Annotated in this window: 49 protein-coding genes, 2 tRNA genes and 1 pseudogene (1 of these 52 running past the window's edge); 23 read left to right on the top strand and 29 right to left on the bottom strand. The window is 37.1% G+C overall.

Annotation, left to right across the window (positions count from 1 at the left end; translation table 11 throughout):
• The 11 genes and pseudogenes from ACXITR_RS10065 to upp form a co-directional block, all read right to left on the bottom strand.
• A protein-coding gene (locus tag ACXITR_RS10065) for an MOSC domain-containing protein (RefSeq protein WP_457997095.1) crosses the window boundary here: on the bottom strand, positions 1-711 show its 5' portion. It extends 123 nt beyond the left edge of the window; the window shows 711 of its 834 coding nt (coding positions 1-711); the start codon lies at positions 709-711; its stop codon lies off the left edge, out of view.
• Positions 712-3,345 carry a replicative DNA helicase gene (locus tag ACXITR_RS10060; RefSeq protein WP_457997094.1) on the bottom strand — a complete coding sequence of 878 codons (2,634 nt, stop codon included), beginning with the start codon at positions 3,343-3,345 and terminating at the stop codon, positions 712-714.
• A gap of 250 nt (positions 3,346-3,595) precedes the next feature.
• Complete coding sequence (locus ACXITR_RS10055; protein WP_457997093.1) at positions 3,596-4,375, bottom strand: photosystem II S4 domain protein; 780 nt, start codon at positions 4,373-4,375, stop codon at positions 3,596-3,598.
• Positions 4,376-4,749: 374 nt separating this feature from the next.
• A complete protein-coding gene (locus ACXITR_RS10050; RefSeq protein ID WP_457997092.1) occupies positions 4,750-5,256 on the bottom strand; it encodes a hypothetical protein in 507 nt (168 codons plus the stop codon).
• Positions 5,257-5,500: 244 nt separating this feature from the next.
• Positions 5,501-5,713 (bottom strand): DUF2839 domain-containing protein, encoded by a 213-nt coding sequence (locus ACXITR_RS10045; RefSeq protein WP_457997091.1) that lies wholly within the window; start codon positions 5,711-5,713, stop codon positions 5,501-5,503.
• A 163-nt stretch (positions 5,714-5,876) separates the two neighbouring features.
• Positions 5,877-7,346, bottom strand: coding sequence for a leucyl aminopeptidase (locus tag ACXITR_RS10040; protein WP_457997090.1), 1,470 nt, complete (start codon positions 7,344-7,346; stop codon positions 5,877-5,879).
• A 59-nt stretch (positions 7,347-7,405) separates the two neighbouring features.
• Positions 7,406-9,754, bottom strand: a complete 2,349-nt coding sequence (locus tag ACXITR_RS10035) for an EAL domain-containing protein (protein WP_457997089.1) — start codon at positions 9,752-9,754, stop codon at positions 7,406-7,408.
• A gap of 138 nt (positions 9,755-9,892) precedes the next feature.
• Positions 9,893-10,180 (bottom strand): hypothetical protein, encoded by a 288-nt coding sequence (locus ACXITR_RS10030; protein ID WP_457997088.1) that lies wholly within the window; start codon positions 10,178-10,180, stop codon positions 9,893-9,895.
• A gap of 105 nt (positions 10,181-10,285) precedes the next feature.
• A complete protein-coding gene (locus ACXITR_RS10025) occupies positions 10,286-10,525 on the bottom strand; it encodes a DUF4926 domain-containing protein (protein WP_457997087.1) in 240 nt (79 codons plus the stop codon).
• Positions 10,526-10,534: 9 nt separating this feature from the next.
• Positions 10,535-10,657, bottom strand: a pseudogene (locus tag ACXITR_RS10020) (DUF6883 domain-containing protein); the annotation flags it as partial.
• A gap of 19 nt (positions 10,658-10,676) precedes the next feature.
• On the bottom strand, positions 10,677-11,327 hold the full coding sequence (gene upp, locus ACXITR_RS10015; protein WP_457997086.1) for a uracil phosphoribosyltransferase: 651 nt from the start codon (positions 11,325-11,327) through the stop codon (positions 10,677-10,679).
• 170 nt (positions 11,328-11,497) lie between these two features.
• On the opposite strand from upp, the gene ACXITR_RS10010 reads away from it, so the two are divergent.
• The 4 genes from ACXITR_RS10010 to ACXITR_RS09995 all read left to right on the top strand — a co-directional run bounded on the left by ACXITR_RS10010 (position 11,498) and on the right by ACXITR_RS09995 (position 16,774).
• Positions 11,498-11,734 carry a photosystem I reaction center subunit IV gene (locus ACXITR_RS10010; RefSeq protein WP_457997128.1) on the top strand — a complete coding sequence of 79 codons (237 nt, stop codon included), beginning with the start codon at positions 11,498-11,500 and terminating at the stop codon, positions 11,732-11,734.
• Positions 11,735-11,818: 84 nt separating this feature from the next.
• Entirely contained in the window at positions 11,819-12,658 is an 840-nt protein-coding gene (locus ACXITR_RS10005; protein WP_457997085.1) for a DNA-formamidopyrimidine glycosylase, read from the top strand.
• A 139-nt stretch (positions 12,659-12,797) separates the two neighbouring features.
• On the top strand, positions 12,798-13,898 hold the full coding sequence (locus tag ACXITR_RS10000) for a type IV pilus twitching motility protein PilT (RefSeq protein ID WP_457997084.1): 1,101 nt from the start codon (positions 12,798-12,800) through the stop codon (positions 13,896-13,898).
• A gap of 629 nt (positions 13,899-14,527) precedes the next feature.
• A complete protein-coding gene (locus tag ACXITR_RS09995; protein ID WP_457997083.1) occupies positions 14,528-16,774 on the top strand; it encodes a ribonuclease R family protein in 2,247 nt (748 codons plus the stop codon).
• A 111-nt stretch (positions 16,775-16,885) separates the two neighbouring features.
• On the opposite strand, the gene ACXITR_RS09990 is transcribed toward ACXITR_RS09995, so the two are convergent.
• From ACXITR_RS09990 to rplS, 7 genes are all read right to left on the bottom strand, one after another.
• Positions 16,886-17,860 (bottom strand): PEP-CTERM sorting domain-containing protein, encoded by a 975-nt coding sequence (locus ACXITR_RS09990; RefSeq protein WP_457997082.1) that lies wholly within the window; start codon positions 17,858-17,860, stop codon positions 16,886-16,888.
• A gap of 189 nt (positions 17,861-18,049) precedes the next feature.
• Positions 18,050-18,763: a 50S ribosomal protein L1 gene (gene rplA / locus ACXITR_RS09985; RefSeq protein ID WP_457997081.1), complete on the bottom strand. Its 714-nt coding sequence runs from the start codon at positions 18,761-18,763 to the stop codon at positions 18,050-18,052.
• Positions 18,764-18,910: 147 nt separating this feature from the next.
• Positions 18,911-19,336 (bottom strand): 50S ribosomal protein L11, encoded by a 426-nt coding sequence (rplK, locus tag ACXITR_RS09980; protein ID WP_457997080.1) that lies wholly within the window; start codon positions 19,334-19,336, stop codon positions 18,911-18,913.
• 19 nt (positions 19,337-19,355) lie between these two features.
• On the bottom strand, positions 19,356-19,970 hold the full coding sequence (gene nusG, locus ACXITR_RS09975) for a transcription termination/antitermination protein NusG (RefSeq protein ID WP_457997079.1): 615 nt from the start codon (positions 19,968-19,970) through the stop codon (positions 19,356-19,358).
• On the bottom strand, positions 19,970-20,200 hold the full coding sequence (gene secE, locus ACXITR_RS09970; RefSeq protein WP_457997078.1) for a preprotein translocase subunit SecE: 231 nt from the start codon (positions 20,198-20,200) through the stop codon (positions 19,970-19,972). Before secE ends, nusG begins: the two co-directional genes overlap by 1 nt.
• A 108-nt stretch (positions 20,201-20,308) precedes the next feature.
• A tRNA-Trp gene (locus ACXITR_RS09965) sits at positions 20,309-20,381 on the bottom strand.
• 119 nt (positions 20,382-20,500) lie between these two features.
• Positions 20,501-20,905 (bottom strand): 50S ribosomal protein L19, encoded by a 405-nt coding sequence (rplS, locus tag ACXITR_RS09960; RefSeq protein ID WP_457997127.1) that lies wholly within the window; start codon positions 20,903-20,905, stop codon positions 20,501-20,503.
• Positions 20,906-21,261: 356 nt separating this feature from the next.
• On the opposite strand from rplS, the gene ACXITR_RS09955 reads away from it, so the two are divergent.
• Entirely contained in the window at positions 21,262-21,693 is a 432-nt protein-coding gene (locus tag ACXITR_RS09955; RefSeq protein ID WP_457997077.1) for a hypothetical protein, read from the top strand.
• Between the two features lie 103 nt (positions 21,694-21,796).
• Here ACXITR_RS09955 and ACXITR_RS09950 read toward each other — a convergent pair whose 3' ends face one another.
• Positions 21,797-22,537 carry a lipoyl protein ligase domain-containing protein gene (locus ACXITR_RS09950; RefSeq protein WP_457997076.1) on the bottom strand — a complete coding sequence of 247 codons (741 nt, stop codon included), beginning with the start codon at positions 22,535-22,537 and terminating at the stop codon, positions 21,797-21,799.
• Positions 22,538-22,716: 179 nt separating this feature from the next.
• Between ACXITR_RS09950 and ACXITR_RS09945 the strand changes: the two genes are divergently transcribed.
• The 5 genes from ACXITR_RS09945 (at position 22,717) to ACXITR_RS09925 (ending at position 31,633) form a co-directional block, all read left to right on the top strand.
• Entirely contained in the window at positions 22,717-23,073 is a 357-nt protein-coding gene (locus ACXITR_RS09945; RefSeq protein ID WP_457997075.1) for a DUF1815 family protein, read from the top strand.
• Positions 23,074-23,270: 197 nt separating this feature from the next.
• Positions 23,271-25,751, top strand: a complete 2,481-nt coding sequence (locus tag ACXITR_RS09940; protein WP_457997074.1) for an endonuclease MutS2 — start codon at positions 23,271-23,273, stop codon at positions 25,749-25,751.
• Between the two features lie 128 nt (positions 25,752-25,879).
• Positions 25,880-27,478 (top strand): murein biosynthesis integral membrane protein MurJ, encoded by a 1,599-nt coding sequence (gene murJ / locus ACXITR_RS09935; protein WP_457997073.1) that lies wholly within the window; start codon positions 25,880-25,882, stop codon positions 27,476-27,478.
• Between the two features lie 3 nt (positions 27,479-27,481).
• Positions 27,482-29,047: a M16 family metallopeptidase gene (locus tag ACXITR_RS09930; RefSeq protein WP_457997072.1), complete on the top strand. Its 1,566-nt coding sequence runs from the start codon at positions 27,482-27,484 to the stop codon at positions 29,045-29,047.
• Positions 29,048-29,242: 195 nt separating this feature from the next.
• On the top strand, positions 29,243-31,633 hold the full coding sequence (locus tag ACXITR_RS09925; protein ID WP_457997071.1) for a dynamin family protein: 2,391 nt from the start codon (positions 29,243-29,245) through the stop codon (positions 31,631-31,633).
• Here ACXITR_RS09925 and ACXITR_RS09920 read toward each other — a convergent pair.
• Positions 31,620-32,081, bottom strand: coding sequence for a hypothetical protein (locus ACXITR_RS09920; protein ID WP_457997070.1), 462 nt, complete (start codon positions 32,079-32,081; stop codon positions 31,620-31,622). The two genes, ACXITR_RS09925 and ACXITR_RS09920, sit on opposite strands and share 14 nt — an antisense overlap.
• Positions 32,082-32,184: 103 nt before the next feature.
• On the opposite strand from ACXITR_RS09920, the gene folD reads away from it, so the two are divergent.
• From folD to ACXITR_RS09905, 3 genes are all read left to right on the top strand, one after another.
• Entirely contained in the window at positions 32,185-33,054 is an 870-nt protein-coding gene (gene folD, locus ACXITR_RS09915) for a bifunctional methylenetetrahydrofolate dehydrogenase/methenyltetrahydrofolate cyclohydrolase FolD (RefSeq protein WP_457997069.1), read from the top strand.
• 1,036 nt (positions 33,055-34,090) lie between these two features.
• Positions 34,091-36,160, top strand: coding sequence for an Rne/Rng family ribonuclease (locus ACXITR_RS09910; protein ID WP_457997068.1), 2,070 nt, complete (start codon positions 34,091-34,093; stop codon positions 36,158-36,160).
• Positions 36,161-36,784, top strand: a complete 624-nt coding sequence (locus ACXITR_RS09905; protein WP_457997067.1) for a ribonuclease HII — start codon at positions 36,161-36,163, stop codon at positions 36,782-36,784.
• 126 nt (positions 36,785-36,910) lie between these two features.
• Here the strand turns inward: ACXITR_RS09905 and ACXITR_RS09900 are convergent, their stop codons facing one another.
• Positions 36,911-37,654, bottom strand: a complete 744-nt coding sequence (locus ACXITR_RS09900; protein WP_457997066.1) for a LemA family protein — start codon at positions 37,652-37,654, stop codon at positions 36,911-36,913.
• A gap of 91 nt (positions 37,655-37,745) precedes the next feature.
• On the opposite strand from ACXITR_RS09900, the gene ACXITR_RS09895 reads away from it, so the two are divergent.
• From ACXITR_RS09895 to secG, 3 genes are all read left to right on the top strand, one after another.
• Entirely contained in the window at positions 37,746-39,914 is a 2,169-nt protein-coding gene (locus tag ACXITR_RS09895; RefSeq protein ID WP_457997065.1) for a TPM domain-containing protein, read from the top strand.
• Positions 39,915-40,453: 539 nt separating this feature from the next.
• Positions 40,454-42,052: a 2,3-bisphosphoglycerate-independent phosphoglycerate mutase gene (gene gpmI / locus ACXITR_RS09890; RefSeq protein WP_457997064.1), complete on the top strand. Its 1,599-nt coding sequence runs from the start codon at positions 40,454-40,456 to the stop codon at positions 42,050-42,052.
• Between the two features lie 121 nt (positions 42,053-42,173).
• A complete protein-coding gene (gene secG, locus ACXITR_RS09885; protein WP_457997063.1) occupies positions 42,174-42,404 on the top strand; it encodes a preprotein translocase subunit SecG in 231 nt (76 codons plus the stop codon).
• A 40-nt stretch (positions 42,405-42,444) separates the two neighbouring features.
• On the opposite strand, the gene ACXITR_RS09880 is transcribed toward secG, so the two are convergent.
• Positions 42,445-43,509 (bottom strand): AI-2E family transporter, encoded by a 1,065-nt coding sequence (locus tag ACXITR_RS09880; protein WP_457997062.1) that lies wholly within the window; start codon positions 43,507-43,509, stop codon positions 42,445-42,447.
• A 332-nt stretch (positions 43,510-43,841) separates the two neighbouring features.
• Between ACXITR_RS09880 and ACXITR_RS09875 the strand changes: the two genes are divergently transcribed.
• The 4 genes from ACXITR_RS09875 to ACXITR_RS09860 all read left to right on the top strand — a co-directional run bounded on the left by ACXITR_RS09875 (position 43,842) and on the right by ACXITR_RS09860 (position 47,991).
• On the top strand, positions 43,842-44,054 hold the full coding sequence (locus ACXITR_RS09875) for a hypothetical protein (RefSeq protein ID WP_457997061.1): 213 nt from the start codon (positions 43,842-43,844) through the stop codon (positions 44,052-44,054).
• 162 nt (positions 44,055-44,216) lie between these two features.
• Positions 44,217-44,924, top strand: coding sequence for a hypothetical protein (locus ACXITR_RS09870; RefSeq protein WP_457997060.1), 708 nt, complete (start codon positions 44,217-44,219; stop codon positions 44,922-44,924).
• A gap of 87 nt (positions 44,925-45,011) precedes the next feature.
• Positions 45,012-46,343, top strand: a complete 1,332-nt coding sequence (locus ACXITR_RS09865; protein ID WP_457997059.1) for a sensor histidine kinase — start codon at positions 45,012-45,014, stop codon at positions 46,341-46,343.
• On the top strand, positions 46,330-47,991 hold the full coding sequence (locus ACXITR_RS09860; protein ID WP_457997058.1) for an ABC1 kinase family protein: 1,662 nt from the start codon (positions 46,330-46,332) through the stop codon (positions 47,989-47,991). Before ACXITR_RS09865 ends, ACXITR_RS09860 begins: the two co-directional genes overlap by 14 nt.
• Before the next feature lie 34 nt (positions 47,992-48,025).
• Here ACXITR_RS09860 and sds read toward each other — a convergent pair whose 3' ends face one another.
• Positions 48,026-48,997 (bottom strand): solanesyl diphosphate synthase, encoded by a 972-nt coding sequence (gene sds / locus ACXITR_RS09855; RefSeq protein WP_457997057.1) that lies wholly within the window; start codon positions 48,995-48,997, stop codon positions 48,026-48,028.
• A 601-nt stretch (positions 48,998-49,598) separates the two neighbouring features.
• Between sds and ACXITR_RS09850 the strand changes: the two genes are divergently transcribed.
• Both ACXITR_RS09850 and ACXITR_RS09845 read left to right on the top strand, forming a co-directional pair.
• Entirely contained in the window at positions 49,599-49,865 is a 267-nt protein-coding gene (locus tag ACXITR_RS09850; RefSeq protein WP_457997056.1) for a hypothetical protein, read from the top strand.
• Positions 49,866-49,923: 58 nt separating this feature from the next.
• Positions 49,924-50,727 carry a uroporphyrinogen-III synthase gene (locus ACXITR_RS09845; RefSeq protein ID WP_457997055.1) on the top strand — a complete coding sequence of 268 codons (804 nt, stop codon included), beginning with the start codon at positions 49,924-49,926 and terminating at the stop codon, positions 50,725-50,727.
• 37 nt (positions 50,728-50,764) lie between these two features.
• On the opposite strand, the gene ACXITR_RS09840 is transcribed toward ACXITR_RS09845, so the two are convergent.
• Positions 50,765-51,880, bottom strand: a complete 1,116-nt coding sequence (locus ACXITR_RS09840) for a glycosyltransferase family 4 protein (RefSeq protein ID WP_457997054.1) — start codon at positions 51,878-51,880, stop codon at positions 50,765-50,767.
• 236 nt (positions 51,881-52,116) lie between these two features.
• Between ACXITR_RS09840 and ACXITR_RS09835 the strand changes: the two genes are divergently transcribed.
• Positions 52,117-52,188, top strand: a tRNA-Lys gene (locus tag ACXITR_RS09835).
• Positions 52,189-52,208: 20 nt separating this feature from the next.
• Here the strand turns inward: ACXITR_RS09835 and ACXITR_RS09830 are convergent.
• The 5 genes from ACXITR_RS09830 to ACXITR_RS09810 form a co-directional block, all read right to left on the bottom strand.
• Positions 52,209-53,078: an aldose epimerase family protein gene (locus ACXITR_RS09830; RefSeq protein ID WP_457997053.1), complete on the bottom strand. Its 870-nt coding sequence runs from the start codon at positions 53,076-53,078 to the stop codon at positions 52,209-52,211.
• A 17-nt stretch (positions 53,079-53,095) separates the two neighbouring features.
• A complete protein-coding gene (locus ACXITR_RS09825; protein WP_457997052.1) occupies positions 53,096-53,776 on the bottom strand; it encodes a diacylglycerol/polyprenol kinase family protein in 681 nt (226 codons plus the stop codon).
• A 79-nt stretch (positions 53,777-53,855) separates the two neighbouring features.
• Positions 53,856-55,202, bottom strand: coding sequence for an IctB family putative bicarbonate transporter (locus ACXITR_RS09820; protein ID WP_457997051.1), 1,347 nt, complete (start codon positions 55,200-55,202; stop codon positions 53,856-53,858).
• 457 nt (positions 55,203-55,659) lie between these two features.
• Positions 55,660-56,640 carry a serine hydrolase gene (locus ACXITR_RS09815; RefSeq protein ID WP_457997050.1) on the bottom strand — a complete coding sequence of 327 codons (981 nt, stop codon included), beginning with the start codon at positions 56,638-56,640 and terminating at the stop codon, positions 55,660-55,662.
• Positions 56,641-56,753: 113 nt separating this feature from the next.
• Positions 56,754-57,398, bottom strand: a complete 645-nt coding sequence (locus ACXITR_RS09810; protein ID WP_457997049.1) for an HAD family hydrolase — start codon at positions 57,396-57,398, stop codon at positions 56,754-56,756.
• Positions 57,399-57,671 lie beyond the last annotated feature (273 nt).

Raw genomic sequence — 57,671 nt, 5'->3', positions numbered from 1 at the left:
ACGGGCGGTTTTTTGGTCTGTGGTGGTTATTTGACAACGGCTACAGGGTTTGGCTACTTTAAATTTTATCTGCCCGAGGGTAATGGTTTCCCATGTGTCTTCGATGAAGGGGGTATCAGTTTCAATGACAATATTAGGGCGAAATCTATCCATGGATATTTGTTGCTGTTGGTGGGGGTAGTTTTCTTCTAATTTTTGGTTGAGGTATGCAAGGGAAGCGGTGTTGGTTAGTAGGTAGGGGAAGCCATCGGCAAAACTGACGGGTTGATTTTCTTGGGTACTATATTTGGGGTTAATGGCTCGAATTTTTTGGTCATTTTGTTTAACTAGGTGACAACCTTTGACGGACAGAATTTCTTGAAACCATTGGGCAACTTCTTTTCCTTGATTAATGGCTAAAGTGCGATCGCCCCATACTTGTACTTCAACCATATTACCCTGATTTTGAGGAATGAAGGTAACCGAATCCATGGAGGAATCATCGTAACTGAGGGTAATTTTTTCGCCGTCAATGGTTACTATAACTCTGGCTAGTTGAGGATATTGTCTTTGGGTGATAAACTTGCCTAGATCATCAACGATCATGAAGTTGCGATCGTAGTATAAACTATTATTACTATCGGATAAACCTTTTTCCCCTACTTTGGCACAAGAAAGATGTATTCCTCGACAGGATTTGATGGGATAAAAAATAAGCTCTTTTATTCTCATTTAACCTCCCCTTTTCATGTTTAAAAATTGGGTAAATTCTGGACGAAATAGGAGTTTTATTAATCCAGTAGGACCATTACGATGTTTTGCCACAATTATCTCAGATACGCCTTGATCAACACTATCAGGATTATAGTATTCATCACGATATAACATTAACACTAAATCCGCATCCTGTTCAATGCTGTTGTGAACATAAATATTTTGAGCTACAAAATTATGCAAATTAGGTACTGTTAAGTCATAAACTTTTTCATTACCGATAAATTCAATTGTTTTAATTTTATCCCAGTACATATCACTATTGGCTATTCTTTCTAATCTATCTAATTCCAATTTATACGCAATTTTATTTGCTCTAGTTCTGCTAATATTTCTTTTATAAAAACTACTTCCGCAATAATTACTTCCAACAAGAGCCTGTAATTTTCTTTCAGTAAGATTAAGTTTTTCTTTTCCTTTCTTTACTTCATATGTCCAAATTTCAGAAGGAATAATATCTCTATTTGTGTTTTCTTTACCTAGGCTTAATATATATTTATTAACACTATCTATTATTTGTTTTTTCTCTGAGCTAACTGCACCTATTTTGTTTATGAATATGTTAATTTCAGATTTGCCTGTGACCCACACTTGGTATTGTTTTCTTCCTTTTGTTCCTTGATTTACTTCTTTTACAGTGGCATTAATACCAAGCCTTAACAGTAATGTTTGTACACCGCTAGTTAATTTTTCACTGCTGGATGTATAGTAAACACTTGGATAATGAGACTTATTTTTTGATAGATGAATACAACCATCAGTGCTCCATAAATGACGTAAAAAAATTGTGATTGCGTTTTCTGATTGTTTAAAAATAAGATCAGGGATAAACTTCTGGTAAGAACGTAAACCAAAAACTGATAAATTTTCCAGCCATTTTGTTATGGGATTTTTTGTACCTTTATAAAGATGATAATTTGAAGTTAAATAAACCTGATACCATTTTTTTTCAAGTTTAATATTAGGTTTAATTTCATTTCCGAATATTTTAGTTGCTAATTTGACAACCATGTGGGCTAAATCTAATTCACGAGTCGTATATTGGATCGAGTGAGATGGTAAAGTACAACCATCACCAATGAGATGACCAAGTAATGCTAATTCATCATTGGTAATAGTCTGAGTTTGAGGATTGGGCAAGAAACGGGGCATTGAAATGCGATCGCCCTTTTGTAAACAATCCAACCTTTGCCAACCATCATACCGTAAAAATTTATGGTTAGCCGTTGCCTTGATAGTACGCCCTAACTCAGTAGTTATCTGCCATATAGGCTTAATACCCGTACAAAAAGCATTGCTAACCAACGCCCTTTCCATTTTCATCGTTTTTTCATTTAAAGCCCAAATAGCAAAGTCTGATTTACCCGCTAAATCCCTGATGGGAATTTCTTCCCCAGAATCTGCCATTGTCACTAAAGAATCACCACTCAAACAGCCCGATTCTCTCAAATCCGATAACATAGGGCGTTTATTCGTTCGTTGCTCAACTGCTCGACTCAACTGGGATAGAGCGATTACAGGGGCATTAATTTCCCTTGCCAAACCCTTGAGCGCCCTTGTCATTTTTGACAATTCCTGCACACGGTTATCACCGCCTCCCTGCATCAACTGCAGATAGTCCAATAATACTAACCCTAATTTGCCCTTACTTTCTGCCTGTAAACGCCTAACTTGCGATCGCATTTGCATCACCGTTAAATTAGCAGTATCATCAATATAAATAGGTAACTCCGCCAAAGTACCCATAGCACTCATCAAAGGCTCCATCTCTTGCTCCGTAATCCTTCCAGACTTGAGGCGATTACTCTCTACCCGTGACTCTGAAGACAATAAACGCATCGCCAACTGCTCTCTTGACATCTCCAAACTAAAGATTGCTACCGCCAAATTAGAATGTTTTGCGATATTAGAAGCAATATTAAGAGCAAAACTTGTCTTCCCCATCGAAGGCCTAGCCGCAATAATAATTAAATCTGAGCGTTGAAAACCCCCTGTCATACCATCTAAATCATAAAACTCTGAACTGATACCGGGTAATGCGGTTTTTTCTTGGAATGCTTGAATCTCGGTAAAAGTATCAATTAAAGTCGTAGAAATAGGTACTAAACCTTCTTGGATTCTTGCTTGAGTTAAACTGAATATTTTTTGTTCAGATTCATCTAAAACATTATCTAAATCTTTGGTGGTATCAAAACCTAATTCCCCTATTTCTTTGGCAGTGGAAATTAATAAACGTCTGATATATTTTTCAGTAATTAGAGGTACATATCTTTCAATATTTGCAGCGGAAACAGTACGATCTAATAAACTAATTATTTTTGTATTTCCCCCTACTTTTTCTAGTAAACCTTGGTCACTTAACCAAGTAGAAACGGTCATTAAATCGATGGGTTGACCTTGAAAATAAAGAGTCCTGGCTGCTTCATAGATATGACGATAGGCTTGAACATAAAAGGCTTCTGGTTGTAATATGTCAACAACTTTACCCATGGCATTGGGATCAAATAATATGCTTCCTAATATTATTTCTTCTGCTTCTATATTTTGAGGGGGTAATGATGATCCTGCTAAATCTGGGGTAAAATCGTCCATTTTATCTAATCTATATTCTTGAAAAATTTTAATGGGGGTTGAATAAAAAGTAGGGAATGAGAAACGGTTTTTAATTATTAATAAATAATCTAAATAGTTGTTACCATTTATTAATACCAAAATTGACAAAAGACTATATCTGTTAGCAAAATTTTAGTATTTTTGTGTTAAAAAAATAGTTTTCCCTTATCAGAGGAAACTTGATATTTAATTTTTCATTATTCGTATTATTAACTACTCCCTACATAAATTACACAAATCTGGTTAAGGCGATGCGATAACGTTCTTTTTTAGTAACACTAATATCACCTATTTCTAATCTTCCTTTACCTCGAAAAGAGACTAAATCACCACTTTTAAGATTATGACTAGATTGAGTAACTTCTTTCCAGTTGACTCTCACATCACCATTATTGATAGCATCTGCCATTTTTGAGCGGGATAAACCAAAGCCATAAGAGGCGATCGCATCTAGGCGTAAAGAAGCCTCTACGGTAGTCATTTCCTTCTTTTTGGGTTCTCTTACCTTCAAATCTGAAAGCTCAATTCTCTTAGTTTTAACAGGCACAGAGCGCACTTGTACTAAAGAAGATTCAAAAAAATCCACCATTTCAGGCACCACAACCACCTGCGCACCTCTTTCCCCCAAAACGATAATGTCACCTACCTTTTCCCTAACTACCCCCGCCCCCAAAATTGCCCCCATGAAATCTCGATGGGTAGCAGTATCAAATAAAAAATTACCAGCAATATCTAGGGCTACCACGGGCATCTGGGAAACATCACAGGGAATTTCCTCCCGATGAATACCCACCCTTTTTCTCTCTGCTTGAGGAAAACCACCCCAAGGAATAATTTGCACTTCCGTTAATTGGGCAAAAATTTCATCCACTTCTGCTAATACAGGGGGAGATAAAAAATCTGTTACCACTAACTCCCATGTTTTTAATGCTTGTTCCGCCTTATCTAAAACTTTAGCAATTTCGGCTCGATTTTCAACTCTATTTAAAATATCTTCTCTGGGTAACATTTAATAATTGATAATGGATAGTTGATAATTGATAATAATTTAACTCAGAATAAATTTCGAGTTTATAAAGTTATAATTAACTGACGTTACGCACTCATTTATAAGTTAGGTTTTATCTTTAACAAGGGGCTTAAGCCCCTTGCTCGACTCCTAGCCCCTTGCCCAGCACCTGTATAAACATTAATATGAACATCCAACGTTTTTACCATCTTAAACTAATTATATTTTTGCGTAATATCAGTAATTAATTATCTTTTGCTTTTCAATACTCTAAAATTATAAGGAGAATTTATATAAAATACTTAAATGTTAAATACAAAATAAATAAGACAAATTGAGTATAAACTTCATTGTCAATTGTCCATTGTTAATTGTCAATTCTCCACATAACCTTGTAAATTCTCAGGTTTGAGGGGTTGTAAAACGAGGGTAGCTTTATTTTTCACAAAATCATCTCCCTGCACTACAATTAAGTATTTTCCAGCATTTAAGCGATTACGATAGGGTAAATCATCACTAGCACCCTGTAATAAACTACCACTACCACCGACAAAAAAACTACCCATAGCACCACCGATCGCCCCTAAAAAACCACCTATAATATGGTTAAAAGGAGTACCAGCCCATGCAAAAGTATCTAAGCCAGTAATTGCATCAAAAGTGTAACCCCCAAAAAACCCAAAAGGAATCAACCAATATGCCATCCTAATAGCATTCTCGCGCCCTTGTTTATTAGGATCAAGAAAGCCAAACTCATCAGCGGTTTTATAACCCTTTCCCAAAATCGATACTTGTTTTAGGGGAATATTAGCCTTTTCCAAAGCCGTGTAAGCCTCCTCCGCCTTGATTCTATCGGATAATACTGCAATCAAATAGTTCATTTGTATATGTATAAAATTATGTGAAAGAATATAGTTTTTTTGCCCTCTAAATCTCTCAATTTGGGGCAGGGGTGATTCATTCTATTTTTTTAGTTAGGACTGGGAATAGGAAACGAGGAATAGTTTTCAATGGTTTATGGTTCTAAATTGATAATATAAACATTTTTAACTACTCCTTAATCTTGAAATTAACAAGATGATAAATTGACAGTTTTTAAACCTCGTAATTATCAACTATCAATTATCAATTAACTTGCCACCATCCAAAACCAGGGCCAATAAAACGAATAATAACCCAAGTAATGCCTAGGGAGATAATTCCTACCCAAGCCCCTCTAGTAGTTAACTTATAAGCATCAGAGGCTTGAGTTTTTGTCAAAGGAAGCCAAGAAACAAATCTCTCCTCCTTGCCATAGTCTTCCCCTAAAGATTTTTGTCTGCGTTTAGCTTCACCCATAATAAAACTCTCCTAAAATAAAATCTTATTAACTTAAACCTAACACTTACCCAGCACCCTTTAAAACACATTTTAAATCAAAAACATTTATTGGTAAGGATTTAGGGGCAAACAATTAATCATTAACAATAATTATCTCTTGCCTATTCCCCACCAAAATACATTAACCTAAAACCCAATTAACAAGGGTGCGCACAGCAAAACCCGTACCCCCTTCATTGTTTATAGAGTTAGGTTTTTCTGCCCACACAGGGCCAGCTACATCTAAATGTACCCAAGGGGTATTTTCCACAAACTGCTCAAGGAAAAGGGCTGCTGTAATAGAGCCTCCAGCACGGCTTCCCGTGTTTTTCATATCTGCGATCGCACTTTTCATAATATCAAAATAATCGGTTTCCATGGGCATCTGCCAGAATTTTTCCCCTGCCCCTTCAGAAGCTATGTTCAAATCTTGGGCTAATTTGTCATCCCTTGTCCATAAACCTGCAATGTCGTTACCCAAAGCCACGATACAAGCACCCGTGAGGGTAGCTAAATCCACCATGGCATCTACCCCCAACTTATCCGCATATACAAGGGCATCAGCGAGGGTTAAACGCCCTTCCGCATCGGTATTGTTAACCTCGATGGTTTTCCCGTTGGAAGCGGTGAGGATGTCTCCTGGGTGCATTGCCTTGCCACTAATCATATTTTCGGTAATGGCGCTGATGAAATGGACTTCTACATCGGGCTTTAATTGGGCGATGGCTTTGGCTGCCCCAAAAGTAGCCGCTGCGCCTCCCATATCCATCTTCATGGTTTCGATGCCGCTACCTGCCCCTTTTATGTTTAAACCACCAGAGTCGAAGGTTAAGCCCTTACCGATGATAGCCACTTTACGTTTTGCGGTGCCTTGGGGTTTATAGGTGAGGTGGACAAATTTGGGGGGAATATCGGAGGCTTGGGCAACCCCTAAAAATGCCCCCATGCCTAATTTTTCGCATTCTTCTTTTTCAAGGATGGTTAATTCCAAGTTATATTCCTTCGCTAAATCTTGGGCTACTTTCGTTAAAGTTATGGGGTTGATGTCGTTGGCAGGGGAGTTTACCAATTCTCTGGCTAAAATTACTCCATCGGTAATCTGCTTGGCTTTATCAATGGCGCTATTGGAAGCCTGTAAACCTAGTAAGTCGATGGTTGTTAGTTTAACTTCATCTTTGGCATCGGATTTAAAACGGTTATCTTTATGGAGGGCTAAAATTACTCCTTCGGTAATCATTTGGGCGATGGTATCCCCTTCATAATCGTTGATACTTAATGCTATTCCTACGGTTTTACCGTTTTCTTTGGTGGTGCTACGGGCGATCGCCCCTGCCGCTAATCTGATACCATTAGAGGTAAAATCTTTCTGCTTACCCAAACCCACTAACATAACCTTACGAATGGGGCTTTTAGCGCCTACCCTTGCCACCACGGTAGCATTAGCCTTACCCTTAAAATCGTTTTCTTCGATTAACTCAGTAATAACCCCATCTAATTTATCATTTAAACTAATTAAATCTCCTGTTAACTCCGTTTTACCTTCAAAAAAACCTAAAGCGAGAATATCTCCACTCCAATCCAAAAACGAACTAGAACTAATTTTAAAATCCATTTTTTAGTTATATAAAAATTAATCACAAAATAACATCTCCCATTGTATTATCCCCCCTCTCAGCTTTCAACGCCAGAAATAAATTCCATCAACTTTTCTGCCTCTAGGGGGCGACTAAATAGATAACCTTGCCCCGCAATGCAGTTTTCCGACTCCAAAAAATTGAGTTGACTAAGGGTTTCGATACCTTCAGCAATAATAGAAAGATTAAGATTATAAGCCATAGAAATCATTGCCTTTATTAGAGCCTTATTTTTTTTACTTTTTTCTATATCTAAAACAAAACTACGATCTATTTTTATTAATTTAAAAGGATATTTACTCAGATAACTAAGGGATGAATAACCCGTACCAAAATCATCCAAATAAAGTTCAAAACCTAAACTATCAAGATGAAATAATAAATCTTTTACCGTCGGTATATCTTCTAATAATACTTGTTCGGTTATTTCTAATTTTAAATTTTGGGGCTTGATTTGATACTTTCTTGTTATTTCCAAAATACTATCGGCTAAATGACTGTCTCTAAATTGACGGGGGGATAAATTAATAGAAACATATATATCAAAACCTTTTTCTTGCCAGATAGATAGTTGTTTACAGACTGTTTCGAGTAACCATTTACCTAAATCAATTATCAAACCAGTTTCTTCGGCAATGGCAATAAATTCGATGGGGGAGACATTTCCTAAAACATTATTATGCCAACGAGTTAAAGATTCAACGCCAATAATTTTTCTTGTCTTAAGATTAACAATAGGTTGATAAACCAATGATAATTCCTTATTCTTGAGCGCTTGACGTAAATATGTTTCTTGTAGCATTTTCTTTTGTACTACTTGATTCATTTTATTATCAAAAAACTTAAAATTATTTCTGCCTTTTTTCTTCGCTTCATACATTGCCAAGTCAGCATTTTTAATCAAATTTTGGATATTATCTCCGTCTTGAGGATAAAAAGTAACACCAATACTGGCAGAAACAAATCTTTTTTCCCCTGCGATGGTAAAAGGTTTTCTCATGGCATGAAGTAATTTTGAGGCGATTATTTCTCCTTGGGTGGTAGAAGAAAGGGAGGAAACTATAATTAAAAATTCATCCCCCCCTAATCTAGCAACGGTATCACTTTCCCTTAGACAACTACGCAACCTTTGGGCTACTACTACTAATAATTCATCTCCGTATTGATGCCCTAGGGTGTCATTTATATTTTTAAAATTATCTAAGTCAAGAAAAATAAGGGCAACGGATAGCTTTTCACGGTAGGCTTTGCTAATTTCTTGTTTTAGTCTTTCCATACCTAAAAGACGATTGGGCAATTCGGTTAAATAGTCATAGTTGGCTTGATGGGATAGTAATTCTTCTTGATGTTTTTTTTCGGTGATGTCTTCTTTGACAGCAACATAATGGGTGATAATGCCGTATTCATCTTTGATGGGGGAGATGGAGGCAATTTCCCAAAAAAGTTCTCCATTTTTTTTACGGTTATGAAATTCTCCATGCCATTCTTTTCCACTGGAGATGATTTGCCATATTTTTTTATATTCATCTTGACTGGTTTCTCCCGATTTTAGGATACGAGGATTTTTGCCGATTACTTCTTCTCGGGAATAGCCTGTTACTCTTTCAAATTTTGAGTTGGCGTATTGAATTTTGCCTGTATTATCGGTGATAATGATGGATGCAGGGCTTTGTTCTGATGCTTGATGTAAAAATTTTAGTTGTTCTTCTATTTTTTTTGTATGGGTAATGTCGATAAAGGTGATTAGGTAGCCTTCTTTGTTTTCCCACTGGATGGGTTTTACATCCATATTAATTATTAACATTTCTCCTTTTTGGCGGGGGATAATAATTTCTGTGGATTTTTGTGAGGTGAGGGGAATGCCAAATAATTCGCCACACATTTCGTTGAGTTTGCCTTCAAATATTTCTTTACATATACTATTGATGAATAATATTTTCCCTTCTTGATCTGTCACCATTAGTCCGTTAGTATGGTAATGGGCGATCGCCTTTAGCTTTTCTTGGGTGTAAACTAAGTTAGTTATATCTCTACAAATAACTAAAATGGTGTCTAGTGTGCCAGAAGAATCGATAATCTTAATTAAGCATACATTCAACCAAATTAAACCCAAATTAGAGTTAGTTTGAGTTTTAAATTCAGTCTTTTTTTTGTTTTCTTGAATAAATTGATCTATTTTAGGTATTAACCATGCTAATTGAAATTTATTTAACGAGTGTTGTTCAGAAATATTATCTTTATCCTCATAAAATAATTGTATAGCTGTACAATTAGCGTTCACTATTTTGGCTGTCTTATCTAACAAAAATAGTCCGTCATTAATATTTTCAAGAATAACTAAATATTTATTAATCTCCTCGCTAGTAGGGAAAAAAAGAGGACACATATTTTTTACAACAATTATTTATCTAATTGACTAATCATCTACAAAATTAGCCTCAAGATATTTGATATTTATCTCTTGTAGGTAATCACTACTAAATTTGATCTATAGGAATATAGATAAATAGTCTATGAAAATTTTTTAATTACTATCTTTTTCTAGTTCAGAGTTTTTGACTAGGGTAACTCTAACATCTTCAATAGCATGATTCAATTGATTGATTTTCTCTTCTAAACTTAATCGCGCGGTTTCAATATTTTCTCTATTATTTAGAAAACCATTATCAAGGCTGTTTAAATCAGTATCAGAATCATTTTGCCCCATATCATTTACTTTTTTAGAGGCGATCGCACCGATAACACCTCCCACTATACCACCAATAATTGTACCTAAAAGAAAACCACTCCCAAAATTATCTTTTTCACTCATAATTATAGTTACGAAATAATTAATAATCAATCAAAAATATGTATTTGTCAGCCTTTCCCATTATCCAATATTTTTAGGTCTGATGACTATTATCATTAACAAAAATTAAGCAACGGACACCAAATCGGAATGTAATAACATCAATTGATGAGTTTTTAAAGTTTCCATAGCATAGGTTTCCCCACGATTGTTACTAAACTCCACCTCAAAAGCAGAATTGTCATATTCCATTACCACTGTACCTACTTGTCCTTGATAAAGAATAATTTTTTCTCCAGTTTCATAATGGGTGGTAGTAATATCCTCCAATAAAGCCACTAAATCTAAATCTTGGATGTTTTTCATAGCTTTTTATTATTTTTTTACGGGGTAACAATTGGTTAATCGGGGGAAATTTTCTCCTTTTTTGATAATCCAACCCACAATAACTAATGATTCACCCACATCTGTTTGTAAACTAAACTTCATATTGTAGTGAGTGCCATATTCATTTTACTCAATTATTAAAAGAGCGATCGCCCGCATCCCCCAAACCAGGTACAATAAAACCAGAGTCATTAACCTCCTCATCAATCATGGCACTATAGATAGTTAACGAAGGGAAGGCGGTGCCTAATTCCTTTAGGGCAGGGGGCGCCCCCACCACACAAATAATACGGGTTAAATCGATATTTCCCCCCCGTTTAGCCACTTCTTCGAGGGCATACATCATAGAACCCCCAGTGGCCAACATCGGATCTAAAATCAGGATACGGGTATCAGGGGCAAATTTTTCAGGTAATTTGTTGAGATAACAAGAAGGCTTGAGGGTTTCCTCATTCCTTACCAAACCGAGATGATAGGTAGAAGCAAGGGGAATCACCGTTTGAGCGCCTTCGGCAAGGGTTAAACCAGCTCTTAGAATAGGAATAGTGGCGATCGCACCTTGAGGATTAATAAAAGTAGCATCAGCAACCCCCACAGGGGTTTCTACCTGAGTATCAATGGTGGGTAACCAATCCCGAATCGCCTCATAGGTAAGCCAACGCCCTAACTCAACCATCGCACTTTTAAACAAAGTAGAAGGAGTATTTTTATCCCGTGCCACCGCCAACCAATGCTTAACCAGAGGATGGGGAGGGACATATATTTTCATTTGCATCGCCATAATATTACTTCCTTCTTTTGTGAATCAATCAAAATTTCATTGTCCATTGTCAATCGTCCATTGTCAATTGTTGATGGCTCTTAATAAAACTTAAAACGCAAAATGATGCGATCAGGTCTAACAAGTAGTAATCTGTTATTTAATAGATAATATTTTTGGAAAATAATTTAATTATGGCAATTGAACGTGGAGCAAAAGTAAGAATCTTACGCAAAGAATCCTACTGGTATAGAGACGTAGGCACTGTTGCAACCGTAGATAAAAGCGGTATTATTTACCCTGTAATTGTCCGTTTTGATAAAGTAAACTACAACGGTTATAGCGGCAGCCCCGGTGGTGTAAATACCAATAACTTCGCCGAAAGTGAGTTAGAAGTTGTCACCCCAGCCCCTGCTAAGAAAAAATAAATATGAGGTTATCTAGGTCTTTGATAATTGATAAGGGATAATCAATCAGGTATTATCTTGATCTATCCACTATCAAACTAATCTATGCCAGAATTACCAGAAGTAGAAACCGTGTGTCGAGGTCTGAATAAAACGACTTCGGCACTTATCATAAAATCTGCTAAAGTATTATTACCCCGCACCCTCGCCTATCCTGATTCTGTCGTTTCCTTTGAACAGGGTATTGCCGAAAAAAAGATTATCCAATGGCATCGTCGAGGTAAGTATTTATTGGCCCAATTGTCTGAAGGATGGTTAGGGGTACATTTGCGCATGACGGGGCAGTTGTTGTGGGTAAATGAAGATAGTGACTTACAAAAACATACTAGGGTAAGATTGTTTTTTGATGATGGTAAAGAATTACGTTTTGTGGATACTCGCACCTTTGGCAAGTTTTGGTGGTTAGGGGAGAATAAACCCCCAGAAACAGTCATTACAGGGTTACAAAAGCTAGGAGTTGAACCTTTTTCCCCTCAGTTTACGGTGACATATTTCCAAGAAAAACTAAGTAAAAGCCGTCGCAATATCAAAACCCTACTTTTAGATCAAAGTACAGTGGCAGGAATTGGTAATATTTACGCTGATGAGGCTTTATTTAAGAGTGGCATTATGCCCAATACCATCAGTAGTAATTTAGAGTTAGCCCAAATCGAAAAATTAAGAACCGCCATTATCGAGGTATTGGATGACTCTATTAAGGCAGGGGGAACAAGTTTTAGTGATTTTCTCCATATTACGGGGGTTAATGGGAACTATGCTGGTAAGGCTTGGGTATATGGCAGGAAAGGAGAACCCTGTCGGATTTGTAACACCCCTATTGACAAAATGAAGTTGGGAGGGCGATCGACCCATTTTTGTCCTAAATGCCAGAATGATGGAAAATGAGGGTAAATCAATATTTGAATTGAGTTGGGGAATAGTAATTTGTCAGGAAACAAAATATTAATCTTTATGAGTCATTAAATCAAAACTCAGGGAACCATAGGTATATTAGAGTAAAAGAGATCATCAGGAGACAGAGTCCATGGATTTAATGATAGAAGACTTGATGGAGCAGTTGGTGGAAATGGGTGGCTCAGATATGCACATCCAAGCAGGGGCGCCCGTTTACTTTCGTATCAGTGGTAAACTAACCCCCATCGGTGATGAACCCCTCAGCCCCCAAGAGTGCCAGAAACTGATTTTCAGTATGTTAAATAACACCCAAAGAAAAACCCTCGAGCAAAATTGGGAGTTGGATTGTTCCTATGGGGTGAAAGGATTAGCTCGTTTTCGGGTAAATGTTTATAAGGAGAGGGGATGTTATGCCGCTTGTTTAAGGGCGCTATCTTCTAAAATTCCTAACTTTGACCAATTAGGACTCCCTGACATTGTTAAGGAAATGACCGATCGCCCCCGGGGTTTAATATTAGTAACAGGGCAAACAGGCTCAGGAAAAACCACCACCCTAGCGGCCATGCTAGATTTAATTAACCGTACCCGTGCAGAACATATCTTAACCGTAGAAGACCCCATCGAGTACGTTTTCCCTAACGTTAATAGCCTTTTTCACCAAAGACAAAAAGGGGAAGATACTAAAAGTTTTGCCAATGCCCTAAAAGCAGCTTTACGGGAAGATCCTGATATTATCCTCGTGGGAGAGATGCGAGATTTAGAAACCATTTCCCTTGCCATCAGTGCCGCAGAAACAGGACACCTCGTTTTTGGTACTCTACACACTAGCTCCGCCGCAGGTACCATTGATCGTATCATTGATGTATTCCCCGCCGCCGAACAAGGTCAAATTCGGGCGATGTTGTCCAACTCTTTGTTGGCAGTATTTGCCCAGTGTTTAGCTAAAAAACATAATCCTAAACCGGGAGAATTTGGTCGAGCTATGGCTCAGGAGATTATGATTGTTACCCCGGCGATCGCCAACTTAATCCGAGAAGCAAAAGCACCTCAAATTTATTCATCCATTCAAACGGGAGTAAAATTGGGAATGCAAACCATGGAACAAGCCCTTGCTAACCTAGTAAAAACTGGGGTAATTAGTATGGAAGAAGGTTTGGCAAAAAGTAGTCGCCCCGATGAATTACAGCGTCTGTTAGCAGGTTCTAATATGAATATGGCAAGAAAACGCTAACTTTTAACAAATTGACCATTAAATTTTAAACTAGGGTGGGCATCCCCCACCATCAGAATTAAAAAATCCTTCTTACTACCATTTATTAACGGGCAAAAATAAGCTATAGTAATAATTTAAAGAATAAAAACAGCATTTTGGACATCATTAACATCAACCATAATCATTAACAAAAACCGTTGTTTAAAGAAAATAACTTAATCTTTTCACCCTATGGTTAATCAGATGTGGATGTCTTATTGGTCAAAATTAGTTTATCTAAGGAGTTCTATTTCAGGAAAAAGCCCAACGACTTCTATGTTTTCTATCTAAATTGATTTAGTTAAAAATAATTCCCTATGGCTTAAATTTTTTTGACTAAAAAATCAACCAAGATACATTTTTCTGAATGAATATGCTACACCAAAGATAAAATTTTGACTATTATATCTTAGTAAATATGTTACTTTGATTGTATAAAACCTTTAATTCTCAAGGGTTAAGCTGGTTTTTGTTCCTCTGGGAAATGTCAAACTATTTTTAATTTTCTTATCTATTCTTATGAATTGAATATAGTTTTAAAACATTAATTAACCCAGTTAAATTGACTGTAAAAGAACACTATTTAGACATTGACAGGATTATAATAAATGGAATTTTCAATCGCTACAATTCTCTCTCACCTGAGCCAAGATAAACTGGTGGCAGGGAAAGTATTAGAAAAAAAGTTAGGTTGTGAAGAACCTGAAGAACTAGAAAAATTACAAATTGCCCTCGATGTATTAGAAAAAGTGGGGGTTGTAACCAAGGAATTTGGGAAATATCGCCGAGTCTCGGAAGCTGATGTGGTGGAAGCGAAGTTGCGTTGTTCGAGTAAGGGTTTTTGCTTTGCCATCCAAGATGAAGAGGATGCCGATGATATTTATATTAGGGAAAGTCACCTCAGTAATGCGTGGAATAGCGATCGCGTCTTAGTCAAGATTATCAAAGAAGGTACAAGAAGAAGATCTCCTGAAGGGGAAGTAAAACTAATTACCGAAAGGGCAAATCCTTCCGTATTGGCTAGGGTGGTGGAAGATAATTCAGAGTACCATGCCGTGCCGTTAGACGATCGCCTCCTATTCGAGGTAAAACTAAAAGATGAACCCGAATCCATCTCTGATGCAGTCAATCACCTTGTCCATGTAAATGTGTTGAGGTATCCCCTCGGACAAAATCCCCCCATGGGTAAAGTGATGCGAGTGTTGGGTAGTGATGCAGAGGAGGCCGCCGATACCGATATTGTTTCCTCCAAGCATGATTTACCCCACGAATTTTCCGAGAAAATTTTTAGAAAAGCCGATGAAATCTCCCCCGATTTTGGTGAAGAAGAAATTGTCAAACGTCTTGACTTGAGGGATAAATTAACCATCACCCTAGAGCAAGATAATGTAGGGGAGTTGGATTTATTGGTGGAAAATGCCTTCACCCTTGAGCAAAACGACGATGGAAACTGGTGTTTGGGAGTACACATTGCCGATGTAGCCCATTTTGTACCATCGGAAACCCACATCGATAGGGAAGCCCGTAAACGAGCCACCACGGTACATTTAGGGGATAAAATTATTCCCATGCTACCCCCCAAGGTGGAAAAATGTTGTTCTTTAGTTCCCCATGAAGATCGTTTAACCGTCTCTGTATTTGTTACCTTTGATGATAAAGGGCAGGTGGTAGAGTACAGCATCCATTCCAGTGTAATTCGGGTTGACCATAGCTTGACCTATAAAGAGGTACAGAGTATCATCGGTTTGGGTAGTGCCAAGGCAGAGTTGAAGGATGTTTTTCCCCTTCTCAATGAGATGTTTTTCACCCTTAGCCCCCTAGTGAAGGCACAACGATTACAAAGGGGTGGTTTTGATATTGCCCTAGATGATATTACCTCCTATTTTAAAGATGAGGGTAGAATCGGTGCGATCGCCTCTTACTCCCAACTACCCGTACTCTCATTAATGACCGAATTAATGGTCTTAGTAGGAAAATTAGTAGCCGAACATCTCCACGAATTAGGATTACCCGCCATCTACTGCACCCAAGCCAAACCCGATTGGGATGAATTAGAAGACTTACTAAAATTGGTAGCCAACCTTAAATTAGACTTCAAACTAGAATCCGAAGAAGACTTACTACCCCTCGACTATTATCACCTTACCCAAGAATTTGGTAAATCCGATTACGAAAAAGTCCTTAACTACCTCCTCCTATGCTCCCTCAAGTCCGATAAATATATCCAACACCCAGCCCCCCATTTTGGGTTAGCCTACCCCATCTACACCCACTGTGTATCCCCCGGGCAACGTTATATCGACCTACACATCCAAAGAGTCTTAAAAGCATTATTTGAGCATGGTCGTGACAGAAGACACAGCAACGCCAAAAAAGGAGTAAATCTCAATAGTAACTCCTGCCATGGTGATATTAACTGGAATGTGTTGCCCCCAGCCATCCAAAGTAACCTCGAAGCCGACTTACACTCCCTTGTTACCCACCTTAACGAGCGAGAAAAAATTGCCCATGATGCCGAAAAAGACTTGGCAGGGCTAAAGAAAGCCGAGAAAATGAAAGACTGCACAGGCAAAGTATTCAGTGGCTTAATTACGGGGGTACAGTCCTACGGCTTCTTTGTCCAAATTGAAGATTCCCTCGTAGAAGGGCTAGTCCATGTTAGCTCCCTCAAGGATGATTGGTACGAATATCGTTCCCGTCATACCTGCCTCGTGGGTAGAAAAAACCGCACTGCTTACCGTCTGGGCGATCGAGTAGAAGTGGAAATCAAGAGCGTTGACTATTACCGCCAACAAATTGACCTGGTCACCGTGCGCGGTGGTAGTGATGCTGTAGATGCGGACTTTGAAGAGTAAATAAGTAGGGTGGGCATTGCCCACCATCAAATCAAGTTTATCATCGAAGTTAAAATAAAACCCCTCTCACAGCATAAGAAGGGCAACAACTAAGGGTAAACAAAATAACAATTACTTTTCTTCTATTTTACGTTTTTTACTAACAAGTCCTAACGCTCCAACACCTAGTAAACCTAACATTAAACCAGGTTCAGGAGTACTTTGTGGGTCAACCATTCGTAAATAAAATCCAGCAGCTAGTTGTCCAGGAGTACTTCCGCCTCCATCCCAAGACATGGTATATGTACCTTTCAAATTCGTTATGTTTACACCATTAGCAAGTGATTCGTCATCAAGAATGAAAAACAATTTATCAAATGTCGAGGTTGATATTACTGAAGAATTACCTCCAAAATTTGTCTGTATCGTAGGATTATCAGGATCATCGTTAAAAGTTGCTTCTGATATTGTAAGTGCTGAAGTTAGGTTTGATACTCCATTTCTGATTCGATTTTGGTTTACAAAGGTAATTAATGCCAAGGAATTAAATGTTTTAAAGTCAGTAATTGTTGTTGAGTAATCGTAAGAAAGCGATTCTTCTTTTAAAGGGGAAAGGTATCTTATAGTAAAAGTTGCTTTCTCTGTGTCCGGATTCCAGTCTAACTCCCAGTTTGCCGTCTCTCCACTTATCCAACTAAATTCTTTACTTTGTAAAGGTAATCCACTTATTAAACTATTAGAGCCATCTTTTCCGAAATAGACTGTGTCTAATCCTTGAGGCCTATCTTGTGTTAGATTATTTCTAGTAATATTTCTAGAAAATCCTTGAACTTCTCCTATTTGTAAGTCTTTGGCAATAAGATTTCGAGCCTGTTGCTTTTGCGGTTCGGTTTTAGTAGAGTTCATAACGTTCTCTCTAATATTATTACAGCCTGGATCGTTAGGAGTACCATTTGATTTTTCACAAACTCTTAGTAAAAAAATATCTTCATCAGTTCCAAAGAAATTTAAACTGGCAGAAAAAGCAGGGGCGGACATGAGAGCAAGTGAACCAAGGGCAGTTCCTAAACCCAACCCAAACAGTTGAGTCGTTGATTTTATTTTCATCGTTATTTCACCAATTAACAATATTTTTGTATCTACTTACCTATACTTAAGTAATTGTACCTCACTTTTTTAGGGTGAAATCACCTTTATTAAAACTTTATAAAACACTACTATTTCAATAATGATTTATGTATCTTGACAAAAAAAGGATGCTCCGAAGAACATCCCGACCATTAAAAACTAAAACGATTAGACTTCGCTAAGTTTAAGATCTCTGAGGGAGTTAATATCAACCTCAATGGAAGGCCCCATGGAAGAAGAAATAAACACACTACGCCAATAACGACCTTTCGCACCAGAAGGACGGTTACGATCAACGGTTTCCTGTAATGCTTTTAGGTTAGCGAGTAAATCCTCTGCACTGAAAGAAGACTTACCAAACAAAACGTGAACAATCCCTGTGCGATCGGCTCTGAATTCTAATTTACCAGCTTTAAACTCATTAATAGCAGAAGGTAAATCGGTGGTTACAGTACCACCCTTGGGGGAGGGCATCAAACCCTTAGGACCTAGGACACGACCTAATTTAGCAATTTTAGGCATCATGTCGGGGGTAGCGATTAACACGTCAAAATCCATCATTCCTTTTTGGATTTCATCGATCAAATCTTCCTCACCGTAAATATCAGCCCCTGCTTCACTAGCTTCTTTTACCTTTTCCCCTCTGGTGATTACGGCAACCTTAACGGTTAAACCAGTACCTTTGGGAAGGCTTACGGTGGTTCTCAACTGTTGATCGGTGTATTTAGGGTCAATACCTAAACGGATATGAACTTCCGCACTCTCATCAAATTTAGCGGTGGCGGTTTCTTTCAATAAATTGAGGGCTTCTAAAGGTTCATAAGCCTTAGGCTCAACCTTTGCCAATGCCTCTTTGTATCTACGACTTAATTTTTTACTCATTTATGTGTCTCCTTTGGGTCAATTAACGAAGTTAGCACTTCTCCCCTTAATAAATTTTTCTAGTTTTGAGGACTTTATGGGGTCATCAAAATAATTAGCTTATGGTTTGGGATAATTTGCTTAAAATAACTTACTGAATAAAAGTGATTACTCAGCAACGGTAACGCCCATATTACGAGCAGTTCCCTCAATAATTTTCATCGCCGCTTCAATGTCATTGGCATTCAAGTCGGGCATTTTGGTTTGAGCAATTTCTCTCAATTGATCTTGAGTGATTTGAGCTACTTTGTCACGGTTAGGCTCTTTAGAACCTTTATCGATACCTACTGCTTTTTTGATTAATACAGAGGCAGGAGGAGTTTTGAGAATGAAAGTAAAACTACGATCTTCATAAACCGAAATCTCCACAGGAATAATCATCCCAGGTTGGTTGGAGGTTTGGGCATTATATTCTTTACAAAACGCCATGATGTTTACCCCATGCTGACCGAGGGCAGGACCTACGGGGGGAGCGGGGTTTGCCTTACCTGCAGGTAAAGCGAGTTTGATTAATGCAACGACTTTTTTTGCCATCGTTTATTCCTTTCTATTTTTATCCTTGTTTTTCTACTTGATTAAATTCGAGTTCTACGGGTGTATCTCTACCAAAGATCGATAGTAGGGCTTTAAGTTTGTTTTTATCGCCACTGACTTCAATAACTTCCCCAGCAAAATCTTTGAATGGTCCACTGAGTACCAAAATTTGATCCCCAATTTCCATATCAATTTTGACCACGGGTTCGGCATCATCCATCTGTTTGAAGATACGATTTACCTCGGAGGGTGATAGGGGTAAGGGTTTTACATGACCTCTACCTCTGCCCACAGGGCGCCTTTGCTCTGCCCCTACAAAGTTAATCACATTGGGAGTATTTTTGACCATCTGCCAAGCATGATCATCTAAGATCATTTGTACCAAGACATAGCCAGGTAATACTTTTTCTTCGCCTTGATAACGACTGCCATCCTTACGGATTTTGACCGTGGGGCTTTGGGGAATTCTTATCTCAAGAACTCTATCAGCTAAATCAAAGCCGTTGATTCTTTGTTCAATGTCGGTTTTAACTTTTTTTTCACAACCCGCAGAAACTTGAACTACATACCAGCGAGGTTTGCCCACTGCTACGGTTTTATTCTGTTCGGTATCGCTCTCTGAGTATAAACCCATTAAAACACCTTCCCAGCTGACCAGCTAAAGATGTTATCAACTAAATAGATTACGGTGGCTACCACTGTTACCATTAAAATTACGGCCACAGATTCGCTCACGAGTTGTTGACGAGAAGGCCAGACAACTTTTGCTAATTCTTGCTTAGTTTCATCGATGAAGGTTGATTTATCGCTTTTGATTCCCTGAGCTTCTTTATTTTTTTGCGTAATAGTTTCTTTGTTGGTCATGATGACTCCTTATATTTATATATGATGATTACTAGAATGATTTTATCTCACCCCTGAATCTTTATTATAAGGTCACTTAAGCACAGCACTACCAACCTTTCTTACCAACACGTCCTAGAGGACTTGAACCCCTGACATTCGGTTTTGGAGACCGACGTTCTACCAACTGAACTAAGGACGTATATTTAGATACTATAACTAATTTTAGTTTTATTTGTCAAGTATCGAAGTTTCTGAAGGTATTTCAGGCACTGTTGGTATTATGTGGTTAGTTTTGGTGTTTAAGATGACAAAATGAAACTACTTAGCTTTAGTTTTTGTTTTTTTAGGAGCTTTGTCGATGGGGCGGTCAAAACGTTGTTTGATTCTAGTCGCTTTACCAACTCTATCTCTGAGATAATAAAGTTTAGCTCTTCTAACCTTACCTCTACGGATAACTTGAATATCCGCAATTTTGGGAGAATGTAGCAGAAATACTCTTTCTACTCCTACTCCTTGGAAGATTTTTCTGACGGTAATGGTTTCATTAATTCCACCATTACGCATAGCGATAATAGTTCCCTCAAAGGGTTGTACTCTTTCTTTACCACCTTCTTGGATACGAACACCTACTTTTACGGTGTCGCCGACGTTAAGGGATGGTAATGAGCCTTTCTCTTTCATATAATCCGCCTCGATGGACTGGATTATGGCTTTTGCATTTATAGACATGGATTTCCTAGTTTGTCCAAAACTCACAATTTATCATCATAGCTTTTTTCGGGACTTATTGTCAATATCTTATTATTGGTCAGTAAATGCTAGATTGGAAAATTTATTTTTAATGAGGATCAGTGGATGCAAAACTAACTGAGAATTATTCTTTAATTTACGAAAAAGAGAACTATAATTGTCTTAATCATTCGACAATGATTGTACATTGGTCATGATGGGATTTGCATAGAAGTGGAGAACAACTATCTGTTTCTAGTTAATGTAAATCTTTTGGAAAATATTTATAAGAACTTAAGTATTTTTTTATTTACATAATAATCATTACTCAACTTGATTACACTTTTACTATGACAAAAAACGCTACTAGGGGAAATAATAGTCCTAAATTTCGGTCTTCTAATCTTGAAGTATCCCGCTCTAAATCTCGTCGTAAAAATTCATCACCTCAAACTAAAAGATATGCGGTTAAAAGCACCGTTAGAGAGCAAAAAACCCAAAATGTAAGGAGCAGTAAGTCTAGTCAGATAAAGTCTAATAATGTCAAGAAGGTTTCTCAAGGTACGAATAATAAGAATGAAGGAGGAATCCTCAAATACTTAATTGTGATCACTTGTACTATTTTTACTTTTGGTAGTTTAGGTTTTGGTTATACCCTCAGATATGCCCATAAGTGGCAAGAGTCGATGGTGAATGATTCTGTTGATTTACAAAATACCATTACTCAAGGACAAGAAATTGTTAAGCAGGAAATGATGAAGGAGTTAAGAATAAATCGTTAGTTGTTGGGGCTTTGCTGATTTTAGATGTGATTTTTTATCGAGATGGGCAATGGGGAATAGACAATAATGGTAAGAATATTTCAAATACTGATTTAATCATATTTCAGACCATGGTTAAGTTGTATTCCTCATTAATTAATTGCCATTCTTCTGGGGAAAGGGGTTGGTGGACAAATTCACAGTTAAAACACCCTTGGGCTACTTTAAGAAGAGTGGTAGTGATGATGTCAATGGGGGGAAAAGAAGACAAAACTGGCTTGGGGGGTAGGCTGTTAAAAACTTTCTCAAATAGTTCTGGGTGGGGATTTAAGAGCATGGAACCGTGTTGGAGGATAAATTTACCCTTTTTCAGCTGGGCGCTACCGATAAACTTATTTCCTTGACTATCGATTAAGTCGGCGTTGGTGGATAGGGCGAAGCAGTTGGATGATTTGAGATACTGTCGGTGGGGTTTACCGAAGGAAAGGTTAACTCCTAATTGTTGCCAACCGATAATTAGAAACTGAGAAATTTGCCGATAAACTTCATCTAAGTTACCTTCAAACTGAGAAGAAATGATGGCGTAGGTTAAGTCTCCCTGGTGTAATACTCCTCTTCCTCCGCTGGGGCGTGGGACTATATCTATTGATTTTCCTTGCCATTGGAGGTTATCCCAGTGAGGGGGATATTTTTTTTTCTGACTAACTCCGAGGGAAATAGTGGGTTTTTTCCAAGTGTAAAAACGGAGGGTGGGGGGATGATTATATTTTTGATGTTGGGTAAGTAGCCATTTATCGATCGCCATTTGCTCTTTTCCTGAAAGGTTGAGCAGGGGGATAAAACGCCATTGGTGTGGTTGTTTCATGGCAATGTTAGGAACGAAAGATAACTAAATGCGTCATATTTTTATTAATTAGGGTATCCTTAAATTGTTACCTAAAATATACATCTTTGCATTTTTGATTCAAGATAACATATAATAAATTTGGCAAATCTTAAATTATTGTTAAGAATGTAAAGTAAGTTTACCCGTAGGAGGTACTAATGTTTGTAAGACTTGCACAAGAGTATAGAGAGTTTGTAAAGGATTTGGTGATGAACCTCCAAGCCTTGGCCATTGTATTGGAAAAAAGAGGTTACATTGCATCTTGTTATACCTGTGGCACTCAGTTAACTAGCGCTTCTTTTATGGTGAGTTTGGGAGATAATCATTTAATCCGCTTTCTAGTTTCTGATTATGGTATTACCTGGACAGAAATGCAGGATGATAGGGAGTTGATGAAGTTAGAAGGTGCGGAAGCTATCAGTCAGTTAGAAGAGTTGGCTAATCTGGTAAAGTACCAAGTTAAATCTTCTGAGAGTAAAGCCCCTCGGTATGACCATAGTTTATTGGTGGGTTAGTGGATCGTTGATTTTGGTTAATTTTCTCTTGGGGAAAATAAATTTAGGAGTAATTCTCTTGTGCAATAATTAAAATATGAATTGTCCATTAGAAAATACTTGTTTCTGGTGTAAATCCAGTGAAAGCCTAAGTATTATTATCAATTATCAATTATCAATTATCCATTCTCCATTATTTATTATTTTTCCTACTTGCTTTGATTGAACAAGAAACCTTTCGACTTTTGGAATGGCAACGGTTATGCCATCATCTTTCTAAATTTGCCGCTACGAAGTTAGGTGCGATCGCATCTAGCCATTTAACTGTACCTAAAACCCTAGGGGAAACCCAGAGATTATTAGAGCAAACCAAAGAGGTATATCGCATCGAAACCAGTTTAAATCCTAACTGGTCATTTTCAGGTATCCACGACATCGGCGATGCTTTGGAGAGGGCAAAACTTGGGGGAATGCTCAAAGGGGACGAACTATTAAACCTTGCGACAACCTTGGCAGGAATTAGAAAATTAAGAAGGGTAATTGAAGATTTAGAAGATGCTCCCACCCTAAAAGAATTAGTAGAGACTTTAAGAACTTTTCCTGAATTAGAGCAAGAAATTCACTATTGTATAGATGATCGAGGTGAAATCACAGAAAGGGCTTCCCCTCAATTGGGTGAAATTAGGCAAAAAATTAAGGGTTTAAGAAGTAAAATACAACAAACCTTACAAAATATTATCCAGCGTAACGGTAACGCCCTCCAAGAGCCTGTCATTACCCAAAGGGGCGATCGCTTCGTATTGCCTCTCAAGGCTTCCCACAGTGGACAAATAACGGGCATTGTCCATGATACCTCCACCACAGGCTCAACTTTATACCTAGAGCCAAGATCCATTGTGGATATGGGTAATCGCCTCCAAACCAGTAGGGGGCAAGAAAAACGAGAAGAAGAAAAAATATTACGGATATTGACCGAAAAAGTTGCCGAAGTTTGGGAAGAATTAGAGGAGTTATTGGCGATCGCCACTGCCCTAGATTTAGCCACCGCCAAAGCCCGATATAGTTTATGGCTAGAAGGAAATCCCCCTGAATTTGTCGATTTTGCGACCCAAGACAATATCATCCTCCGTCAACTGCGTCATCCCCTCTTGATGTGGCAACAGAAAAAAGAAGAAGGAAGTGCCGTAGTTCCCATCGACGTTTTAATAAAACCCGATACGAGGGTAGTCGCCATCACAGGACCAAATACTGGGGGAAAAACCGTCACCCTCAAAACCATCGGCATTACCGCCCTCATGGCAAAAGTAGGGTTATATATTCCAGCCAAAGATCCCGTACAGATCCCTTGGTTTGAGCAGGTTTTGGCTGATATTGGGGATGAGCAATCCCTAGAACAAAATCTATCTACCTTCTCGGGGCATATCCGCCGTATTATTCGCATTATGGATGCCCTACAAGCCCCCAAATCCACTGAAAATCTTGAAGATGACTCCCCCCCCACCGTAGCACAGGAGCAGGGGGAAAATAGACTTTCTAAAAGCCTTGTGTTGCTTGATGAAGTGGGGGCAGGAACGGATCCCACCGAAGGAACGGCGATCGCCATTGCCATATTAAAACACCTTGCTGACCATAATTTACTCACCATTGCCACTACCCATTACGGGGAATTAAAAACCCTTAAATATAACGATAGTCGCTTTGAAAATGCCTCCGTAGAATTTGATGATGTGAGCCTTCAGCCTACTTATCGGGTGTTGTGGGGTATTCCGGGGCGCTCTAACGCCATCATTATTGCCCAAAGGTTAGGTTTACCCTCAGGGGTTATTGAAGATTCCCAAGAGTTGGCAGGGGGTTTTTCCCAAGATGTTAACCAATTAATTGGGGAATTGGAAAATCAAAGAAGGGAGCAAGAGGAGAAGCATAAACAGGCGGAGGATTTGTTAATGAAAACCGAGCGTTTTTATCAGGAGGTAGAAGCCAAGGCAACCTCTTTACAAGATCGAGAAAGGGATCTAAAATCTCAACAGGAACAGGCGGTGCAAAAAATGCTCCTCGATGCCAAAAGCCAGATTGCTCAGGTGATTAAGGAATTACAGAAAAAAGGTAATCCCACCGCCCAAGAAGCCCAACAGGCAAGGGAAAATCTGGAAAAAGTGGGCGATCGCTTTTTGACTCCCATTAATAAATCCCGCAAAAAAGTTAGTTATAAACCGAAGGTAGGGGAAAGGGTAAGAATATTGAGTATTGGGCAAACCGCCGAGGTGCTGGATGTGGATGAAACCGCCGAACAGTTAACCGCCCGTTTTGGTTTTATGAAAATGGTACTACCTTTTACCGACATTGAATCTTTGGATGGTAAGAGGTTTGAGAAGGAAAAACCCCCTAAAACTGAGGTAAAACAAAAAACTCCCAAGGTTCAGACTAATCAAAAAGCACCCAAAACTACTGCGAGGGTGAGGGTAGAAAAAAATACTGTGGATATACGTGGGCAAAGGGTACACCTAGCGGAACCTGCTTTGGAAAGGGCGATCGCCTCGGCTACGGATTTAGGATTATTGTGGATTGTCCATGGTAAGGGTACAGGTAGTTTACGTAGTGGAGTCCATGAGTTTTTACAACGGCATCCCCAAGTGAGTAAATATGAAATTGCACCCCGTAATGAGGGAGGGGCTGGGGTTACTATTGCTTATTTGAGGTAGTAATTTAATTATTAATTCAAATGTACGAATAAAATATAAAGGCGATCGCACCTTCATTATTGCTTATCCATTGTCAATTGTTCGCCGTCCATCGATAATAGGTCAAGTCATAATATTTATTTGTAGGCGTGAACAAAGGTAAACAAAGATCTATTGGGAATATTGCTGGGATAGTTGGGATTGGTACTTTTATCAGTAAACTTACTGGATTGGTGAGGGAGCAAGTGGTGGCGGCAGCCTTTGGGGTGGGTGCTGTAGCCAATGCTTATGCCTACTCCTATGTGATACCCGGTTTCTTACTCATTCTTTTGGGGGGGATAAATGGTCCTTTTCATAGCGCTTTGGTGAGTGTCTTGGCAAAACGAGATCAGAAGGAAGCAGCACCCCTCATTGAGACAGTTACTACGTTGGTGACGGGTATCCTATTCATTGTCACCATTATTCTGGTGGTTTATGCTAGTCGCTTTATTGATTTAATTGCCCCCGGTTTAGATTCTGAAGTAAGGGCGATCGCCATTACCCAATTTCAAATTATGGCACCCCTTGCGATTTTCGCAGGATTAGTGGGCATTGGTTTTGGTAGTCTTAACGCCTCAGATCAATACTGGCTACCGAGTTTAAGCCCTCTTTTCTCCAGTTTAACCACCATTATCGGGGTGGGGGGTTTATTGTGGATTTTGGGGGGAGAAATCAACGATCCTGAATATATTAGATTGGGGGGCATCGTCTTGGCGGTAACAACTCTGTTGGGGGGAATCTGGCAATGGTTAGCCCAACAAATAGCCCTCATGCAATCGGGGTTAAGTCGTTTTCGTTTGCGATTTGAATTTGGTAGGGAAGGGGTAAAAAATATTATGAAAGTAATGATTCCCGCTACCCTCTCATCGGGTATGTTACATATTAACGTATATACAGACCTGTTTTTTGCCTCCTATTTGCCCAATGCAGCGGCGGCCATGCGTTATGCTAATTTTGTGGTTTTAACCCCCGTGGGCATTCTTTCTAACGTCATTCTAGTACCTTTTTTACCTGTTTTTTCCCGTCTTACTGAGCCAGAAAATTGGGGAGAATTAAAGCTCAAAATTCGTCAAAGTTTAGTTTTGACTGGGTTAACCATGTTTCCTTTTAGTGCTATTTTTGTGGCATTATCCAAGCCTATTATTAGAATCATTTTTGAGCGCGGAGTTTTTCGTGCTGATGCTTCCTCCATTGTTGCCCCTGTGTTACTGGCCTATGGTTTAGGAATGTTTTTCTATTTGGCGAGGGATGTATTAGTTAGGGTTTTTTATGCCCTAGGGGATGGTAATACCCCTTTTAAGATTAGTATTTTTAATATTTTTCTGAATGCTTTTCTCGATTACTTTTTAGTAAGAAGTTTTGAGGTGCAGGGTTTAGTATTTGCTACCATTGGGGTTAATGTTGTTTCTTTGCTCATTTTCATCGCTATCTTACATCGTCGTCTTAATGGTTTGCCTTTAGGGGAGTGGGCTGGAGTTTTTCTTATTTTAGTGGTGGCTAGTATCCTTTCTGGGTTTGCCTGTTGGGGTATTCATCAAGGATTGGTTTATGTTTGGGGTGATGGGGGCTTTATCTTACAATTTATTAATATCTCTATGGCTAGTCTAGGGGCGATCGCACTTTTCCTTACTTGTGCCAAACTGTTAAAATTACCAGAGATAGAACTTTTATTTAACAAAATATTATCCAAGGTCAAACGTAATAAATAACCCATGAAAAAAATAATTTATAACAAGGGGCTTAAGCCCCTTGCCTCCTCATTAAAAACCCTTACCACCCTATTATTAATAGTCTTATTAATTTGGAATTTTAATATAAACTCAGTCCTAGCAAGAACTACAGAAAATAGATCCATAACCCCTTATTTAGAACAGGTAAAAAATGACATTACCGAATTTACCCTTAACAACGGTTTAAAATTTATTATCTATGAAAATCACCAAGCACCCATCATTTCCTTTGTGACTTATGTAGATGTCGGGGCAGTGGATGAACCTGAAAAACAAACAGGAGTAGCCCATTATTTAGAACATTTAGCCTTTAAAGGAACTTCCGAAATTGGTACTATTAACTACGAAAAAGAAAAGCCACTTTTAGAAAAATTAGATAGTCTTTTTGATCAAATTCAACAGGCAAGGGCAGACAATAATCAAGAAAAATTAGCTCAATTAGAAACTGAATTTAGACAAGTAAATCAGAAAGCCAGTGAATACGTAAACCAAAACGAATTTGGGCAAATTGTCGAAATCGAGGGGGGGGTTGGATTAAATGCCGCCACTTCTGCGGACTATACCGCCTATTTTTATAACTTTCCTTCCAATAAATTGGAATTGTGGATGTATTTAGAATCCAATCGATTTTTAGATCCTGTATTTAGGGAATATTACGAAGAAAAAGACGTAATTTTAGAAGAAAGAAGACTACGCACGGACAATTCTGCCATCGGTAAAATGGTAGAGGAGTTTTTATTAACAGCTTTTGTTTCCCACCCCTACCGTCGCCCTGTGATTGGCTTTGAGGAGGATATTCGTAATTTGACAACGGCCAATGTACAAGACTTTTTTGATGCTCATTATGGCGGCAGTAATATTACCATTGCCATGGTAGGAGATGTTAACCCCAGTGAGGCAAGGAGAATGGCGGAGGACTATTTTGGACGTTTTCCTGATAGTGTAAAACCTTCTCCCCTTAGTATAAATGAACCTGAGCAACGGGAAACTAGGGAAGTAGTGGTGGAATATCCTTCTCAGCCCTTATATTTTGAAGGTTATCATATCCCCAGTTTAAATGATCCTGATTATGTGGTCTATGAGATTATGGGTTCAATTTTGAGCAGTGGGCGTACTTCTCGTCTCTACAAATCTTTGGTGGTGGATGAAAAAGTTGCCCTCAGTGTGTCTGGATTTAGTGGTTTTCCGGGTAATAAGTACGAAAATTTGATGTTATTTTATGGAGTTTCTGCCCCTGGGCGATCGCTCGATGAATTAGCATTATCCTTAGATAGGGAGATAGAAAAGCTCAAAACCGAATTAGTATCTAGTCAGGAATTGGAAAGGGTGAAAACCCAAGCCACGGCCAGTTTATTACGCTCAGTAAATTCTAACTCTGGCATGGCAAATCTTTTGGCACAATATCAAGGAAAAACAGGGGATTGGCGTAATCTCTTTACCCGTTTAGATGCCATTAATGGGGTAAGTGCGCAAGATATACAAAGGTTAGCTCAAAAAACTTTTACTTCTGAACATAAAACCATCGGCAAGTTAGAAACAGTTAGTTAGGGTATAGGTGATGAGGGTTTAAGTTGATGAGCAAAATTAAAAGATGAAAATATTGTCAACACTCCCTCTCTATTCCCTTTTCCCCACCATAATTAGTACATTATTAAAACGAAATTTAGTATAAATTAATGTTTTCAATCCATCAAAAATAGTCATAATGTAGTTGAAGATACATCAAAAAGAATTTTTATTCCTATGCCCAGTATTCACCCCCAATGTCAAGACTTAGCATCCCAAGTAAATCAAATTATTGAGTTATTACAAAAAAATCCTGAACTCAGGGTACACCATGATACCTCAGCCCTCGAAACTTCGCTACAAAAGGCGATCGCCCCTAAATTTGAAATCGTTTTTGCAGGGGCATTCAGTGCAGGAAAATCCATGTTAATCAATGCCCTCCTCGAGAGGGAGTTATTATATAGTGCCGAAGGACACGCCACCGGTACAGAATGTTATATTGAATATGCCCCACCCCAAGAAGAAAGGGTAGTTTTAACCTTCCTCAGTGAAGCGCAAATCAGAAGTCAGGCTTCTATCCTAGCCCAAATGCTGGACATCGACTTAAAAGATGTAAACATCAATCAGGCAGTCATTGTAGAGGAATTGAATGCCATCTGTGATGAAATTATTACCCAAGAGGGAGGACATAATAAATCAGAAATAGGAAAACAAGCCAACGCCCTCAAACTTCTCCTGTCAGGATTAGAAGCTAACCGAGAAAAAATCCATACCACCCAAAATGCTACCTATTCCATGGAGCAATTTAATTTTACCAATCTCAGTGAGGCAGCTAGTTATGCCCGACGGGGACAAAATTCCGCAGTGTTAAAACGTCTTGATTACTACTGCTATCACCCCCTTCTCGAAGGCGGTAACGTATTGGTGGACTTACCCGGTATTGATGCACCCATAAAAAAAGATGCTGACTTAGCTTATCGTAAAATTGAAGATCCCAACACTTCAGCGGTGGTATGTGTCTTAAAACCAGCTTCTGCGGGGGATTTAACCCAAGCCGAAACAGACTTATTAGAAAGATTAAAGACTAATCCTGCCATTCGAGATCGAGTTTTTTATGTGTTTAATCGCATTGATCAAACTTGGTATAATGGACAGTTGAGACAGCGTTTAGATAGTTTAATTAATAGTGAGTTTAACCACACAAATCGTATTTATAAAACCAGTGGTTTATTAGGTTTTTATGGTAGTCAAATTAAGCATACTTCCTTTGATAATCGTTTTGGTTTAGATACTATTTTTGCAGAAACAATTAAGGGTGCTGGGGGTGAGGAAGAAACTCCTCAATTTATTAGTGAGTTTAATAATTATTGTGCTAATTCTGGTAAATTAACTCGCACTGATTTTCGGGTATCTGTCCATGGTTATGAAAGCCCAAATAGTAACTATGAAAGAATTTTGAGTGAGTGGGGTATTCCTTTAATTGAGCAATTAATTACGGATAGTGGTATTAATACTTTTAAGGAGGAAATTAGTCGTTATTTAAGGGATGAAAAACAGCCTGAGTTATATAAAAATTTAGCTAATGATTTACAATCTATTTGTATGCCCTTGAAGGAATCCTATCAAGATTTACAAAGGGATTTAGATAGTCAACCTCAAGAAATTGAGACGATGAAAAAGCAAAAGTTAGCAGATTTAAATAATCAGTTACGCACCATTGGTCATGATTATGAGCAGTATATTAATGATCAGGTAAATTTAATTATTACTAATGAAAATAAGGCTTTTAATCAAGATTTTCAAAGGTTACAAAATCGGTTTGTTAACTACCTTGACGAGTTATTAAATAACTTTTCTGTGGCGGATACTTACAGTTTGGCGGTGAAGTCTCATCCTCGTAATCAAACAGCCCCCTTAATTGCGGTTTTGGTGGAAGCACTTTACTATATCGCTAATAATTTGGAGGATTTATTGAAAGACGGTTTAAAGGATTTGGTTAATAATTTCATCCAAAATTTGACCTATGATGTACGTCAACAGGATTGCTATCGTGATTTATATCGTTTATTAGGGGATGATGGGGGCATCGAAAAAGAGTTACAAGATTTACAAATTAAGTTACTCTATGCGCTACAATCTGAAGCTAGTACCGAGTGCGATCGCTACGTAAGGGAAAGTCCTCAATTCTACAGCGAAGGAACTTTTTCTATCTACCAATTTCGGGAGACTCTCAAACAAACATCCCAAGCCTATGATTCCTCTGCCATGGTAGAGTCTGAACCTGCCATCCGTCAACTATTACGCCTAGATTTTGAACCAAAAATAGATCGCACCATACGCCAAGTTTTTCGTCAAACCATCAATCAAACCATTAAAACTAATTTGATACCCATGGCACAACAGATGGCGGATAACATTTTGCAAAAGTATGACATGGCAAGGGAAAATCTAAAACAAACCCTCGAGCAAGAAGCCAAGGAAAAAATTGCCTATAATCAACAGCTAACCCAAGGATTACAGTCTGATGCGATGGTTTATAACCAAGCTATTGCTAACATTAATAGTTGTTTAGAAGCCATGGAAATTAGTGGTCATGATTTGCCATTAGTTAATATTATTCAGGGTTAACAGTTTCTGGATTTATTCCCTCTTCTGAAAATTCTACCGTGTCATCAACAACATCCATGTCTTCTTCTTCGGAAATAGCTTCTTCCTCAATTACTTCTTGGAGGTAAAAACTACTCATATCATTTTCTCCAATAATAATCTCCTGATGCTTAACCATAGCTTGGGAGGTTATTTTTTGCCCTACTTCAGGTTTTTCCCCCGTCGTCACTACCCAAATAGAGCCTGTAGTATCTTCTAATTCATAAGCATATCCATTAACTAGGGGAATAACATTTTTAACCGTACCCTCAATTTTGATTTGAACATTATCTTGGGGGAGTGTTGCTATATCTTCTATTTTTACTTGATTTTCCCCTGCAAATCCTCCATTAATTAGATAGGCACAACTAGAGGTTAGAAGGGAAGCAACAATCAAAACGGAACGCCAAGAGCCAAAAAATTGATTCATAACTAAATAATTGCAATAAAATGACCATAAAGCAAATTATGCCTATATAATCATCAAAAGTTAAAGTTCAAGTATCATAATAACCTAGATAATTATTACTAACATGGTTGCTAAAATCTTAGACGGTAAAAATTTAGCCCAAAAAATCCAAAATCAGTTACAAACTCAAATAAGAGAAAAAGTAGCCCAGGGAAAAAGGGCTCCCGGATTGGCGGTTTTGATGGTGGGAGATAACCCTGCTAGTGCCGTTTATGTACGCAATAAGGAAAAGTCTTGTCAAAAGGTTGGCATGGTTTCCTTTAGTCGTCATTTCCCCGCTGATGCTACCCAAGAAGAGTTAGAAAGTGCGATCGCCCAGTTAAACCAAGATGACCGAGTAGATGGTATCCTAGTACAACTACCCCTACCCCCTCACCTCGACTCCGTAGGATTACTTCTAAAAATTCTTCCCGAAAAAGATGCCGATGGACTTCACCCCTACAACCTTGGCAAATTAGTCAGACAAGAAAAAGGATTACGCAGTTGCACCCCCGCAGGAGTAATGGAAATCCTCAAAGAAGATAACATCGAGATTGCAGGAAAAAAAGCCGTTGTCGTCGGTAGAAGTATCCTCGTAGGTAAACCCCTGGCCCTCATGTTATTAGAAGAAAACGCCACCGTCACCATTGCCCATTCCCGCACCCCCAACCTAGGGGAAGTTACCAAAGACGCTGATATACTCGTAGCCGCCGTGGGTAAACCTGAAATGATTACCGCCGACATGGTAAAACCCGGTGCCATAGTCATTGATGTCGGGATTAATCGCATCGAGACAGCAGAAGGAAAAGGAAAATTAGTAGGTGATGTTGACTATGAAGCCATCAAAGAAATTGCCTCCCATATTACCCCAGTACCCGGGGGAGTAGGCCCCATGACAGTGGCAATGTTATTACAAAATACTTACCTCAGCTATGTAGCCAAAGAAGATAATTAAAATTATGGTATGGGGTATATAGACTTTGACATAATCTCTGTGGGTTTTATGGGAAATTCTGCCGTTATCTAAATTTTTGCTTATTTTTTTAACCATCAATGGCTAAATTACCGAAAAATGGTAAAATTGGTTAAAATAATATAGAATCAATAACGAACTTTAGCAAAATTACTAATAGTTCTCACAAGGTTTGTCCTATGACAAAAGAATGTTTTCCATTGTCCCTTAAGAAAAAAGATGAAACCTGATAATGGGAATCTTTTTCTCCCCTCTCATCTACCCGAAAAAATTTTTAAGATCTTAATACTACAACCTTAGCTCAAGTAAATATTAAAACCATTACATATCATTTAGAAAATTTATCCATTTTATCTGATATAAAGTTAATTTCGGTATTCTATGACAAAATTTTAGTTATTGAGGTAAATCATTCCTAAGATAATTGAATTTATCTTAAATAACCTCCAAGCTAGAACCCACAAAATTCGGTTTTGATGAGATTGTGATGAAGTTAAGCTATTTAGTTTTGTTTGACTTTAACAAATATTTTTAGCAGTCTAGGGATTGTGAAGATAAAATATTTTTGAGGTAATGACTATGATTTTAGTGATTGTAGGTAAGGGATATATAACCATAATGAATGGCATCAGATTTATATGAAAAAAAGGAAGTTATCTTGAAATATTAATTTATAAGCACTACCTTCTAAAGTTTTATTACTATATATTATAGTGAACAAAAAAGTATTGATTTTGATATGATAAAATTTTCTTTTATGTTTTAAGAGCTTATTTTATCAATTAAAAATGCTAATAATAGTATCTGTAAGAAGGTTATTATTGTAGTAGCCCCGTTTCGATGGTGAGAGTCTAATTTACCCTAGTAAGAATGGCGTTTCCGTGCTACGTCTCTACAAGGGAAAATAAATAAGCTAAAATTTAGATAAATTATTTAGGGGAACTACATGTACATTTTGAGTCGGTTTAAGAGTAATTTTTCATATTGATAAAGATTTAAAAATTTCGAGGAATATTGAATGTCAAAACAAATAATAATTGCTGAAAAAAATCATATTGCGGCCGTTTTCGCAGAAGATCAAATTCAAGAGTTGGTAGTCGCTACGGGAAATCAACAGGTAGGAGATATTTATTTAGGAACGGTTGAAAATGTAATTTCTGGCATTGATGCAGCCTTTGTAAATATCGGTGATGCAGAAAAAAATGGTTTTATCCATGTCACAGATTTAGGCCCTTTAAGATTAAGAAGAAATTCGGGAGCCATTACGGAATTATTAAGCCCCCATCAAAAGGTTTTAGTTCAGGTAATGAAAGAGCCTACGGGCAACAAAGGGCCTCGTTTAACGGGTAATATTAGCCTCCCGGGGCGTTATTTGGTACTCATGCCCTATGGTAAGGGAGTAAGTTTATCTCGCCGTATCAAGAATGAAAATGAAAGAAATCGTCTCAGGGCTTTGTCTATTCTTTCTAAACCTGCGGGGATGGGTTTGTTGGTACGTACGGAGGCAGAAGGAAAGGCAGAAGAAACTATTATTGAAGATTTAGAGTTTTTACAAAAACAGTGGGAGAAAATTAAACAGGAGGCTAGTTCGGTAAAACCCCCTGCTTTACTCAACCGTGATGATGATTTTATCCAAAGGGTATTGCGGGATATGTACAGTGACGATGTTAACCGTATTGTGGTGGACTCGGACAATAGTGTTAAACGAGTAAAAAAACAGCTCAATGATTGGAGTGCTAGTCGTCATCCTAGTGGGGTGGTGATTGAGTGTCATCAAGGTTTTACTCCTATTTTGGATTATTTCCGAGTAAATGCGGCTATTAAAGAGGCTCTGAAACCTCGGGTTGATTTACCTTCGGGGGGTTATATCATCATTGAACCAACGGAGGCGTTGACGGTAATTGATGTGAACTCTGGTTCGTTTACTAATTCGGCTACCTCTCAGCAGACGGTATCTTGGACGAATCGAGAAGCGGCGGTGGAAATTGCTCGACAGTTGAAGTTGCGTAATATTGGTGGGGTAATTATTATCGATTTTATCGATATGGACTCCCGTAAGGATAAGTTAGATTTGATTCAAGATTTTGAGAAGGCGTTGAAGTCTGATAAGGCAGCACCCCAGATTGCTCAGTTGACGGAGTTGGGTTTGGTGGAGTTGACGAGGAAGCGTCAGGGTAAAAATATTTATGAGTTGTTTGCCCAAACTTGTTCCCATTGTGGGGGCTTGGGTGTGATGGCTCATTTACCGGGGCATCAGGATATTGAAACCGTGACTAATTTTAGTCAGCCTGTGGTAGTTAGTAAGGGGGTAGAGAAGCCGACTATTGATGATAAACCCATTCTTAATGTTAATAATGATGTGGTGGTTATCAGTACGGATGAGAAGGATAATGATTCGTTAAATGGTGGCAAGGATATTGATGGTAGTCGCCGTCGCCGCCGTCGTGATGGTTTGGATAAGGATGAGAGTACGAATAATAATGGTACGAATAATAAAAATGGCACTCAAGGGGATTCGCCTAAGCCTGAGCGTAAGGAGCGTACCTATTTATCAAGAAGTGCCCGTCGGGATGAGGCTAAGTTGGAGAAGGTTGTAGTGACGATGTCGGAGGCACAGCAAGATATTTATGCGATGATGGGGGTTTCTCCTTTGTTACATTTAGATCGGGAAATTAAGGATCCTAAATCGGTGTTGGTTTATGTGAAGTCTCCCGATGAGTCTTTGGCTGATGGTGATGGCAATAATGGGGTAGAGAGTAATCTTGATCAGGATTCGGAGGTTATTTTTAGTTCTTCTTCGGTGGATTTGGATGATGAGTCTAGCACTAAGGAGGAGAAGGAGGTTCGAGTTGACCTTTCTTTACCTTTGAAACTCGATGAGAGTTATGAGGGTGAGGCTGAAGTGGTTGAGGATGATGAGAATACTTCTTTGATGGATGGTAATAATGCTGAGGAGGAGGAAGTAAATGCCAAGGTGCCTGAGCCTGAAACTATTGCGGAGGCGGTGGTTAAGGAGGCTTTAAATGGCGATCGCCCTGTGGTTCGTACCCGTCGTCGTCGTTCTAAAAATAAAACGTCTGAGGAATAAATGGGAGATGATACCTTAGCCCTAGATTCTCTTGCCCCCACTGCTTTGGTGGCGGGGGTGGATGAGGTGGGGCGAGGGTGTCTTTTTGGGGAGGTGGTAGCGGCAGCGGTGGTGATGCCTGTAAACAAAATCCATTTTTTGGCTGATTTGGGGGTAAAAGATAGTAAAAAGTTAACTCCGAAAAAAAGAGATGCCCTAGTACCCCATATTCAATCCTTGGTGACGGATTATGGCATAGGGGTGATGGATGTGGCTACCATCGATAAAATTAATATCCTTCAGGCTTCCCTTTGCGCGATGTATGGGGCGCTGACAAATTTAAAAGTAGTGCCTGAGTTGTGTTTGGTGGATGGTAATCAGTCTATTCCCAAGTTACCTTATCCCCAGATTACTATGATACAGGGTGATGGGCGATCGCCCCTAATTGCCGCAGCCAGTATTTTAGCGAAGGTATGGCGTGACCAAAAAATGGTGGAATATAGCCTCAAATATCCCCATTATGACCTTGAAAATAATAAAGGTTATGGTACTAAAAAACATTTAAGGGCGATCGAAAAATACGGCATTACTCCCCATCATCGTCGCTCATTTTCCCCCATTTCTCAGCAGATAAATTTGTTTTAACGTAAAACAAGAAGGTTTTCCTTTAATGACGGTACGAAATATTATCAAATTACGATAAATATTGAATATTTAAAATATTGTTACTATTCCCTACCTTCACTACTCCACTTTTTCAACACCCCCTAACTATTCATAAAAAGCCTTTTCCTCAAAATTAAATAACCTTACCAATAAAGAATTAGGAAAAGATTGTAAACCTTGATTATATTGTCTCACCAACTGATTATATCGCCTCCTCTCCGTAGCAATCCTATTTTCAGTACCCACAATTTCATACTGCAAATTAGTAAAAACTTGATTAGACACCATCCCCTGATTACCCAAAGCATACTCATTAAAATCTTGAATAGCTCCATTAATCCTATTAGTAGCAGCCATCTTTTCCTCCACCCCATCCGCCTCTAAATAACCCTGATGGGCATTTTCTAACCTCAAAATTAACTCCTTTTGCTCCTGAGTTTGAGCTTCAGTTAAACTAACCAAAGTAGGAATTAAATTAGCCCTTCTTTGCAACTGATTTTCCACCTGCGCCCAAGCCTCCATTACATCCTGTTGCCTACTATTTAGCCCATTGTAAGTAAAAATTGACCAAAAACTAACTATTATGGTTGTTGCAATACTAACTAACTTAAAATTTTCTTTCTTTTTCTTCGATCTTTTGCTGTTAATTCTTGTTAGTAATTGTTCTTTTCTAACTTGATTAAGAGCTTTGACTATGATTTCAGATGGTATCATTTCCTGCTCTATAATTGTTTTTTGTTCCCATGTAGAAATTTGTTTTTTACTATTTTGATAATATAACTTTGTAGCGACGCTTAAAACTTCTTCAAAAATATCATCAGGAATTACTAAGTTTTTATATTTAATCATTTTTTATAAAACTTAACTTTTTTTATTATTTTTATCCCACTTATCCTAATTTAATTTAACCTAAAGATATAACCCCCTGCCCCAAAAAGTAATGAAAATTAAACTACCCACCCGAAGCATTTTACTTAGCATAGTTTTTTCATTATCCCTACTCCTTTTCCCCCTCGTTAGCTATAGCCTCACCCCCCTTGATGTGCCTAATCCTCAAGCTACCTACAGAGGATGGGTAACAGACATGGCAAATATTTTAAGCGAAAATGCTAAAAACACCTTAAACCAGCAAATTAGTGACTTAGAAACCGACAAAGGAGTTGAAATTGCTATTGTCACCGTTGATAATACCCAAACAAGGGCAACCCCCAAAGAATTTACCACGGAATTATTTAACCATTGGGGCATTGGTAAAGAAGGCATGGACAACGGAATTTTATTTTTAGTGTCCATCGGTGATAGACGAGTTGAAATTGAAACAGGTTATGGCATGGAGGGGATATTACCCGATGCAAGGGTAGGTGATATTATCGATACTCAAATTATCCCCAATTTTCGGGAAGGAGACTATCAAAAAGGCATATTAGACGGCACAAGGGCAATCATAGAAGCCATTAATGTATCCTATGAATTTGAAACCTTAGATACTCGCAGTCGTATATATTCCCCTAATTACTTTTTGCCATTACTAAGTATCTTGGTGACTTTTGGGGGTGGATTTTTGATGAAAAAAGAAAAGACAAAATTAGATAAACCAGTCTATCTAAAAAAAGGGATAACTTCTAGGGTATCAATTACTGAAAAATATCCTACATCTGCCCTGTTAACCTTTTGTCGTTTTATCGTCACCGTTTGTTTAGGCTTTTTTCTTAATTTTCTGTTGTTTAATAGTATATTTCAATCTTCTTTTCACCTCAACCTACATAATAGTCTTGATGGGTTTATTAAGGATGCTCCCCTTAGATTTTTATTTAGTTTTCAATTAATCTTAATTTGTTGGGGGATATTTTGTTACTTATTGTTGTCTCAATGTAACTCTATTTTAGAGGAAAAACAAAGAAAAATTAGCTTTTCTAACAGTGCCTATATTTATGCTTCTTGCTTTATTTTTGCCTTTGCAAATATCCTATTTTATATCATTTTTCTTGATGCGGGAGTAAGGGTTTTTGTAACTGATTACAAAATAAATGTTTTATTAGTAGCGGGGGCATTAATGATTACTATTGTTTTAATATTACCCTTATTGAAATTTAGTAATTTAGTTACTCAATCTCTTACATCTAGTTTAAAGTTAATTTTAATATTATCTGGATTTTTGATTAGTTTTTTAGTTAACTGGTTGTTATTAAATGTCATAGCAGGTAGTTTTTATAATCAGTTTTTATTTTGTTTTCTAATTCTATCAGTTATTTATTTTGTCACTAGTGAATTCATCTTTACAACCCCTGAAGAGAGAAAGGTCAATTTACAAGATTTAAAAAATATTTTAATTTCTGCATCAATTTTTTTTACTGCCTTTACATTAGTAGTAGTTAGTGCTAGTGCCTTTATTTGGAATCTTATTCAAAATGATGGAAATTCATCTAGTTTTTTAGATAATTTAATTATAATTATGAATAATATATTTTCTTACCTAGCATTTCTCTTTTTAAACAATCAACCCTTAGCTAATTTACTAAATAGTAATAGTTCAGAAATAATTTTTATCGGTTTATCAGCAATATTAGGAATTTTGAGCATCAACATTTTTTATGAAAACTTACAAAAAATATTTACCATTAAAGAAGTTAAAAATATTAGGTTTTATGCCGATGAGTCAAAGGATATAGGATTAGAAAAAATACCTTCGGAAAAGATAAATATTTTACTAACAAAACCTGAAAGTGTTGCTCAAAAAATTGGCAGTATCGACATTGAAGCATGGGTAATTCCTGAAAGAAAAAATAAAGACTATCAACGGGAAGATTTACATATCCGCATTTACACCCGTCAAAACTCTAAGTTTAAATATTGCCCCCATTGTCAAGAATTAACAATGATTAGAACCTCTAAAGTTACTAAATCGGCGACTACTTACAGTACAGGAATTGAAAAAATTACTACTAGCTGTCATTGCTGTGACTATGAGGAAATCGAAGAAAAAATTATTCCCATGGTGGTGGTTAGTTCTTATAGTAGTAGCAGTGGTGGTAGTAGTGGTAGCAGTGGGGGCGGTGGAAGTTTTGGGGGTGGTAGCAGTGGCGGGGGAGGGGCTGGAGGTAGTTGGTAAAAGCATTAATTGATTTTATGTTTATTATTCTTATGAAAAATATTAGATAATTTTATTTATAGTAGGGAGATATTCATGGTTAGTTCTTTTGATGATTAATTTATAAATTTTATTTAATCTTTTATTTATAATTGCTTGAAAACTTTACAGCCCCTCAGTTTTTTTACTTACAATAATCCTAAATAATTGAGTAAGTATGTTTTGAAGATGTACTACTTTTGGTTATTTCACTTTAATGATAGAGATTAACTAGAATTGATTATATGTTGTGTGGATAAATGATTTCCATAAAATAATGCTGGGGCTACGGTAATGGGTTTATGGGTTGTGGTTAGGGATAAAAATTAATAAATCAAGTATATTTTGTGTTTTTTTAAGGGGCAATAAATAAAAGGTTTGACTCCGAGAAAAAGGCTATATAAGGCTTGTTATGATTTACAGACAAGTGTTTATTTATTAATTGTTCACTGTTCACTCTTTCAATGTTATTATCAAATTGCAGCTATTTAGACAACTTTAGAAGACTAGGAATAAGTATTATGAGTCAGGCGGCAATATCTCCAGTGGTGCTAGTAATATTAGATGGATGGGGTTTTCGTGAAGATGATCGGGCAAATGCGATCGCCCTTGCCAAAACCCCTATAATGGATACATTAACAAAAGTCTATCCGAATACCCTTATCAGTGCTTCAGGGAAGGCGGTGGGATTACCCCATGGACAAATGGGCAACTCCGAAGTAGGACATCTAAACATCGGGGCTGGTAGGGTTGTACCTCAAGAATTAGTAAGAATTTCCGATGCCGTAGAAGATGGCTCAATATTTAGTAACCCAGCCCTTGAATCCGTCTGTCATGATGTAATAAAATCTGAAAGTAAGCTACATTTAATAGGTTTATGCTCCGATGGTGGGGTACATTCCCATTTAGACCATTTAATCGGTTTATTAGATTTAGCCAAATTACAAGGGGTAAGCGAAGTTTGTGTCCATGTCATTACCGATGGACGAGACACCAACCCCACCGATGGTATTCATTATGTTAAAGCAATTCAAGAACATATCGACAAAATTGGTCTTGGTAAAATCGTGACCGTTTGTGGACGTTATTTTGCCATGGATAGAGATCGTCGTTGGGATCGTACCAAAAAAGCCTATGATTTATATACCCAAGATGATAATATTGTCGAAAAAAGTGCCATCGATATTATCAAAGAATCCTATGACCAAGATATAAACGACGAATTTATCGAACCCACTCGCCTCGCCCCCGGTTCCATTCAAGCACAAGATGGAGTAATATTTTATAATTTCCGCCCCGATAGAGCCCGTCAACTATGCTATGCCCTCACCATGGAAAACTTTGACGGCTTTGAAAGAGAATTAATCAAACCCCTCAGCTTTGCTACTTTTACCCAATATGACCCTAATTTACCAGTAAAAGTGGCCTTTGAACCAGAACAACTAACCAACCTTCTAGGGGAAGTAATAGCCAACGCAGGATTAAAACAATTTCGTACCTCCGAAACCGAAAAATATCCCCATGTAACCTACTTTTTTAACGGTGGATTAGAGCAACCCTTCGAGGGAGAAGACAGAGAATTGGTACAAAGCCCCATGGTATCCACCTACGACAAAGCCCCCGCCATGTCCGCAGAAAAACTCACCCAAGTAGCCTGTCGCGCCATTACCAAGGGAGAATATTCTTTTGTGGTGTTAAACTACGCTAACCCTGACATGGTAGGGCATACAGGAATGCTTGACAAAGCCATCGAAGCCATTGAGTCCGTAGATAAATGCTTAGGTAAACTTTTAGAAGCAATCAACCAAGTTAGTGGTACCATAATAATTACCGCAGACCATGGTAATGCCGAATATATGAGCGATGAAGATAATAACCCTTGGACTGCCCACACCACCAATAAAGTACCCTTTATCCTCATTGAAGGAGAAAAACGTAAAATACCCGGCCATGGTGGAAACGTAAATCTTCGGGAAGATGGTAAACTCGCCGACATCGCCCCCACTATCTTAGAAATATTACAATTACCTCAGCCACCACAAATGACAGGTAAATCTATGATAGCCAAGGCTGAATATGATGTGAAACAAAGTCGCACCCCCGTTAGTATTTCTGTATAGTTGCCATGGAAAGTGTTGATAAGAAGATTTTACCCCTCCTCCTCTCAATGCTTTTCTTCCACTCCATAATCCGCCATAATATAGAAGGCATCCATCGTAAAATTATTCATATATTAATTAAATGACAGCTTATCAAATAGTACAGATTGTTTGGGCCGTATCAGCCCTGTTGTTAATCGTCGTAGTCTTACTCCATTCCCCCAAGGGAGACGGTTTAGGAGGTATTGGTGGACAAGCACAATTATTTACCAGTGTTAAAACCGCTGAAGCTACCCTTAATCGAATTACATGGGCTTTAAGCATTACCTTTGTTACTCTTACCGTGGTTTTAAGTGCCGGTTGGTTAAATTAATAGTATTAATAGGGTGGGTATTATTGCCCACCAGCTTTTTTTAGGCTATTTTTTCTATATTTTCTTCATACTCTACTTGTAAATTATCCCCCTGCCATTTATCTAAAATATCTTTAAACAATAACTCCTCAACCCAAGTTTTAACCACCACCGTCAGGGGAAGTGCGAGTAATAAACCAATGACTCCAAAAGACTGGGCAAAAAAGATTTGAGCAAAAAGAGTTACCGCAGGTAACAAAGAAACTTTATCCGCCATCACCTTTGGGGTTAACCAATAACTTTCGATGGTTTGAATTATAAAATACCAAATTATAATTGCCACTATTTTCCATGGGGCATCGAGTAAGGCAATCATAAGAGGAAAAACAACACTAATAGTCGGGCCAATATTGGGGATAAAGTTTAAAAGTCCAGCCAAAAGGGCATGAACTAGAACTAATCTTACTTGAAAAACTAATAAACCAATACCACTGAGTGTACCAATAAATACACAGTTGATTAAAATTCCACTTAGCCAACTAACAATGGCAATTTCACTTTTATCAAATATTTCGGAAGCACGACGACGATAAAAAGAGGGAAAAAGTTTTAAGCAATAGCGACGATAACGAGAAGGGTTTAGGAGAAAAACAACGGTTAAAAATAAGACAAAGGCAATTTGTAATGTTACTGCTACAACATTAGAAAAAACCACTAAAAAATTATTAACTAAGTCACTACTAAGACTTGAGTAATTACCAATTATATCATTAAAACTAGGTACAGAAAAAGTGCCTTCTAAGTAGTTAGAATAAAATTCTTCTAAACTAGGGTTTATCTCGTCCCATACCTTGGGTAAAGTATTAATTAATAGCTGAAACTGTTCCACAAAAGGAGGTAAAATAACTACCACTAAGATATTAAAAACAATTACGCTAATAAGTGCGATCGCCAATGTAGCATATTTACGGCTAACGTTAAAATTTAACAATATTCTTACTAAACGGTTTAAAGCTACGGCAAATATCATTGCCATAAAAATTAATAAAATCAGTTGTCTGATTTTCCACAGCACATAAAGAGAAATTAAAAATACTAAAAATCCTATTGACTGTCCAAAGTTCATATAGTTAGTTACTACAATATAAATGATGATATAGTGTTTTATGATGATGAAATAGGCTTATTTTTTCAAGCATTTCTTATTTTATTAAGGAATATTTGGTAGTATCATTTTGTCTTTGAGTAGTATAATAATTAATACAATTGCTAATAAAATAATAGTTTATGATTTACTCCGATAACTTAAAGTCATTTTTCAAAAAGTAAAGATAAATTTGCTCATTATTTTAGTATTAATATAATGTTGATAAAATAGAAGCCTTGTAATCCCAAATAAAGAAAGTATTTTTTATAGTAAAATCATTTTAAACCTTTGTGATCATAAAAAATATTAATATGGATAATCAACAAAATCAAAATCCCTTCATCCTAGAATTAGGTATCAGTATTTTAACGCCTCCAATTCTTTTAGGGTTAAGTATTAGTCGTGAAGTAGGGGAGGTAATGAATAGTTTAGGAAAAGCAAGTGAGGAAATTTTTCGGGGGCAACATCTACCCATATTAAAAACTCAATCAGAAACTTCATCAACATCTCAGCCCGAAATGTGATAACTTTTTGACAAGATTGTTTTTCACTGGAAGTTAATGGCATAAAAAACCTTCTTCTGCTGTATAAACTGAAATTTACAACATATCCCATGACTTCAATGTTTAATTTGAAAATGGGAAAATGTCAAAAGCAAAAAAACCATAGTCAAGGAAAAAGTTACCGTGGCTTCCCATAATACCCATTCCGACAACAAAACTATACCCTCCCCAGACTCCCAGAAAAATCGCTATAAAATTTTAGCAGGTAATGGGTGTCATCAGGCGATCGCCGAGGTTTATGGTATATTAGTACCCCCTACTGAGGAAAATAGTTACCATAGCCTGATATTACCCGATGGCTGTGCCCTAGACGCAACCTTTAAAGATGCCAGACTTAAATGGTTAGCCCATAATAAGGAAGGAGTATTAGGCGCCCATTGGTTTCGAGGTTATCCAAAAATGAAAGATAACAAGCTGGTGGCTTTCCAGATTGTGGCTTGGGATATGGATATGCCTACCAACGAAAGAGGATGGGAAACATGGGAATTTACAGGGGTTTGGACAATGCAAAAAAACCTCACTGTACAACGCTCCATGGGTTTAAAAGACATACGTCAACAAGCCAAAGAAACAGGATTTATCAAAAAATTCAAGTACACCTTTAATAATACCTATGACTGGTTAAAAAGCAAGAAACTGTGGAGTGGCTATGTTTATAAAATATTTTGTCGTCGGGAAGGGGATACCCTTAAAATACAAAAAGTAATTCCCTACGCTTGTCCTCGTAAAAAACCTGTCCCTCGCCATAAAATTCAGAGTCAGAAAGAATCACCCAGTCAACCCAAATCATATCCTACCTCTGCCCCCAAAAAATCTTTTGAGGAAAAATAATTGATAATTACTAGCTAAGTTCAAAATTTTTATTAATAAGTTAAGTATGATAGAGAATAATGATTAAGGGCTAATAATATTATTTAAATGGACGCTATTTTTGATCTTGATTTGATTAACACCGTAAAAGTCCTTAAACTAAATCGACTTTCTATTATACGGTTTAAATATGATCATATTATCCAATCCCACTACAAAAATAAATCAATCCCTTCGGCTACCATTGAAAGGGTTTTTGATTGTCATGAGTCTCAAAATTATCATGCCGATAAAGAAATAAAATATTATGATTTATCTAAATCCTCCCTTATTTCCCATGGTTGGAAAAATGCCCCTGATGTATTAATGTTAGATACTCCAGAGAAAATTAATCAAGATTATGGAGAAGAAGATTGGACAGAGGTATTTGAACTTGATTTAATTAATTCATTATTATTTATTCCTCTTCATTTAGAAAAACAGAAAACTAAATATCAACCCAATATTTTAGGTAGTTTAATTTTACAAAGCTACACACCAAAACAATGGACTAATGCAGAAATAGAGGCTTTTAAATGGATTGGAAAAAAAGTCACCACTGATATTATTAATCAACAAACAGTTAATAAAGTTCAATCTTTAGTAAACGAGCGCACCAGTCAACTGAGATTTAGCCTTGATGTTCAAGCAAAATTATCCAATAAATTGAGATTTCATTTAGATGAATTAAGAGAATCTAATAAAGTAAAAGATGAATTTATTGCTAGTATGAGTGATGCCTTAAAAACTCCTTTATCTAATTTAAAAACAGGCATAAAAATGCTGAAGCTCAGAAATAAAGATGAATCATTACAACTTTATGTTGATATTTTAGAGCAAGAATGCGAAAAGGAAATTAACTTGGTAGATAATCTTTTAACTATTCAAAAGTTAAGAGCTAAGGAGATGGAAATAAGTCCTCAAAAAGTTCATTTATCTTCTTTTTTACAAGATATTCGTCAAAACTTTAGCAAAAAATTAACAGAATCTCAACTTAGTTTTAATATTAGTTCCCAGTTAGATTTCTTATTAACCGATTTAAAAAGTTTTGAGCTAATTGTTAAGGAATTAACCCTTAATGCCATTAAATTTTCTACAGCCCAAACAGTGATATATTTAATTATTGAAAAGCACCATGATTATTTTATCATTGAAATATCTAACATTGGAGCGGAAATTACTTCAGAAGAGCAAGAGGATATTTTTCAACCTTTTTATCAGGGGGCTGGGGTTGAAAATGTCACTAATGGGGGTACAGGATTAGGACTTGCTTTAGTTAAGTCGTTGGTAGAGAATTTAAATGGTACTATTGAAGTTTCTAGTATTTTATCTCCTAATTCTAAGGACTATATCAACACTTTTACCATAACTTTACCGCAAGAAGTGCATGAAGTTTACTGAGCCGAATATATCATGGGAGCGTGATAGTTATTCTCCCCTTAAGCGTCAATGGCAGATTTTTAAAATCGCCTTCAGATTTGCATTTTATCTTTTTCAAGATTTTTGTCTTAGAAAAAATAGTTCTTTTCAGCGTCATAAAAGAGCTCAATGGTTAGTTTCTCAATTAATAGAATTAGGTCCTACTTTTATTAAAATTGGTCAGGCTTTATCCACTCGTCCTGATTTAATTCCCGTAGAATATATTACCGAACTTAGTAAGTTACAAGATCGAGTTCCTGCTTTTCCATCCGAAGAGGCGATCGCCCTTATTGAACAAGAATTAAATACATCTATATATACTGTTTATCAAGAATTTGAACCAGTACCCATCGCCGCAGCTAGTTTAGGACAAGTACATTGGGCAAAATTAAGAACAGGGGAAGAAGTTGTTATTAAAGTGCAAAGGAAAGGATTAGATGAATTATTTAACCTTGATTTTCAAGTCTTAAAACAAATTATTAGCTTTTGTAATCGCTTTTTACCCGGATTTAAAAAATATGAATTAAACTTAGTTTACCAAGAATTTTTTGAACTATTATTCTCAGAAATAGACTATATAAATGAAGGAAAAAATGCCGAAAGGTTTCGCAATAACTTTCTTGATTATCCTAATGTGGTTGCCCCTAAAGTATATTGGCAATATACCAGTGCTAGAATTTTAACCCTCGAATTTTTACCGGGTATCAAAATTAACGACAAAGAAGCCCTACAAAAGAAAGGTATTCCCCTTAAACCCTTGATCGAGACTGGTATTTGTAGCTATCTCAAACAACTACTAGAAGACGGATTTTTCCAAACAGACCCCCATCCCGGTAATATGGCAGTAAGGGATGATGGTGCGATTATTTTCTACGACTTTGGCACCATGGCAGAAGTAAAAGGATTAGCCCAAGAGCAAATGATTCAGACTTTTTTTGCCATATTACGCAAAGATACTGATAAAGTACTGGAAATGCTCATTTATATGGGTTTGATTGAGCGAGTGGCCGATATGAGCGCCGTAAAAAGGTTAATTAGTTTCCTACTGGAAAAATTTAGAGACAAACCCGTAGATGTTAACGCTTTTCAAGAAATTAGCACCGAAATTTATGTGATGTTTGAGCAACAGCCCTTCCGTTTACCTCCCCAGATGACTTTTATTGTCAAAGCCTTGACTACCCTTGATGGTATTGCTCGAAATTTAGATCCTGAATATAATTTAATGGCTGCTAGTCAACCTTTTATTAAAAATATAGTTCGTTCTGGAAATCAAGGCAATATATTAGTAACCGTTTTTAATCAGACAAGAATTTTCATTCAAGAAAGAATTAATAAACCCTCCTCCCTAGAAAGTTTTATGCAAGAATTTCAAGCAAAATTAGACGGCGGAGAATTACAACTTAGGGTGCGCTCTTTGGAAAATGAAAGAATGTTTAAAAATATTTATCTAGCCCTAAAAACCATTCTTTATGGCTCATTAATGGGCTTTTCTTTATTAAATGCAATTTTGTTAATATCAACTATTTACAGTCAGTGGGCGGTATTTTTATTTGGTTTAACAGGATTATTTGCTCTTTTTTTCCTCCGCTCTATCATTACCTTAACTCTGCAAGAAAAGTTTTTAAAATAACTTTAATTATCAATTATCCATTCTCAATTATTAATTATTTAATCCTACTTAGAAGATAATCAGTCAATTCCATTAAAGCCTGAGTAGAAGGGGAAGGAGATAAACAATCTAATTCCTGTAATGCTAATTTACTATGATGTTCAGCCATTGCCCTAGATTTTTCAATACCATTGCTATCATAAACCAACTTTAGGGCTTGTTCTAAATCTCCCTCTTCACTAAATTCCCTCTCAATGAGCATAGTTAAAGAAGGATTCTCCTCCATGGCAAATATCACAGGGGCCGTTAAATTTCCACTGGCTAAATCTGAGCCTGCGGGCTTACCTAAAACCTCCGTGGGGGAAGTAAAATCTAAAATATCATCAACGATTTGGAAAGCTAAACCCAAATTTTTGCCATAATTATAAATTTTTTGAGCGGTTTCTGCACTGGTATCACTCAACACCGCTGCCGCCTTGGCACTATTAGCCATTAAAGAAGCGGTTTTAAAATAACTTTTTTGTAAATATTTTTCTAAAGATACATCCGTATCAAAACAACTCAAACCTTGCTGGATTTCCCCTTCTGCAAAATCCCTAATCACTTCTGAGAGTAACTTAACTACTTGTAAATTATCTAAATTTGCCAAATACCATGATGACTGGGCAAACAAAAAATCCCCCGCTAAAACAGCAATGCGATTACCAAATAAACTATTGACGGTGGGAACTTGTCTTCTTAATTCTGCATCATCAACCACATCATCATGAACTAAACTAGCTGTGTGAATCATTTCGGTGATTTCTGCTAGGCGCCGATGGCGAGGGGTAATGTCTTCTCCCTCCATGGTGGCACGAGACACGAGTAATACAATCGCTGGGCGAATTCTTTTTCCCCCTGCACTGAATAAATGCTCTGCTGCCGCTCCTAGAATGGGATGTTGGGCGCCTACTAATTTGGTTAAATTGTCGATTAGGAGGTGCAAATCTTGGTCAACGGGCTGGAATAGAGAAGTTACAGTTGTCATTGATGAGTTGTATTAGCAAAAATAGTTTACGAAAGTTCACATATCTTATTACTATTTTAAGCTATGGTTTGCTTACTGACACGGCAACTCTCCATCTTCCCATACTTTAAAACAAATGAAAAGGATTCAATTCTATATTTGATAAGGGTTATGGCTGAATAAAAAAAATATTTTTTTTTCTAATTTTTAAAAATCTGTGTTATCATATACTCAGGGAATAAATAGCTTTCTCAAAGTAAAAAGCTCTCGCTCTCAAAATTTGTCGTGAATATTAATGGCTTCGAGTATAGCTTGATTTGATTTGAAAGCCTCGACTTTTAGAGAACAGGGTTTAAATTAATAGTATGTGAGGGTGAGGATAAATGATTTAGCCTTGTATGGGGTTGATTCTTACTTATTTTTTCTTCTCCTACGGTGTTTTGCTACCTATAAAATTCTCCATAGCCCTTGAGTTTATTAATTCTCAGGGAGTTTTGGGATATGGTAACGGTTATTTTGGTTACTTTTTGGTAGTGTGGCTATATAAATATCTAAGCTGAGTTTACGGCAGAAGCGAAAGAATTTTTTAAATATATATCATATCAACGGTGCAACTACAGTGATGGATTGCAATGCTTTGCGGTGCAAATTTAAAGCTGTTTGTTTAGATATACTCCATGGTCAATGGTATTTTATTCCCGAACATTTTGATCTTCTTTGGTTAAAAGTGTTCGATTTTTGGTTTTTTGTTACTCTTATTTTCGGAGGTTTTTCCATGCTCATTCCTTTTCTCGCCCTCATATATGTGTTGTTAGTTTATATTTTGTTGTTGGTTGCTCAACGGTTTAAAAAACTTAATGATAAATCGACTACGGATATAAATAGTTGACAGTTTGCCGAGGACGGTTGAAAATCGATAAATGGTTTTATCATCAACTGTCCTAAGCATGCCTACATATACAGACAATTATCCTTTAGCTGGACAAACTATTTTAGTTACCCGTGCCATTTCTTCCTCTAGTCAGTTTCGGAATATGCTCGAGGATAGAGGGGCGACGGTATTTGAGTTGCCAGCGTTGGAAATTCGCCCTCCTTCTAGTTGGGATGGGTTAGATAGTGCGATCGCACATATTAATAATTTTGAATGGATAATTTTAACCAGTGCCAATGGGGTAAACTATTTTTGGCAGAGATTAGAAAAGGCTGGAAAAAACCAAACGGATTTAAGGGGAATAAAAATTGCGGTGGTGGGAAAAAAAACCGCCCAAGTTTTGCAGGAGTATAATCTACAAGCAGACTTCATTCCCCCTGATTTTATCGCTGATTCCATGGCGCAAAATTTTCCAGAGTCTTTGGGGGGGAAAAGGATTCTCTTCCCTCGGGTAGAAACTGGGGGCAGAGAAATTCTGGTGCAAGATTTAACCCAAAAGGGGGCGCACATAACGGAGGTATCGGCTTATCAGTCGGGTTGCCCCAAGGAAATGGATAAAACCATTTTACACGCCCTCGAAAATGAAATTATCGATATTATTACTTTTGCTAGTTCTAAAACTGTCCGCAATTTTTATACCATGGTAAAGGCACAGTATCCCCATGATACCCTTTCTTTATTTAATCACAGTGCGATCGCCTCTATCGGTCCTCAAACCTCTGTTACTTGTCAAGAAATATTTGGTAGAGTAGATATGGAAGCCCAAGAATACACCCTTGATGGATTGGTGAGGGCTATGGTGGCGAAAGTGAGAGGTTAGGTTTAGACAATAGGTATAATTAATTTCTCTGTTTTGTTTACCCCTCAATTAATTCCTTTAATCTTTTATCCAAAACTTGTAAACTAAATTTTTTTATAGTCTCCTGCCGTAACCATTTTCCATCGCAACGGCGGTCATTTCCTTGTAAAATTTCTATACAACCATTTGCCACCGCATCCACATCTCGATGGGGTACTCTCCAGCCCAAATGCCCATCCTGTAAGGGATCTGCCGAACCGTCATTATCCCCACTCAATACGGGCTTACCACAAGCCATGGCTTCAAGGTAAACAATGCCAAAACCTTCTTGGGAGGGCATAATATAAGCGTCACAGACTTGGTAATGGCTTACTAATTCGGGGGTAGGTACAAAACCAGCAAAGATTACTTTTTCTTCGATGCCCAAATCTTGGCTTAACTTTTTCAGTCTTGGTTGGTCATCTCCTCTACCCACTACCAAATATTTTACATCAGGATAAATTTTTAAGATCTTCGGTAATGCCCGGATAGTAACATCTACTCCTTTATAAATATCCCCTGACCATAGTCTAGTTACGGTTAATAATACCTTACTATTTTGCAAGTTATATTTTTCCAGCAATTCAGGGGGTTTTGGGGCAATGGTGAATCTCTGGGCATCCACTACACAGGGCAGAATATCTATTTTATCCTTATCTATGTTATTAGATTCGTAAATGCGATCGCAACTGTAGCGACTAATAGTTATAACTTGGTTAGCATCATTTAAAACCTGCCTTGGCTTTGGGGGTAAAGTATCCCATACCTCCTTACCGTAAGTTAAAACAGTGTAGGGAATATTCAACAAACCACAAAATAACCTCGTCACCCCACCTAGCTTAATATGTCCACAAAAAACCCTTTGGGGGCGATGGATTATCAAACCCCACAATAAATTAACCATAAACCGAATTCTACCCACCATGGGGGAAGCATCAGCAAAACCCTTAAACCTCACATTACCGCCCATTAAATCATCATCCACAGGATACTTATCCCGTAAAACCAACACTTGCCCTTGATAATCTAACTTTTGATATGCCCTCAACACATCCTTGACATAGGATTGGATACCCCCCTCTTGGATAAAGACTTCTAGAAATAGAAATAAATGGTCAGGCTTTTTATTTTCCACTATCATCCACCGCACTAAACTTTGGCAACATTCTACCCTACCAGTCCTTTAAATTTTTGATAACTTTCCCACAACTTTCTCCCTAAAAAGTGTTTTGTATGTAGTATGATTAGAACGAGACTAAACAACAAAGTTCCAAAGCATATCAATCTTTAAAAAAGATCTAAAAAAAACTTGCATCTTTAAAAAAACTTCGTTAGTATAGTTAATGTCGCTAAATTAAGTTGAAGCGATGAGGGTCGCTAGCTCAGCGGTAGAGCACTCGGCTTTTAACCGATTGGTCCTGAGTTCGAATCTCAGGCGACCCATAAATTCAGAAATCACCTTGTTAAACGTTACTAACACTGATTTCAAAATAACCATCACAACCCTGACTTGGTTTCAGATTTATTATATTATTCCCTGTATTCAAACCATTCCTAGGGGCGCTCCAAGGTTCAAGACAAATGTAGTTTTTACCCTTCAAAGTCCAGAACACTAAAGTAGAAAAAATTTCTGAATACTTTAAAGATACCTTAATATTTCTTTTATGGTTAACAAAAGAAGCACTATCCTTAATAACTTTTTTGAAAGCAATATCGATCTCATCTTGATCATAATCTAAACTTCCAGAAAAAGGAAAAGTCTTATCCCCTGCCTTATTAGTATATTCAGAAGCGGGAATCTCTAAATCTAAACTATCTTTATCCTGACACCAAAAATAGGGGTGAAAACCAATGGAAAAAGGCATCACCTGATTAGACTTATTATAAGATTCCTGCTTTATAATCAATCGATTACCCACTAACTGATAAGTAAAAGTCAATTCAAACTCAAAAGGATATACCGATAAAGTCTCCTCGTTGCTAGTTAGTCTTAAAACTATTTCTGCCCCTTCATCCGTGGATTGAGAAACCACTTCCCAAGGTAAATCCCTCGCAAAGCCATGTTGTTTTAATTGATACTCTTTTCCCCCATGGAAAAATTTATCATCGGGTAAGTTACCACAAATAGGAAATAAAATCGGATTACCTCCCCTTACACTCAGCTGAGGATTTTTAAACCTTTCTTTGTCCAAATAAAATATATCCTGTCCGTTTAATTTCCATGCAGTGATGATGCCCCCTTTTTCTGGTACAACTTCCAAACGAGAATTATTTTCTCTATCTTCTAAAATATAAGTTAAATAATCATCTTGTTTTATAGATATATGAAACATAAAAATTAATCCTCTTTTTAACTAAATAGTTGTAGTGAGTAGTAACAAAAAATAGCACTGAAAACTGGTACTGTTAGATTATCAATGCCAACGATAGAAAAAGTTTCTAAAATGGTAGCAATAATGGCCGTTGTTAAGGCAATTAAAATAAAATAATTTTGCCATGGATAAACAAAAAATAAGATACTTAAAATAACGATCGCACTTATGACCATCATAGCAGATGAACCTTCCCAGCTTTTTTGACTACCTAAAAAATAATACTTATGTTTACCCCATTTTTTGCCAATTAAAGCAGCAGAAGCATCACCCCAAGTCATAATTAAAATACCAATAGCCGTAAACTGAGGCAAAGATTTATCCCAAAATAAAAAGGTTAAAATACCAATACTTAAAGCATAAAATAAAGTACCTAAACTTTTTCTACCCACCCCATTGACACTAGGTAAAATTGGTAAAATATAGGAAATAATTGCCACAATACTTGCCCCCAAAGAAGCTAGTAAAATTAGGTGGCTAGGGATATTTAACCACCATGCTAACAGGATAACTTGACCAGCTCCGATGTGAACAATTTTTCTAGTTATTTCCGAATTTGCTTGATAATAACGCCGTAGAATTTCAGAAATTAGAATCAGGGTTACTAGATAAAAACCAACGAAAGTGATAGGTAGAATTTGCTGAAAAACTAAAGTCATGAAGGTGAGGTGATGAAGTGATAAGACAGCACAGACGATAAACTAACTAAAAGTAAGTTTAATTATCAACTATCCATTATCAATTATCCATCACCCTGACGTTACTGGCAATTACACCGATTAATAACCACCATAAAGTATTAATTTGAGGGCGAAACCACACCGTATCAAATATCCCTTGGGTGGCTAAACCTACCAAAGCCGCAAGACTGGCAATTATCCAGATACCTATGGTTTTGTTTTCTGCTTTAAATATTTTGATTTTGGCAATAGATTTTTTACAAACAGATACCAAAATTCCCATAAATAAAGTGATGCCGATAATACCTGTTTCTAGGGGAATTTCTAAAAAGATAGAATAGGAACTTAGGGCAGTAAAATTAGTTTTCATATATAAGGGATAAATCTGGTTAAATACTTGATTGCCCAAACCTATTCCCGTGATGGGATAATCTCGCATCATTTGAAATACAGCATACCAAACGTTAATACGAAAATTATTACTACTATCCCCCCGCCAAGAAAACATACTCAGAATCCTTAATCTTAAAGGTTCGACTACAATAAGGGCAGAAATGATTAATAAAAAAACTGTACCCATAATTATTGGCACTAACCATCTACGCCAATAGGGTGAAAGGTATTCTGCCCACCAATAGTTTAATCCGAGTAAAAAGGTGAAAAAAAGAGCAATAAGGGCTAACCATGCCCCCCTACTTCCCGTAAAGTAAATACAGACGGTATTGGTAACGACTATTACCAAGGCAAGGGCTTTTTGGGGTAAGGTTTTCCATAATATTAATGCCCCTAAACCAAGGGCAACGGCGGGGAGTAAGTAACCACCCAAGAGGTTAGGATTACCTAAATAACTATAAACCCTTGTTACGTCTGCATTAGGGGATGTGGGATCTGTCCATGTAGCTAATGGTGTTACACCTATAAATTTTTGTCTAATGCCATAACCACTAACGATAAGGGAAACGAGAAGATAAGTGGTAGTTATCCATTCTAAAAATTTTTTATGTTGGAATACCCTGGCACAGAGGGCAAAAAACATTAGATAAAGGGTAAATTTTATTAATCCTGAAAGGGAAGCTGTTTTGAGGGGGGAGAAGGCGGTGGAAATGATGGAGGCTAACCAATAAAAAAATATCCAGAGGTGAATGGCAGTAATTTGATTGGGATTGGTTTCGGCGATGGTAAGCAGAAGCCAAAAGCCACTAATGGCTACGAGGATTATCCCCATAAGGGTGGTGGTGGAAAAGGGGGCTAATACTATTAATATACCTATAAGGATAGAGGCGATCGCATCGGAGTATTGTAATAAATAACTGGTATGATGCCAATTACTGAGTAAGCCTACGCTTTTGCCTACAAGGCTTGTTTTTCGCCATTGGGCGAGGGAATTTGAGACGCTAGTATTCATTTTGAGGGTTTAATTCGGTTTTGATGAAAAAGTGGATTCGTGGGGATAAGAGGCAATGTTTTTTATATTTTAAACATACTCAATTTATTTAGAGATTTTAACCCATTATTTTACTACTACGTGGATTGTTTTTTTAGACTTCCTTAATTACGGTATGAAATATGAAGAAACAATCATAATGACCAGTGGAAAATGCCTAGTAATTTACGAAGGCCTGATAATGCCCACGACTTCTTCCAATAATGACAGAAATGATTTATTGTTTAATTTTTTGATAGCAAATAATTTTGATTTTATATATTTGTTATGATTTAATAATATCTCACATCGAAAAAGAAAATAGAGAGAAAATATCAATAAGCAATAGTAAAATCTTCTCTCTATAAATAATATAGATCAGCTTGAAAAAAATTCGTCATGATACATCTTTCCTAGGTAGAGACGTAAAGCATTAGCATCAAGACAAAATTTGTAAACTTTCAGCAATAGCTTGTAAAAAATCATTTCCAATTTGTGTTTCTAATTTTCCTGTTTCATCATTCCAATTTAACAAAAAAGAATAATAAGCCCAATGATTGTTAGAAAAACTTACTCCTCCTGCAAGAGAAAGAGCATACTGAGGATTAAAGCTAATACTTCCCCCTTTTACGTAACCTAACGCACCTTGAGGAATAAATGTATCAAGAATCTTAGGAAGAGTTAAGATTCTTTTAAAGAGAGTTAAAGTTTCTGATTTTTGAAAAAATTGCCCCTGCAAAGCACTTTGATAAAACTTAACAAAATCTGCAGGAGAAGATAGCATTGTTTGTTGATTATTAATGATATTTCTTGTGACGCTTATGGGATTGTCGATTGCTTCTGAAACTTCTTGCCAACCTAAATCTTCTCCATTTTCAGCCCCTAAAAGATAAGAAAAAAAGATTCTAGTATTATCAGGGATGATCGTATTTTCCAAACCGATTTCTTCAATTAATTGACGAACATTTTCCACCTTAACATAATTTAATAGGGCATCAGTGGCAGTATTATCACTGTGCATCATCATGGCTTCTAAAGCAACAGAAGCAGTCGTTTTTCCTGATAAGTCACTGAATACTGGGCTAGATAATGTTCTAATACTGTCGTCAATTAAAATTTGATCATTTAAAGACACTTCACCCATTTCCATTTGCCTTAAAAATTCGGTTAAAACATATACTTTAAAACTGCTACCACAAAAAAGAGGCATCGTAGAATTTAACGATACCTCCTCAGATAAATCATTCTTAACAATGAGAATATTAATAGCTTTTTCCCCAGGTAAATGAGAAAATAAATCAATTATTTTATCGGGTAGATTTTGAGGATTGTTCACAGATTTTATGACCTTTGGATAAGCTATAGTTGCTAAACCTGTTAAACCTAATATTTGACCGAAATTCCGACGAGATAATTTCATAAAATTGTCCTTATTCTATTAGCAGATTGATTTGACATTCTCTTCCATAATATAGTAAGTGGTTTTTGGTTTTAATTGCATTCTCGCCGTGTATCAAAAATGTTGTCAATTGTTCATTGTCCATCGTTAATTATTTCTATGATTGCTGGTAAATTCATGGGGGGATTCATATGAATGGTTTGAATGCCTAATGCTTTGGCACAGTTTACATTATGGATATTATCATCAATGAATAGGGTACGGTGAGGATTAAGATTATTTTTTTCAATTACATAATTATATATTTTTGGGTCTGGTTTATGTAATCCTATTTTATGGGAATAATAAACTTGATCAAATAGTTTTTCTAGGGAATATTGAGGAATAGATTTGTTAAATCTTTTTTCTACTTCTTCGATGTGAATAGAGTTTGTATTACTAAGAATAAAGGTTTTTTTCTCTTGCTTAATTTTAGATAATAATTCTCCTAATTCTGGAGGTACCTCCCCTAACATTCCATTCCAAATAGTTTTTATTTCTTTATCACTTTTATCTAATTTAATACTTTCTCTTACTTTTTCAATAAATTCTTGATCTCCTATTTCGCCGATTTCATACCTGAGGGCGATCGCCCTTAAATCTTTAATTAAAATATCCTTATCACCAGAACTATGTTCTGCAAAATAGCGATAGGGATAACCCATATCAACCTCAATAATCACACCCCCCAAATCAAAAATAATTGCCTCTAATTCCTCGTATTTTATCGCCAACGACATGATTTATTTAACTATTAAAATTATTATAATTGTCCATTGTCAATTGTCCATTGTCAATTACCCTCACCACCCCATTTTTTCAGAACCCTACACATCAAAATATTGCCTGTTCCCTGTTCCCTAACCTAATTAGTTGACACTCACTCGCCCTAAAGTGCGAGGATTCTTAAGAAATTAACTCAAACTTACGTTTAAGTTAGTTATTCTTAACGGACTTGTCAAGAGTCCATTACACACTTGAGCAAAGCCCTCATGCTTACTTTTTCTGCCTAT

It is taken from the genome of Cyanobacterium sp., assembly GCF_054166785.1.
This window is presented reverse-complemented; position numbering and strand designations above follow the sequence as displayed.

What these genes read in the sequence shown, in the direction of transcription:
- ACXITR_RS10060 (WP_457997094.1), bottom strand. Translation starts at nt 3,345, where the DNA reads ATGGACGATTTTACCCCAGATTTAGCAGGATCATCATTACCCCCTCAA.
- ACXITR_RS10055 (WP_457997093.1), bottom strand. Translation starts at nt 4,375, where the DNA reads ATGTTACCCAGAGAAGATATTTTAAATAGAGTTGAAAATCGAGCCGAA.
- ACXITR_RS10050 (WP_457997092.1), bottom strand. Translation starts at nt 5,256, where the DNA reads ATGAACTATTTGATTGCAGTATTATCCGATAGAATCAAGGCGGAGGAG.
- ACXITR_RS10045 (WP_457997091.1), bottom strand. Translation starts at nt 5,713, where the DNA reads ATGGGTGAAGCTAAACGCAGACAAAAATCTTTAGGGGAAGACTATGGC.
- ACXITR_RS10040 (WP_457997090.1), bottom strand. Translation starts at nt 7,346, where the DNA reads ATGGATTTTAAAATTAGTTCTAGTTCGTTTTTGGATTGGAGTGGAGAT.
- ACXITR_RS10035 (WP_457997089.1), bottom strand. Translation starts at nt 9,754, where the DNA reads ATGTGTCCTCTTTTTTTCCCTACTAGCGAGGAGATTAATAAATATTTA.
- ACXITR_RS10030 (WP_457997088.1), bottom strand. Translation starts at nt 10,180, where the DNA reads ATGAGTGAAAAAGATAATTTTGGGAGTGGTTTTCTTTTAGGTACAATT.
- ACXITR_RS10025 (WP_457997087.1), bottom strand. Translation starts at nt 10,525, where the DNA reads ATGAAAAACATCCAAGATTTAGATTTAGTGGCTTTATTGGAGGATATT.
- upp (WP_457997086.1), bottom strand. Translation starts at nt 11,327, where the DNA reads ATGGCGATGCAAATGAAAATATATGTCCCTCCCCATCCTCTGGTTAAG.
- ACXITR_RS10005 (WP_457997085.1), top strand. Translation starts at nt 11,819, where the DNA reads ATGCCAGAATTACCAGAAGTAGAAACCGTGTGTCGAGGTCTGAATAAA.
- ACXITR_RS10000 (WP_457997084.1), top strand. Translation starts at nt 12,798, where the DNA reads ATGGATTTAATGATAGAAGACTTGATGGAGCAGTTGGTGGAAATGGGT.
- ACXITR_RS09995 (WP_457997083.1), top strand. Translation starts at nt 14,528, where the DNA reads ATGGAATTTTCAATCGCTACAATTCTCTCTCACCTGAGCCAAGATAAA.
- ACXITR_RS09990 (WP_457997082.1), bottom strand. Translation starts at nt 17,860, where the DNA reads ATGAAAATAAAATCAACGACTCAACTGTTTGGGTTGGGTTTAGGAACT.
- rplA (WP_457997081.1), bottom strand. Translation starts at nt 18,763, where the DNA reads ATGAGTAAAAAATTAAGTCGTAGATACAAAGAGGCATTGGCAAAGGTT.
- rplK (WP_457997080.1), bottom strand. Translation starts at nt 19,336, where the DNA reads ATGGCAAAAAAAGTCGTTGCATTAATCAAACTCGCTTTACCTGCAGGT.
- nusG (WP_457997079.1), bottom strand. Translation starts at nt 19,970, where the DNA reads ATGGGTTTATACTCAGAGAGCGATACCGAACAGAATAAAACCGTAGCA.
- secE (WP_457997078.1), bottom strand. Translation starts at nt 20,200, where the DNA reads ATGACCAACAAAGAAACTATTACGCAAAAAAATAAAGAAGCTCAGGGA.
- ACXITR_RS09955 (WP_457997077.1), top strand. Translation starts at nt 21,262, where the DNA reads ATGACAAAAAACGCTACTAGGGGAAATAATAGTCCTAAATTTCGGTCT.
- ACXITR_RS09950 (WP_457997076.1), bottom strand. Translation starts at nt 22,537, where the DNA reads ATGAAACAACCACACCAATGGCGTTTTATCCCCCTGCTCAACCTTTCA.
- ACXITR_RS09945 (WP_457997075.1), top strand. Translation starts at nt 22,717, where the DNA reads ATGTTTGTAAGACTTGCACAAGAGTATAGAGAGTTTGTAAAGGATTTG.
- ACXITR_RS09930 (WP_457997072.1), top strand. Translation starts at nt 27,482, where the DNA reads ATGAAAAAAATAATTTATAACAAGGGGCTTAAGCCCCTTGCCTCCTCA.
- ACXITR_RS09925 (WP_457997071.1), top strand. Translation starts at nt 29,243, where the DNA reads ATGCCCAGTATTCACCCCCAATGTCAAGACTTAGCATCCCAAGTAAAT.
- ACXITR_RS09920 (WP_457997070.1), bottom strand. Translation starts at nt 32,081, where the DNA reads ATGAATCAATTTTTTGGCTCTTGGCGTTCCGTTTTGATTGTTGCTTCC.
- folD (WP_457997069.1), top strand. Translation starts at nt 32,185, where the DNA reads ATGGTTGCTAAAATCTTAGACGGTAAAAATTTAGCCCAAAAAATCCAA.
- ACXITR_RS09910 (WP_457997068.1), top strand. Translation starts at nt 34,091, where the DNA reads ATGTCAAAACAAATAATAATTGCTGAAAAAAATCATATTGCGGCCGTT.
- ACXITR_RS09905 (WP_457997067.1), top strand. Translation starts at nt 36,161, where the DNA reads ATGGGAGATGATACCTTAGCCCTAGATTCTCTTGCCCCCACTGCTTTG.
- ACXITR_RS09900 (WP_457997066.1), bottom strand. Translation starts at nt 37,654, where the DNA reads ATGATTAAATATAAAAACTTAGTAATTCCTGATGATATTTTTGAAGAA.
- ACXITR_RS09895 (WP_457997065.1), top strand. Translation starts at nt 37,746, where the DNA reads ATGAAAATTAAACTACCCACCCGAAGCATTTTACTTAGCATAGTTTTT.
- gpmI (WP_457997064.1), top strand. Translation starts at nt 40,454, where the DNA reads ATGAGTCAGGCGGCAATATCTCCAGTGGTGCTAGTAATATTAGATGGA.
- secG (WP_457997063.1), top strand. Translation starts at nt 42,174, where the DNA reads ATGACAGCTTATCAAATAGTACAGATTGTTTGGGCCGTATCAGCCCTG.
- ACXITR_RS09880 (WP_457997062.1), bottom strand. Translation starts at nt 43,509, where the DNA reads ATGAACTTTGGACAGTCAATAGGATTTTTAGTATTTTTAATTTCTCTT.
- ACXITR_RS09875 (WP_457997061.1), top strand. Translation starts at nt 43,842, where the DNA reads ATGGATAATCAACAAAATCAAAATCCCTTCATCCTAGAATTAGGTATC.
- ACXITR_RS09865 (WP_457997059.1), top strand. Translation starts at nt 45,012, where the DNA reads ATGGACGCTATTTTTGATCTTGATTTGATTAACACCGTAAAAGTCCTT.
- ACXITR_RS09860 (WP_457997058.1), top strand. Translation starts at nt 46,330, where the DNA reads ATGAAGTTTACTGAGCCGAATATATCATGGGAGCGTGATAGTTATTCT.
- sds (WP_457997057.1), bottom strand. Translation starts at nt 48,997, where the DNA reads ATGACAACTGTAACTTCTCTATTCCAGCCCGTTGACCAAGATTTGCAC.
- ACXITR_RS09850 (WP_457997056.1), top strand. Translation starts at nt 49,599, where the DNA reads ATGGATTGCAATGCTTTGCGGTGCAAATTTAAAGCTGTTTGTTTAGAT.
- ACXITR_RS09845 (WP_457997055.1), top strand. Translation starts at nt 49,924, where the DNA reads ATGCCTACATATACAGACAATTATCCTTTAGCTGGACAAACTATTTTA.
- ACXITR_RS09830 (WP_457997053.1), bottom strand. Translation starts at nt 53,078, where the DNA reads ATGTTTCATATATCTATAAAACAAGATGATTATTTAACTTATATTTTA.
- ACXITR_RS09825 (WP_457997052.1), bottom strand. Translation starts at nt 53,776, where the DNA reads ATGACTTTAGTTTTTCAGCAAATTCTACCTATCACTTTCGTTGGTTTT.
- ACXITR_RS09820 (WP_457997051.1), bottom strand. Translation starts at nt 55,202, where the DNA reads ATGAATACTAGCGTCTCAAATTCCCTCGCCCAATGGCGAAAAACAAGC.
- ACXITR_RS09815 (WP_457997050.1), bottom strand. Translation starts at nt 56,640, where the DNA reads ATGAAATTATCTCGTCGGAATTTCGGTCAAATATTAGGTTTAACAGGT.
- ACXITR_RS09810 (WP_457997049.1), bottom strand. Translation starts at nt 57,398, where the DNA reads ATGTCGTTGGCGATAAAATACGAGGAATTAGAGGCAATTATTTTTGAT.